Raw genomic sequence first — 54049 nt, 5'->3', positions numbered from 1 at the left:
GGACGCAAAAAGGCTCGCCGCACAAAGTGCGCAGCGAGCCTTTTTGCATGTCCGAGGACGCGTTGGAAAGTAAACCCTTGCCGAGCCCGAACCTTATAGAGCCGTCCTTCGACTAGAACATGCCCAAGAAACCGTGCACAAACAGCGCGGCGACAATAGCACCGACAAACGGCGCGATGCCAGGAACAAGCAGACCATACTTCCAGTTGTTGTCAGCCTTGTTCTTAATCGGCAGCACCTGATAAGCAAGGCGGGGAGCAAGGTCACGTGCCTGGTTCATAGCGAAGCCGGTGATGCCGCCCATGCCCATGCCAACGGCCCAGACAATCAGGCCGACGCAGATGGCGAGCATCAAAACGTCCTCACCAGCACGGCTAGCAGCAGCAAGGATGGCGCTAATGAACACAAAGGTGCAGATTGCCTCGCAGAAGAAGTTGCGGGCATAGTTCGTACCCTCGGTGGTGGGGTTGGTCGAGAAGATGTTGCGCTGGGCAATGGGATCGACGACACCCTCGGAAGCCTTGAACTCATCGGCATACATAAACCAAGCGATCACGGCACCCACAAAGCCGCCGAGCATATCGGCAAGCATGAAGGGGATGCAGTTGCCCCACGGCACCAGACCGACGATGCACTGGGCAAGCACCATAGCGGGGTTCATGCACACGGCGCCGCCAAAGACAAACAGGCAGACCGAGATGCCAAAAGACCAGGTGGTGATGGCAAACATATGGCCGGAGCCCTGATACTTGGTGCCTTTGAGCACGGTATCGCAGTGCACGCCCACGCCAAAGACGATCATGAGGGCCGTCGCGCCGAATTCGCAGAGGAGTTTGGTAAGCATAAAACCTTATCTTTCTTGTCGGTTATAAACGATTCGTTTAAGCCGCGCACTAGTGCTGCGCGACGACAACACCCAGGCCATCGGGGATGACGGCGACCTTGGCGTCGGCACCCTTCATCTCAAAGGCGAGCTTGAGCGCCTCCTCGAGGGTGTTGACCGGCGTCATGTGCATATCCTTGAGCATCTGGTGATCGCACAGGTCGGTGACCATGATCACGGGGTGATGCGCCAGGATGCGGGCAAAGATCTGGCTCGTCCACTGATCGGGCAGGGTCTCGTCCTTAGGACGATCGATACAGGCGCGCTCAAACTCTGCCGGATCGTTGTCGGCGATGTTGTGATAGAAGCCCTCGCCGCCGTGACCGTCGGCACAACCGGCGACGTCGATGATCACGCCGCCCTCGGGAAGCGTGGCCTCGGCAGCGCACATGCCCTTCACAGCCTGATAGATGTTCTGATCGAGGGGGTAGCCGCCGTTAGTGGTAATGGCGATCTCGCACTCGACGGGCTCAACGCCGGCAAGGCTCTTCACGAACTCGCAGCCAGCCTCGTGCGCCTTGTGGATGTCGCCGGCAAAGGAGCCAATGACCTCGTGCTTGCCGTTGAGCACCACGTTGAGCACAAAGGCAAGGTGAGCCATCTCGGCGGCGGCAAACATGTCCTCGCTCACGTGGTTGTGGCACAGGTTGCCGGCACGCGAGTGGGAATCGTTCACAAACTGACCGTTGTGGTTGTACATGATGGTCTTGTAGCTGGCGATGCCAGGCAGGACGGACTTGCGGCTACCAGAGAAACCTGCAAAGAAGTGCGGCTCAATAAAGCCCTCGGCAAGCAGCAGATCGCAATCGGCCGCAATCTTGTTGATGATGCACTCGCCACCAGAAGGCAGGGTGCCGATCTTTTTCATCATGCTGTCGTCGGTCGCGACATGCATAACGATTTCCTCGTTGGCAACGATGTCCTCGCCATACTTATTGACGAGCTCCTCGTGCGTCGACGGACGGTGCATACCCGTAGCAACCAAAATACGCACACGGGCCTCGGGCGCAGCGGCATGAATGTGATGCAGCAGAATAGGCATCGTCACACGCGAAGGAACGGGACGCGTATGGTCAGAGCTGATAATTACGATATCCTTTTTGCCAGCACAAAGCTCCTCGAGCGAAGGCGAGCCATAAGGGTTGGCAAGCGACTCCTCTACCAGCTCTTCCTGCGATTTTGTAGTCTTAAACTCGTTTTGATGACCTTCCATCACACCCGCGAAGTTCTTGTCCTCGAGCTCCAGATGCAACGTCTTGTGGTCAAACGGTAGTTCACATTCAAACATTGACGAGCGCCCTCTTCCTTTCAACTGACACACTAGTCAAACCGTTGGAAGGATACGCCGCTCACCGAAAAACACCACCGTCCACCGACTCATTAACACAACGTTCATATTTGACCCATAACAAAACGGCCGTGGTCCCAATGAGGACCGCGGGCGCTACAGTCGCAAGGCGAGAAGCGCCAAACGCGCCGCCGAGACAGACCCCATCCAAAACGCGCGAAGCGCGCTATCTTTTCCCCAGCAGTAATCCGCCGAAGACCGGACATCGTAGGGCCCCATCAGTTTACTTTTAGGCACACTCCGCAGGACGCAAGAAGCCCTCGCCGCACGAAGTGCGCAGCGAGGGCTTCTTGCATGTCCGAGGACGTGCCTAAAAGTAAACTGATGGCGGACCCGGACGACTACAGGGTTATCGATTACCCCGTGTTCTGCAATCCTGCCGAGACGCCGGTCACAGTCGAAAGAATCAGGCTCATGTACTCGGCCTTCTTCTCCTCGGCCATCTCGTCCTGGTTCATACGCACCTCGCGAAGGGCGCGGACCTGAGCGATGGACAGGGCGTCGACATAGGGGTTACGCACGCGAACGGCGCAGCCAAGCACGCGACGGCGCTGTAGCGGCCACTCGTCACCGACGATGGCAAGGACCCACTTACGCGTGAGCTGCATCTCGGTGAAGACCTTCTTGGACAGATCCTGGCGATCGCCCAGGTGCAGATACATCTTGGCGATGCGCTGGTCGGTCTTAGCGATCGACATCTCGATGTTGTCGATGAACGTGCGGAAGAACGGCCACTCCTGGTAGGCAGCCTTGAGCTGGTCAAGGTCACCAAGCTGCTCGCAGGCGGTGCCCAGGCCGTACCAAGCGGCCAGGTTAATGCGTGCCTGGCTCCAGCTGAAGATCCACGGAATGGTACGCAGGTCGTCGAGCGACTTGGCGCCCAGGCCGCGCTTAGCGGGACGCGAGCCGATCGGCAGCAGACCGACTTCGGTCAGCGGCGTCACGGTCGAGAACCACGGTGTAAAGTCCTCGGTGTTCAGCAGGTCCAGATAGCGCTCGTGGCTTGCAGCGTTAAGCTTCTCGGCCATATCCCAGAACTTCTGCGTGGTCTCTGTGTTGGTCTTCTCGACACTCGGGGCCGACTGCAAAAGCGTTGCGGCGGCAACGGACTCAACATGGCGCTGAGCCAGCGTGCGGTTGCCGTAACGGGCAAAGATGACCTCGCCCTGCTCGGTGAGCTTAAAGAAGCAGTTGACCGAACCCTTGGGCTGCGCCAGCACGGCCTTGTTGGCCGGGCCGCCGCCACGGCCAACGGCACCGCCGCGACCGTGCATGAGCACCAGGTCGATATCGTTCTTCTCGGCCCACTTGGCAATGCGCTCCTGCGCGGAATGCAGCGCGAGCATGGCCGTGGTAGGACCGGCGTCCTTGGAGGAGTCGGAATAGCCCAGCATAACCTCCATGCGGCGGTTGGTCTGGGCAAGACGCTTCTGCACCACGGGCAGCGTAAGCATCTGGTCGAGCACGTCGACGCAGCCCTCGAGGTCCTCGAGCTGCTCGAATAGCGGGATCACGTCGAGCTCGGGGACATCTTCCTCGTGTGCGAAGGACAGGTGGGCCAGCTCGAAGACGTCAGCCACATGCTGGGCGCTCTTGGTAAACGAGATGATGTAGCGGTGCGCCATCTTCTTGCCGTAGCGCTTTTGGATGGAGCCGATGGCACGGAAGGTATCGATGACTTCGCGCGTCATGGGCTGCAGGTCGCCATGGATACCGTTCTCGTGGATATCCTTGAGGGCGCGGGCATGCACCACGGAGTGCTGACGGAACTCCATCTCGACCATATGGAAGCCTAAGGACTCGACTTGCCAGATGATGGTCTGGACCGGGCCGTAGGCGGCACGGACGGCACCGCAGGCGGCCAGCGAACGCTGGACGACGCGCAGGTCATCCAGGAACTCGTCGGCGCTGTGGTACATGGTGTCGGTGATACGGCGCACGGTGGCGTTCAGACGGTCGGCCATGACGAGCATGACGGCGCGATGCGGCTCGTGCTCGGAGATCAGCTCGGCGCGGGCCGTGTACCGAGGGCTCATCTCGACCTGATGGTTCCACAGGTTAATGAGCTCGGCCGACGGCTTGCTGTAGGTAGCCTCGAGCGTGAGGTTGCGGCCGATGTGGCGGCACTTGTCCTCGAGCTTGAGCACCATGTGCGTAAAGTACTTGGCGGCGACCTCACGGCTCACCTTGGCGGTGACGTTGGGGTTACCGTCGCGGTCGGAACCGATCCAGCTGCCGGGATGGAAGAACGCCGGGCACAGCGGCGGCACAGTACCGGCCTTGTCGCCCAGCACCCAATCGTCAAAACGACGATAGATAACGGGGATAACGTCGAACAGCGTGTTATCGAAGATGTCGATGATGGTATCGGCTTCCTCGACCGGCGTGGGCTTCTTGAGCGCGATGGGGCTCGTACGCACCAGGGCGTCGATCTCCTGCAGCATATGGCGCTCGTTCTCCACCAGGTCGGAGCCGCCCAGACGCGGACGCTCCTCCAGCAGGTTGGAGATACGGCGGATCTTGCCCTCGACGGCCTTACGACGGGCCTCGGTGGGATGTGCGGTAAAGACAGGGTGGAACTCGAGCTTGTCGAGCAGCTCGTTGGCACCCTCGACACCCAGCTCATTCACCAGCTGGTGATAGGCAACGGTAAGCTCGTTGGCAGGATCGACCTCGGTATCGGTCGACGCACCGGCCTCGCGCTCGCGCAGCTGCGCCACACGGTAGTTCTCCTCCGACAGGTTTGCCAGATGGAAAAAGCTCGTAAAGGCGCGGACAATGACCTGCTGCTTATCGAGCGGCAGGCTGTCGATCAAATCGACGACCTCACGAAATGCCACGGCAGTGGGCTCGTCGGCGGTGGGCACGCCCTGCTCGTCGACGGCTTCGTCGGCAGCGCAGGTACCGGGGTTGCCGGCATTGACCACAATCTCGGCTGTCAAAATCTTGTCGAACAGGTCCGCGATCTCGGGATCATACTCGCTAAGCACACGGCGCTCCAGGCGCAAGAACAGCGCCAGATTGTCGCGCAGCTCCTCGGGGATCTCGATCTCGGCGAGACGCTCCCTGGACTCGGCATTCGAGCCGATTCGGTTAACGAGGCGGTTGACCACGGCAGCGACGCGCGCCGCGGCTTCGGGTACAGACTGGTTGCTTAGGTTCTCAGCCACGTTTCCTCCCATTCCTCCTTCTATGCACGTAACATGCGGTATTCATTATAGGCGCTTGAGAAATACTTTCGACACTGATTGCGCTTTACCACACAAAAGTATTTTCTGCATTGCAAAGGTTTTTGCCCTAAATGGTCGTATTTCTCGGTGGGCGGCATACGTAAACGGAGGCATTCCGCATAAAAGCGAAACACCCCCGTAACAATCGCTCTCCATGAGCAGGGCACGTTAGCAGGCCCGAAGCTCAAAAAGATGCGCTACAGGCGTTCGCGAACCGCCTCGACGACGTTGTCCAGATCGGCGAGCACCTCGTCATGGCTCTGCATGTCGCGCACTTTGACCTTGCCGGCGGCAAGCTCGTCGCCACCCAGGACCAAGATGAGCTTGGCGCCTACCTTATCGGCTTGCTTAAACTGGGCCTTGAGCGAACGACCCTGATAGTCGGCCTCGGTCACAATCCCTGCGGCGCGAAGCTCCTGCGTAATGGCAAAGACGTTCTGACGCAGCTCCTTGCCGGCGTTGGCGACATAGACGCACGGGGCCTCATCGGCACCCAAATCGCTGCCAAAGGCCTGCAGGGCCAGCAGGGCGCGCTCAAAACCGACAGCAAAGCCGACGCCCGCCGTGGGCTTGCCACCCTCGAGCTCGACCAGGCCATCGTAGCGGCCGCCGCCGCCGATGGAGCCGACGCCGGCGCCAGGGGCCTCGACCTCAAAGACAGTACGGGTGTAGTAGTCCAGGCCGCGCACCAAGGTGGGATCCTCGACATACTCGATACCGGCGGCATCCAGATAGCGCTTGACCTGCTCGTAGTGCTCGCGGCACTCATCGCACAGGTTGTCACCCATCAGCGGAGCCTCGGCCATGATCTCGCGGCAGTGGTCGTTCTTGCAGTCGAAGGCACGCAGCGGGTTGAGCTCGGCGCGCTCGCGGCACTCATCGCACATCTCGTCGGCGTGATCGAGGATGAACTGCTTAACCTGCTCGCGATAAGCCGGACGGCACTGGGCGTCACCCATCGAGTTGATGAGCAGACGAAGCTTGGAAAGATCGAAGCCCAGGCGCTTGTAGAACTCCATGAGCATGATGATGCACTCGGCATCTGCCGCCGGATCGGGAGCGCCGAGCCACTCGATGCCCACCTGGTGGAACTGGCGCAGGCGGCCCTTCTGGGGACGCTCGCCGCGGAACATGGCCTCGGCGTAGTACGCCTTAAACGGCGTGGAGCCCTGGGGCACCAGATTGTTCTCGACGACGGCGCGCACCACGCCGGCCGTGCCCTCGGGGCGAAGTGCTAGGCGCTGCTTGGGCTTGAGTTTGGTGTCGGTGCCCTCGGTAAAGACGCGCTCCAGGTTGGCACCGCTGAACACACGGAACATTTCCTTGCGCACGACGTCGGTCGACTGGCCGATACCGTGGACAAACACGTCCACCTGCTCGATCGCGGGCGTCTCGATGGGTTTAAAACCAAACGGCTCGAACACGCCGGCCGCAATCTGCTGCATCTTTTGCCAGGCGCGCATCTCGGCGCCGATAAGGTCGCGGGTTCCCTCCGCCTTCTGTGCCTGCATGGGCAAACACCTTTCTTTTGTATCGCGTCATAGGTAGTGGTCATTATACGGCACAAACTCAAACCGCGGCGGTGCATCTGACCGAACGAGGGTATGGGGACTCGTTCGGCCAGATGCACCGCCGCGACAGCTGATCCGCTTTCCTCCGACCCCTTCGGGTCACATGATCTGCTGGGGACGAAGGAAAGCGGACCGTCCTTTGACCTGCGGCGACCTTGGAAACCGAATGATGGTACGAGCATCCATTCGGCTCCCAAGACCGCCGCGGGCAGATCAGGGTGAGCCGGCAAACGCGGCAGCGCCCTTACTCTCCCGCCGCGCTCGCGCGCAGCTTGGCGGCAATGGGCTCGGATGCCAGCAGGAACACGAGCATGACCACGGAGCACGCCAGGCATACAATCCAGGTGCTCGCAAAGGAGCCCGTGGCATCGAACAGCACGCCCGAGACGATGGCGCCCACGGTGCCGCCGACCATCTCGAGCGAGGTAATGGTGCCAGCTGCCTTACCCAGGTCGGCCATGCCAAACTGCTTAGACGCAGCGATCGTGGGCGTTGGAGATGTTGTACTGCGCAAGAGAAATTCCCAAGTCGCTGACGATGAGCGGCTGGAACAGGCTCATGCAGTTGACGAAAATGGTGTAGCACGTGGCCATGATGACAAAGCCGGAGGCCACCACGAGCCAGCCGGGGAAAAATTTACTTTGCTGGGACATGGATTACTCCTTGTGGTCCGCAATGTATCCGAGAGCGACGGCGGCATAAGCCGCGGCGCCGAGAGGAAGCTCGGCATCGTTAAAGCGCGCCTTGGGATGATGCTGGGCAAAATGCTCGTCCGTATCGGTCACGGCCGCGCCCACGGTAAAGTACGCACTCGGAATCTCGCTCGAGATAAGCGCGAAGTCCTCGCTCGCCATGGCGTGGAATAGCGGCAGGAAGGCAGCCTTGGGCAGCACCGCGCCCACGTAACCAAGCGAGGCCTGGGTCATATCGCTGTCGAGCACGAGCGGCGGAACGTCCGAAAGCGTCTCGATGGCTGCCGGCGTACGATATGTTGCGGCAACGCCGTTGACGACCTCCGCGATACGCTCCTTGAGATGAGTCATGAGCTCGACATCGAAGCCGCGCAGCGTTCCCTCGAGCACACAGGTGTCGGGGATGACGTTGGCCGCCAAGCCGCCAGCGAACTTACCAACGGTAAGTGCGACTTCCTTGGCCGCTGGCACCTCGCGGGAGATAAGCTCCTGGAGCGCCAGGTGCACATGGACGCCGGCCGTGATGGGGTCGATGCAGATCTCGGGGCTCGAGCCATGGCCGCCCTTGCCCTGCAGCGTGATGCGGAAACCGTACACGCCCGAAAGCGCCGGGCTCCCATAGAGCACCAGGCCGAGCGGCGATTGGCTGTTGACGTGCATGGCAAAGGCAGCCTGGGGGCGCGGGTTCTGCAGCAAGCCATCGGCGATGGCAGCGCGGGCTCCCTCAAAGGTCTCCTCACCCGGCTGGAACAGCAGTTTGACGGTGGCATTGGCGTCGACAAGCTCGGCCTCGCGGGCCTTGAGCAAACGGGCCGCGCCGAGCAGCGCCGTCGCATGCATATCGTGGCCACAAGCGTGCATGCACCCGTTGGTGGAAGCGAAAGGCTCGCCCGATTCCTCGACAACGGGCAGGGCATCCATGTCGCCGCGAAGCATGATAACCGTACCGGTTTGCTCGTCCGCGCACGTACCATTGCCCTGAGCAGCCGCGGCCGCACCGGCACCGATCAGGCCAACAACACAGGAGCCGTCGACAAGCGTGGTATGGGGAATGTCCATCTCGTCCAGACGTGCCTGGATATAGGCAGACGTCTGCGGAAGATTGTTACCGAGCTCGGGCGTCTGATGGAGATCGTGGCGCCATGCGGCAAGCTCACCGGCAAATGCCTGGGCTTCTTTGACCAGACCATCGCCGATAGCGGTCTGCGCCGCTGCGGTAGCCTGAGGCGCTGGTTGCGGTTGAAGATCGGACAGAGCTGATGCCATAGATGCCCTCCAGTAACGTTTTTGCAGCACGCACTTTGACAGCGTAAAGTGCAAGGTACAACTGTAAGGGCATGACATAAAAAATGCCGCCCCGGGAGGGCGGCGCAACAAGTTGTTTACAAATGCGGGTGTGATTTTCGGCGCAAGAAATCGAAATGCGTCTCGCTCAAGATAATCGACAAAAAGATGAGCGCAAAGCCGGAAAGCAGGCGCGAGGTGAGCGCCTCCCCCATCAACAACACCGAGAACAGCACACCCGAGGGCGACTCCATCGAAAGAAGCAGCGAGCCCGTCGAGGCCGGGACGTGCGCCAGACCGACGTTTTGGACGAGCAGTGCCACGCACGTGCAGCCCACCGAGAGGAAGACCATCACGCCGATAAAACTCGGCGTCCACACGGACAGAGGCGCCTGAGTCTCGAATAGTAGCGACGTGATTAAGCTCAAAACGCCATTGCCCACAAACATCCAAAACGTGATGACGTTGATATCCATCTTGCGGCCATACTTGGCGGTCACCGCCATCTGGATAGCAAAGAAGACCGCGCCGCCCAGCGTGATGGCATCTCCAGCATTGAACTCGACGCTATCGAGTGCCACCAGGCCAATGCCCGCCAGGCACAGCAATGCAGCGCCCAAGTTGTAACGGGTAAGCCTTTCTCCGCTCAGGACATAGCTCGCAAACGGCACGAGGATGCAATAGGTACCCGTCAAAAACGCGCTCTTGCCCGCCGTGGTCTGTGCCAGGCCAATCGTCTGCAAACCGTACGCGCCCCACATAAGTGCGCCCATACCAAGCCCGACGATAAGGTTGCGAACATTAAAGTGTGCGATGATGCGTTTGCGGAAGATGGCGAACATAACCAGCGAAGCCGGGAGAAAGCGAACGTAGACCAGCTCGAACACCGGAATGGTGTCGAGTGCGTCCTTCATAGTGGTAAAGGAGTAGCCCCAGATAATCGCCACCGAAAGCAGTAGAACTTTCCAGAACAACGGCGAGCGTGCGCCGGCACCCCGGGGAATACCACCCGCGCCCAAATCCTCACGGGCTACAGGGCTATCGGGCATGTTTTCGATTTCGTTGGCAGCGTATTGGGCCATGGAACATCCTCGCGCTCAATCTGGGCGTGGTGTCCGCACGCGCGTGACCGCATGCCGCCTCATGGTCAAATAAAAACAGGGCGCACCGGACCCCCGGCACGCCCCGCTACTGTAGCAACAACCAAGCAGCCCATGCAATTCACTCAACTAAAGCGTCGGAACAGAAATCCTCGATGTTCCGACGGCGTTTACGTTGCTGTATTAAATCAATTTGGTCGACTCCAGCTTTTCGATAATCCAGTCGTTGGCTTTGATGACCGGACGGCGGAAGACGACGCCCAGGGCCAGCGACGGAATCAGATAGCTCGCCAGAATACCCAACTCAACCCAGTACTCCATATGGTAGGCGCCAGCCATGGCGGCATGCATGGCGTTGATGCCGTGAGTAAACGGCAGGAACGGATAGATCGCCTGGAACACGGGGCCGGTCATCTCGATGGGGAACGTGCCGCCCGAACCGCCGACCTGCATGACCAACAGCACGACAGCGAGCGCCTTGCCGATATCGCCAAACGAAACCGTAAGCGTGTAGACGATATTGGAGAACACGAGACTCGCGACCCAGCCCGCCAGCACAAACTGCAGCGGGTTGTCGCACTGAATGCCAAAGAACAGAATGTCGCCCGCGCACACGAGCGTTGCCTGCAGCAGGGCCAAACCGCCAAAGAACAGGTAACGGCCCAGATAGATCTCGTGCAGGCGTACGGGGATGAGCTCGTTGATGAGCTCGTCGTCGACCGAGACCTTCATCATGGCCGCCAGTACGATCGAGCCGACCCAGAGCGACAGAATCGTATAGAACGGCGCCATGGCCGAACCGTAGTTGCGGATCGGATAGACCGGCTTGCGGTCGAGCGCAACGGGGCCGGAAAGCGACACGGCCAGGCCCTCGGGGTCGTTGCCGATCATCGTCTTGATCGTCGCCAGGTCACCCGACATCAGGGCGCCGTCGAGCTCGTCCTTGAACGCGCTGATCTTGTCCGACGCCTCGCCCAGCTGATCGGAAGCCTTGTTGACCAGCTTTGCGGCCTTGGAGAGACCCTTTGCCAGCGAACCGGATGCGTCGGTCAGGCCGGCAACAGCGCTATCTAGGTCGCCCGAGATGCCGTCGAGCGAATCCAGAACGCCCGAAATAGTTTTCTTGAGCTCCTTGGCCTTGACCGAGAATGTGGAATCGTAGTCGGACTTAGCGCCCGAGATGCCCGCCTTGGCATCGGCGATGGCCTGGTCGACCTCGGCACGCGTGCTGTTGACCTCTGCCATGCTGTCGGAAAGGGACTTTGCGGTTGCCCTCAGGTCGTTGGCATTGTTACGATACTCCGTCGCGATCCTGCCCAGCGATGTAGCCACAGACTTGAGGCTGTCCTGGAGCTTTTCGTCACTCACCTGATCGGCAAAGCTGCGGAGCTGGTCGGCCGTGTCGTCGATTTCCTTGGCGCGCGATTCGAGTGCCGACGCGGCTTCGTTGAGCTGGGTCACCGTAACGTGGACATGCTGGTTTGCGGCGTCGAAAGCCTTCGCAAGCTCGGCGGACACGTTGTCAAACGAGCCCGCACTTCCGTCAATCGCGGCGTTGATGGCGTCGTTGGCGGCCTTGAGTGCTTCCTTGGAATCACTAATGCCGCTCTCGGCGTGCTCCATCAACTGCTTGGTAGATTCATCGACCTTACCCGTCTGCTGGAGCATACCGCTCGCCGACGTCAACGAATCGGAGGTCGAGCTCAAAATGCCCGCCAGCGAAGTCGCGTTGGCTTGAACGTCCTGCAGGTCCTCGACCGAATCGCCCAGTGTCGAGGACAGGTTGGCGATAAAGCTGCTGACCTGATCGGTGCTCATGTAATCGAGCAGGCTGGACACGGTCTTAAGGCCGATGGTCGTGATGGTCTTGGTAAAGGTCTCATTCACCTGGCTCTGGACGGCGCTCGAACCCTTTTCGGTCACGATCTGGGCGATGGCGTTAGCCTTCTGGTTTTCGTAGAACTCGATGTCGGCGTGCTTCACGTTGGTCGAGAAAAGCGTCATCATGTCGGCGCTAAACGTCTTGGGGATAACGACGGCGGCATAGTATGTGCCCGACTTAACGCCCTCAATCGCCTTATCGCGGTCGTTGAGGACAACCCAGTCAAAGTTCTCGTTACCGCGCAGGGTCGCCGTCACGTTTTCGCCCACGTTGATCTCGACGGGAATCAGGTCGCTCTCGTAGCCCTCATCGGTGTTGACCACTGCAATCTTAAGGTTGCCGGTATTGCCGTACGGATCCCAGCTGCCGGCGATGTTAAACCACGCGTACAGGCACGGCACGATAATGAGGCCCATCACGACGACCATGCCGATCACGGAGCGAGACACGTTTTGGACATCACGCTTAAACAGGTGCAGGATGTTCTTCATTTATGCCTCACCTCCTTTAGAGTGCTTGCCAAGCAGGGTGGTATCTCCATCATTTGTAGCTGTGCTGTCGCTGCCCTGAGATTTACGATGCGCACCAATATGCGGCAGACGGCTCGTGGGCTGTTCGCTGTCCTTGGTGCCCCGCTCGCTGGCGTTGAGACCAAACATACGACGGGCGGCAGGGATGGCAGCCGTGTGCTCGCGCATCTCGCGGCGCAAGTCCTCGTCCGAAAGCGCCGAGATGCGCATCTGGGTGTTGAGGCTTGCACGGATGTACTCGATGTTGATGAGCCAGCCGCAGATGGCAATGACCGAGATAATCCAGATAACGAGCAGGATGATCTTGCCGTTATTGTCGATATCGAGCACCGTCGAAAGCACAAAGAGCAGAACCTGCACGCCTACCACGGCGGCAAAACCGCCCTTGATGTAGTACGGGTAGCGATGCTCAAACGCCACGGCATGATCGAGCAGCTCGCGACGGTACGAATCCGAATCGAGCATGACGCGCATGGCCGTGCGCAGCGAATAGCGCTGGCGCGGTAGGTCGTTGGACTCGCAGATCATGAGGCCCGTCGTGGAAAGCTGCTTATCAAAGAGCAGATTGAGGTTGAGCAGCAACGGGCGCAGCTGCAGACCGATAAAGAGCGCGATGGCAAGGAACACGCCCAGGATGCACAGGTTGAACAGGTAGTTGAACGAATACATGCCACCGACGGTCTCGCGCAGCAGGTTGATGCCATAAGTGAAGGGCAGCAGCGGATGCAGCCATTGGAAGAAGCCGGGCATCATCTCGATGGGATACATGCCCGACGAGCCGGGGATCTGCACAATGACGAGGATGACGCCAATGGCTTTACCGATATGCTTAAACGTGGTGGACAGCGCATAGATGATGTTGACGTAGGTGAACGAAATAGCGATGCCGCCCAGTACAAAGAGCAGCGGATTGACGCACTGAACGCCAATGACCAGGTCGCCCACCGTAACGATAATGGCCTGGAACGCGCCCAGGATCACCAGCAGCAGCCAGCGGCCAAAGTAGCCCTGACGCGCCGTAAAGCTACCGATGCCCTCGCGGTCGACCTCGAGTTTATAGATAGCGATGAGCACATAGCCGCCTACCCACAGCGCCAGATTGGTGTAGAAGGGCGCGATGCCCGAGCCAAAGCTCTTGACCGGATAGATTGACTTGGACGTCAGCTCAACCGGAGATGCCATGAAATCTGCCACGTCATTGACGTCGACGTCCATGAGGTCGGCTAACTCGCCCATAGACTCAGAGGTCTGCAGCGCCGCAATGTCATTGGCGGCGGTCGCGAGCTTGTCCTGAACCTTGGCAAGGGAGGCGTCGGTTTGGGACAGTGTGGTCTTTGCCTGCTTGAGCGTGGCGTCGAGCTGCGCCAGCGTGCCGCGCGCGCTCGCTATCGTGGGGGTCATACCCGACACAATGCCGGTCAAATCGCCCGAAACGGCGGCAAAGGAGTCAAGCGCGCTCGAAGCCTTCGGAAGTGCGTTCTGACCCAGATCGGTCTGAGCCTGACCGAGGCTAGCCGTACCGGTCTGAATTGCCGCGTTGAGTGCGTTGCTCGCGTTCGAGATTGCCGTAGCGTCGTTTGCCATGGCGCTCGACTGTGCAGAAAGGCCATCCTTGATGCTCTGCAGCTTCTGGTTTTGCTCGCGAAGCGAATCGATGGTCGATACAATGCGCGCGTCAATTTCCTCGGAACCTGTCGACGTGTCATTAACGAGAATCTCCAAGTGCCCGATAACGGCCTTATTGTGATCGATCGTCGCCTGGAGAGACTCGAGCGAGTTGTCGATGCGGGTGGTCGTAGATGTGACCGTACCCGTTAGCTTGCCAATCGCAGCGTTCGCGGAGGCTGACGTCTTGGTGAGTGCAAGGCTACCTTCCGAGAGTGCCTTGGAGAGCGAGGTGATAGAGTTGCCCGCCGTGGCGCGAGCCTCGCCCAGCAGGTCGTTGCCCTGGGAGATTGCCTGCGTCAGCGACGGTGCCTGACCTTGCAAGCCGGCAAGCGCCGCATCAGCCGAGGCGATAGCGCCACTCGTCTTATCGATGGCGGCATTCATATCGCCAATCGAATCGCGCACCTCACCCAAGGTGTCGGATGCCTCGGACACCGAACTTGTCAGCGAGTCCTGAGTCTGGGTTGCCTTGTCCTTTAAATCGATGCCGGCATCCTTGGCGATGCCCGCTACGGTCTCGCCCACCGTGGAGACAAACTCCGAGTTGATCTGCTCCTCGATGGTGTTGGCACCGGTATCGGTAACCTTGGGCGCAATGGCGCTCTTTTTCTCGTTGACGTAATAGGTCAGCTTAGGCTGATGGTAATTGCCATCGAGCATCGAGACGAGATTGTCGGAGAAGTTCTTGGGGATTACAATCGCCGCGTAGTATTCCCCGCTCTCGACGCCCTCTTTGGCATCGGCAGCCGAGTCGACGAAGGTCCAGCCCAGCCGATCGTTTTCCTTGAGCTGGTCGACCACCTTATCGCCCGCATTGAGCTCGCCCACTAGGTCGTTCTGGGTGCCCTGATCGTTGTTGGCGATAGCGATTTTAATGCCCTGGGTGTTTCCATATGGATCCCAGTTAGCCACGATGTTGTACCAAGCGTACAGCGAGGGGATAACGCACACGCCCAGGGTAACCACCAAGGCGACGGGGTTCACAAGCAGTCGCTTAATGTCGCGCTTGAATATCGCAAAGGAGACCTTTGCATCGGATAGTTTGCTGCCGAGACTCACGCTTGGACCATCCATCCTGTCGTTGAATCAAATCGTACTATCAACAACCATTGTACGTAGGCGCTTTAGCGTCTCGAAGCACAATGGTATTGAGTTTTGCGGGTAGCAATATACTACGAAGATTAGTTAACGTACAGTTGTACAGTATCTCAAATTTCAGCAGGTCGCAAAACCACAACCCGCACAAATTAACAATCCGAATAGTCATCGGGGGCGTTCTTAAACGACCAGTCAAACAAGAACGTCCCCGATGACTACTTAGGGCCACGAAAGCGTCGCAGGTTGAGCATAAGTCAGCGAAAACGCCCCTGAGCGAGCAAGGTGACGTGAAAGAGGAGGGAAGCGTACTTTGGTACGCGACCGACGATTGAACGTCAGATTGCCGCTTAGGGGCGTTTGCAGCGTCGACCGGTCCGTCGTTCGTTAGAACGACGGAACCAATAGGTTCGTTAGAACGGCGGACCCAAAGGCGTAACTACTTAACTACATCAAGTTGCAAACAGCCGCCGCGAAGGCAACGGGGTCCTCGGGGAGGATGCCCTCGACCAGCAGGGCCTGATCGTAGAGCAGGCCGGAGTACTGCTTGATCTTGTCGGCGTCACCTGCCTTCTGGGCAGCGACAAGCTTGTCAAAGACCGGGTGCTTGGCGTTGAGCTCGAGAACGCGCTGGCTCTTGGGCATGCCGTCGGGCGCGCCCTCGGGCCCCTTCTGGAGCACCTTCTCCATCTCGAGCGAAAGCGGACCCTCGGTGGTGATGCAAGCGGGGGCATCGGTCAGGCGCGCGGAGACGGCAACTTTCTCGACCTTGTCACCGAGTGCCTCCTTCATAGCGCTAAAGAGGTCCTCGTTTTCCTTGGTGGCGTCCTCGGCCTCCTTCTTCTCGTCATCGGTCGCCATGTCAAGATCGCCGGTCGCGACGTTCTTAAGCTCCAGGTGACGATCCCCGATCTCGGGCTCGGCACCATCGGCAACTGCCTTCTCGGCAGCCTCGCGAGCAGCGTCATCCTCGTAGACCTTGGGCATATCGGCAGCCACGTACTCACGCATGGCCTGGAAGGTGAACTCATCCACGTCCTGCGTCAGCAGCAGTACATCGTAGCCGCGGTCGAGCACGCCCTTCACGACGGGCATCTTGGCCAGACGCTCGCGCGAATCGCCGGCGGCATAGTAGATTGCCTTCTGGCCCTCGGGCATGCCCTTGGCATACTCGGCAAGGGTGATCATCTTCTGCTCCTTGGCAGACCAGAACAGCAGCAGGTCGGCGAGCTCGTCGGCCTTCATGCCGTAGCTCGAGTAGATGCCATACTTAAGGCCGCGGCCAAAGTTCTCAAAGAACTTCTCGTATGCCTCACGGTCGTTGTCGCGCATGTCCTCAAGGTCGGCGGTAATCTTCTTTTCCACACGCTTGGCGATAGCCTTGAGCTGACGGTTCTGCTGCAGCGTCTCGCGCGAGATGTTGAGCGACACGTCGGCGGAATCCACGACGCCACGGACAAAGTTGTAGTAGTCGGGCAGCAGGTCGTCGCACTTCTCCATAATCAGCACGTTGGAGCTGTAGAGCGCCAGGCCCTTCTCGTAGTCCTTGCTGTACAGATCGAACGGGGCGCGGCCCGGCACAAACAGCAGGGCGTCGTACTCGAGCGTGCCCTCAGCATGGAAGCTGATGGTGCGTGCAGGATCGTCAAAGTCGTGGAACGTTGACTTGTAGAACTCGTCGTAGTCCTTCTGCTCGACATCGGAGCTGCGCTTTTTCCAGATCGGCGTCATTGAGTTGACGGTCTCGAGCTCCTGGTAGTCCTCGTACTCGGGCGTGTAGTCATCGCCAGCATCCTCGGGCTTGGGCTTCTGGCGGCTCTTGGACACCATCATCTGAATCGGGTAGCGCACATAGTTGCTGTACTGCTGAATCAGGCTCTTGAGGCCCCACTCGGTCAGGAAGCGATCGTAGGTCTCGGCCTCGCCGTCGGCGTCGAGCTTCTCGTTCTCGCGCAGCGTCAGGATGACATCGGTACCGTGCTCAGCACGCTCGCCATCCTCGATGGTGTAGCCCTCAAGACCGTCGGACTCCCAAACGTGGGCGATATCCTCGCCATAAGCGCGGCTGACGACCTTCACGTGGCTGGCGACCATAAAGGCGGAGTAGAAACCCACGCCAAACTGACCGATGATGTCGACATCGGAACCCTGCTGCTCGGCGTTCTCAGTCTTAAACTCCTCGGAGCCGGAATGGGCGATGGTGCCCAGATTGCGCTCGAGCTCCTCGGCGGTCATGCCGATACCGTTATCCGAAATGGTGATGGTACGGGCATCTTTATCAAAGGAAACACGAATAGCCAGGTCGCCCTGGTCGAGCTTGACGCTCGGGTCCTGCAGGCTCTTAAAGTTGAGCTTGTCGACGGCATCGCTCGCGTTGGAGATAAGCTCGCGCAGGAAGATTTCCTTATTGGTGTAGATGGAGTTGATCATGAGGTCGAGCAGTTTTTTGCTCTCGGTCTTAAATTGACGCATGTGCAGTCCTTTCGCGCTACCCCCGTCCGCAAAAACGGCCCGGTTGCCCGAGCCGCATTGCAGACCTGCTATGTTCAGACTTAGATTTTATAACCCATTAGCGCGCATATATACATACGGAATCGAAAAACTGTATGTCCGAGCGCTCTGATGCGCCAATTGCCAAGGAGTGTCCCAAACTGCCGGCAGGAAAGGAACGTCCCTATCTGCCATCTACGCGCTTGGCCATCCAAGCATGGGGCTGGCCCTCGTCTTCGTAGTCCACCGGGGCAATCTGCGTGTAGCCCGCCTTGGCATAGAGCGGCAGCACGTATTCCTGCGCATGCAGCTTAATGAGCTTGGCGCCGGCAGCACGCGCGCACGTATCACTTGCCTCGACGATCGCACTCGCCAATCCGCGACGACGCATAGCCGGCAGCACTGCGACGCGCCCCATAATGTAGGTCTCCCCCGCCGCAACGCCTTCGTCCATGTCGCATGCCGGCAACACCGGGGCCTCTGCGTCAGCCACGCGCTCAAGCTCTTCGGGAAACACGCGCGAGCAACCGGCAAGCTCGCCGTCTACATAGAGCGTCACATGAATGCAGTTCGGATCCTCGTCGATAGCGTCGAACTCATTCTCGTAGCCCTGCTCGTCCATAAAAACGACGCGGCGCACCAACGCCGCGTCATCAAAGCATCCCGTCTTAAGTTGAATATCCATGGCTGCCCCTTCATTCAATGCGAACGTTAGGGACAGATTTTAGCGAAAATGAGCTCCGCGCACGCTAAACTTCGCGCGAGCCTTCGCCAGGCAATCGTAATGACCCACGTTATGGGCATCGCTCGCGATGAAGCTGTACAGGTTCTGATCGAACAGGCGCTGTGCCGGCTTTTTCTCGCGACCAAAGCGACCGCCGGCAATAAAGTCCGCCGAAGCCTGCAGCTTGCAGCCCATATCGACCAGGCGCTCCGCCACGCTTACATCCTTTTGAACCGCACGATAGCGCTCAGGATGAGCGATGATCACCTGGTAGCCACGGCACTGCAAATCGTAAATCGTGTTCTCGTACTCTCTAAACGCATACGCATCGGCATGCGTCGAAAGCTCGAGCAGAAACTCGTTGGTTCCATCGAAATGCAAGTGCTCCGCGGCATCGATACCAAGCTCAACGAGCTTTCGATGGTTGACCTCGAAGCCCATCTGGAGCGGAAAACCGTCAGCGTTATCACGCAGCAGCTCAAAGGCATCCCACATCTTGTCGTAATCAAAATAGGGATCACGGCAGTGAGGAGTGCAAACGATTCTGGTTACACCGACCCGCTTGGCAGCCTCGAGCATCGCCAAGCTCTCATCGAGATCGGCGGCGCCGTCGTCTACACCCGGCAAGATATGGCAATGAATGTCACGCATAGGTCAGCCTTAATCAACTAAACGTTTGCTCGGTTGGTGAAGATGCCCTTTTTGGAAGTCCCCTGATCGTCGGAGCCCTTCTTCACCTTCTTACCGTCCTTGGTGTAGTAGGAGTAGTAGTACTCGCTGGTCTCAGTCTCGCAGTAGTTCATAACGGTACCGATGAGCTTGACCTTCTCGGACTTCTTAAGCTGACCGATAGCGTTGAGCGCCTCTTCGCGCTTGGTAAAGTCCTCGCGCACTACGAACAGCGTGCCGTCGGTCAGACTGGCGATCTCGGCAGCATCGATGAAGGTGCCGACCGGGGGAGCGTCGAAGATGACGTACTGGAACTTGGCGGACAATGCCTTTACCAGCTTGGCAAAGCGGTGAGAGACGATGATGTCGGCAGGATTGGGAATATGCGGCTCGGCATCGAGGAAGTAGAAGTTCTTCTGACCCGTCTCGACAATTGCCTGGTCAATGGAGATCTGCTCGGAAAGGACCGCATAGAGTCCGCCGCGCGAACGAACGCCGAGCATATCGGAAAGAGACCTGCGGCGCATATCGGCCTCGACCAGGAGCACGGACTTGCCGCTCGTGGCGATAGCCTGGGCAAGGTTAATGGAAACCGTAGACTTGCCCTCGTTGGGAATCGAGGAGGTAACGGTGATGGTGCGAATGGGGTCGTCCACGCTCGCAAAGCGGATGTTGGCCAGAAGGGTCTTGGCGGCATTCTGTACAACGAGCTTGTCGGTGTTCTTTGCCTTAGCCATGCCTATTTACCACCTTTCATAGCCGGAATTCGGCCAACAACGGGAATACCTAGGAGCTCTTCTGCCTCTTCGGCACCGCGAATGCGGGTATTGAGCATGTCTGCCAAAACGACATAGGCAACTGCGATAAAGATACCGGCGAGGAACGCGACGGCAATATACAGCGTGCGCTTGGGGCCACTGGGAGCTTCGGGGGTCTTAGCCTCGTCGATAACGTTGATGCTCTGGGCAGCGCCGACGTTCTGAGCGACCGTACTCACCGAGCTGGCCATGGCCTTTGCGACCTCAGCCGTCTCCTTGGCATCGGTGCCGGTAACCGAAAGCGTAATGACACGCGTGGTGGTCTCGGAGGAAACAGACACCTTGTAGTCATCCAGATCGGTGAGGCCCAGTTCTTTGGCGGCGCCGCTCTTGACGCTATCGCTATCAAGCAGCGTGGCGATATCGTTGGAAAGCATCTGGCTCGCCGAGAGATCGTTGTAGCTCATCTGACCGCTATCGTCGGTCTTGGCGAGAATGTACATGCTCGTCGTCGCGGTATAGGTGTTGTCCATCGCAGCGAAGGACACGATGCCCATGGCGATCGCGCAGACCACCGGAAGGGTGATGACCAGCTTGAGGTGCTTCTTCAGCAGCTGGAACAGTTCGAGAAGGGTCATGCAGCTTGCCTTTCATTTCCCCAGTTCGGATTGACAAAACTATCCGTATGTTATCGCATCTTTTTACCGAGACCAAACTCTATACATAAGAAACAGGCTCTCCTGTAAAAATGACGGAAGCGATCGTAAAATTGCACAACAACGCCGCACCCGAAAGTCCGATGCGGCGTCTACATCATTATCTATGTTGTATCGCTATGCGAATGGCTCCTCCTGCTGTATGGGAAACGCCACCGTAATGGTGGTTCCCACGCCCAACTCGCTCGATAGATCGAGCGTGGCATGATGATACAGGGCCGCATGCTTGACAATGGCAAGCCCCAGGCCGGTTCCGCCGCGTGCCTTGGACCTACTCTTGTCCACGCGATAGAACCGCTCAAATACCTTGCCCTGTTCTTCAGGCGCGATACCGATTCCCGTATCGGCGACCGCGAGGAACGGATGGCCTTCGTCGTTGGTGCCGCACTGCAGCGTAACCGTACCGCCGGGTCGATTGTAGCGGATGGCGTTGCTTGCCAGATTATAGATGAGCTCGTCGACCAAGCGCGACACGCCTTCGATGACCACAGGCTTGGTCTCATGACTTATCGTCACATTCGCCTGACGGGCAACCTGTTCAAGACGCTGTTCAACCGCGTAGATCACACGCGAGAGCTCAATAGGCTCCGTGGACCCAATGGGCACCGCCTCGCCCTCAGTTGCACGTTCGGCCTCGTCCAAGTTAGACAGCGTAAGGATGTCGTTGACAAGCGCTGCCAAGCGGCCCGCCTCACGATAGATGCGACCGCCAAAGTTGCGCAGGTCGTCCTCGCCCTCGACCATGCCATTTGCGATGAGCTCGGCATAGCCCGAAATCGCCGTAAGCGGCGTCTTGAGCTCATGGGTGATATTCGCCGTGAACTCGCGGCGCATACGGTCGTTGTCCGCTAGCACCGCCATTTGGCGCTTGAGTTCCTGGCGCTGCGACTCGATGCGCTCAAGCATGGGAACCATCTCGGCATAGGCGTGCTCATAGCTACGGCGTGGGTGATCCAAATCCACCTCTTGTAACGGCGCGATGATGGCACGGGACTCACGGCGCGCCATAAAAAACGAGAGTACTGCACCCGCTGCTGCGATAAGCAGCATCGGCGCCAGCATCGACAGCAAAATCGCCGCAACGCCAGGCTGGGCCTGCGCCAAGCGAACGACCTGGCCGTTATCAAGGGTGACGGCGCGATACAGCATAATCTCGTCGAGTGTAGAGCTTGCGCGCTCCGCGGAACCCGAACCACTCTCAAAGGCCTCGATGACCTCGGGGCGATCGCCATGGTTGGGCAGTGTGGAAGGCGACGCCTCGTTGTCGTAGGCAACCGATCCATCCTTGTTAATAAGCGTGATGCGTAAGTCCTCGCGATCGAGGCTACGCAAGAACGGGATGGGCTCCTGCTGCTCGTCGAGGGCGGCAGCAATGAGCTCGGTTTCCTGCGCCAGATTGGCACTCGTGGCATCCGCCAAGGTGTTTTGCACAAAGAACGCACCCAGCACCGTAAACGCCACGATAACCGCCATGGCGCAAACAAAGATCGTCACAAAAACGCGGTGCGACAGCGTTTGTTTTCCCTGGGGGGCGAAGACCACGGGTTACTCCTCCGATGCGGTGGACGCGGTGTCGTCACCTTCGGCACCATCACCGGCAGAAGGCTCAGCCAAGCGGTAGCCCACGCCGCGCACGGTCTCGATGGCGCTGGCATGCTCGCCCAGTTTTTGGCGAAGCGTCTGCACGTGCACGTCAACGGTGCGCGAACCGCCGTCGAAGTCCCAGCCCCACACGCTCTGCAGCAACGACTCGCGGGTAAAGACCACGCCGGGCTTGCGCATGAGATACTCAAGCAGGTCGAACTCGCGCAGGGTGAGCTTAAGCGGCTCGCCGGCAACGGTCACCTCGCGATGGCTGGGCGAGAGCACGATGTCGCCCACACTGAGCACATCGCTCGCCTGCTTGACCATGCCGCCGCGACGCAGCAGTGCGCGGCAACGGCTCGCAAGCTCCATGAGCGAAAACGGCTTAGTCAGGTAATCGTCGGCACCGCCATCGAGCGCCATCACCTTGTCGAGCTCGGTGTCCTTGGCAGTAAGCATCATGATGGGCACCGTCGCCGTCAGGCGGTCGGCACGCAGGCGACGCATAATTGCCAGGCCATCGGTATCGGGCAACATGATGTCGAGCAGGACAGCATCGGGCACCCGTCGCGCCACAGCAGCCTTAAACTCACCATCGCACGAAAAGCCCTCGGCCTCGATCCCCTGCTTGCGCAGCGCATAGACCGTCAAATCCCTGATGTTGTCATCGTCCTCGACGTAATAGATCATGTTGAACCCCTTTGCGGCCGGCATGACCGCATCTTAACCCTAAAGGTACCTTTACGAGATGGTATCAGCCAAAACGTCCCGTCAAATAATCCGCTGTGCGCGAATCGGTCGGTTTTTTGAAGAGCTGAGCGGTGGGCGCGTGCTCCACCAGCTCGCCCAGCAAGAAAAACGCGACCGAGTCGGAGATGCGCGCCGCCTGCTGCATATTGTGCGTAACGACCACCAACGTGCAGGTCTCCTTGAGCTCGCAGGCAAGCTGCTCCACCACCAGCGTCGACACGGGGTCGAGGGCGCTCGTGGGCTCATCCATCAGCAGGATGTCGGGTTGCACGGCAAGCGCGCGGGCGATGCACAGGCGCTGCTGCTGCCCGCCCGAAAGGCCCAGGCCCGACTCCTTGAGCTTGTCCTTGACCTCATCCCACAGAGCGGCTCGACGAAGGGAATCCTCGACCAGCTCATCCAGCACGGCGCGATCGCGCACGCCCATGCCACGGGGGCCGTACGCGACGTTGTCATAAATGCTCATGGGAAACGGGTTGGGGCGCTGGAACACCATGCCCACGCGCTGGCGCAAACGGCAGATGTCGTAATCGCCCAGGATATCTTGACCATCGAGCGCAATCTTGCCCTCGATGCGGCAATCCTTGATGCCGTCGTTCATGCGGTTAAAGCAGCGCAGCAACGTAGACTTTCCGCAGCCCGAAGGCCCGATGAACGAGGTGATCTGCTTATCGCGGATCTTGATATTCACGTCCTTGAGCGCATGGTGGTCGCCATAGAACAGGTCGAGGCCCTCGACGTCGATGCGCGTCGGCGAGGCGGCAAGATCCTCTGCCGTGGGGCGAGTCGCATCCCCAACCTCGCGCTCATGCGCGGCCTCGGCCTGCGCTTCCATGAGTTCTTCAAGCTCCGTGGGCTCCACAGCCGCAGCAGCCGTCATACCGCACACCTCCATATCGATATCAATTCAGCAGTATCGATAGTAGGAATCGCGGCTCATACGCACGTGAGCACATTGTCAAGTGTTTGTAAGGGCACGCTAGCTATGCGGCGGGCAGCTCGATGGTGAATATCGTGTGTTCGGGCGTCGATTCACATGCAACGGTACCGCCGTGTGCCGCGATGATCTCCTTGGCAATAGCAAGGCCCAAACCGGCACCACCGCGATTGGTCGCACGCGCCGCATCCAGGCGATAGAACTTCTCAAAGATCACCTTGAGCTTAGCCGCAGGGATAGGATCGCCCTGATTGATAAAGCGCACGCGCACGCCGCCATCGTCTTGGCGCCTGGCCTCAATCATGATAGTCGAGCCCTCATAGCTATAGGCGACGGCATTTTTCATGATGTTGTTGAACACGCGGGCCATCTTATCGCCATCCACGAGCACCGTCAGGTCCTCGCGAATATCAACCTGGGCTTCCTTATGCTGCTCGTTGAGGATGGGATAGAACTCGTCAGCCACCTGAGCCAGCAGCAACCCCAGATCAACATAGCCGCGCGTGAGCACGATATCGTGGAAGTCAAAGCGCGTGATATCGAAGAACTCTTCGATGAGCGCATCGAGCCGGTGCGCCTTGTCGAGCGCCACGCCCGTAAAGTGTGCACGTTGCTCAACCGGCAGCTCGGGAGCCTCTTGCAGCAGCGAAAGATAGCCCACCACACTGGCAAGCGGGGTGCGTAGGTCATGTGCCAAGTACGTGACCAGATCGTCCTTGCGATGAGACTCGTCACGCAAGGCCTGCTGCACCTTGCGCTCGCGATCGCGCACACGGTTGAGTGCGCCCTCGACCTCCAGGAAGTCGCCGTCGATGTTGTCCCAGGTGTCGGGGTGATCGATCAGGCAATCTTGAATACGAGCGGCCAGCACACAATCGGCATGCTGCTCGCCCTGCTCGTAGCCCTGGCAGTACAGGGCGCGGCCGCAAAAGAACAGCACGCACACGGCAAGCGCCAGCACAAAGCCAAGCATGTTGAATACAAAGCCGGCATCGAACAGCACCGGCCCTTCGATGCCGCCGAGTGCCATGGCGCCAATCGCCAACGTCATGGCCCACGCGGCACCGCCAATCACCACGCAGCGGCGTACGATTTCAAATCGATCGATCAGCAAAAAGCCGACAAGCAGCACCGCCAAGATTCCAGCGATGTTATCGATGCCAATCAGCAGCAGGCTCAGCAAAAAGAGCAGCACCGTTGCAAGCGCGCGGTTGTCGACGACCGACCTCACGTATTCAAAGAGTCGATCGGGCACCTCGAATGCCTGCCTATCGTCTTTTGTCATATCCACTTCCCCACCATCAAAGGCGTTATTCGATTATGTAGCCGACGCCCCAGACGTTTTTGATAAAGCGCGGCTTTTGAGCGTCGTCACCGATCTTTTCGCGCAGGTGGCGAATGTGCACCATCACCGTATTGTTGGAGCCGGGCATAAAATCCTCGTTCCACACCGCGCGGAACAGATCCTCCACGGCCACCACACTGCCGCGATGCTCGACCAGATACAGCAAGATGGAATACTCGATGGGCGTGAGGCGAACCGGCGCACCGTCCACCGTTACGGAACGGGCATCGCGGTTGATCTCTAGGCCGTCGAACTGGATGGTCGGCGACTCGGCCGCCTGCGCACGGCTACCGTAGCTGGTGTAGCGACGAAGCTGAGCGTGCACGCGCGCGATGAGCTCCAGCGGGCGGAACGGCTTAACCACGTAATCGTCCGCGCCAAGCGAAAGGCCCTCGATCTTGTCTTGCTGGGCATCGCGCGCCGTCAGCATGATCACGGGATAGGTATGGCTGGAACGGATCGTGCGCAGCAACTCAAGCCCATCGATATCGGGCAGCATGACATCCAGCAGCGCCAGATCGAACTCCTGCTCCAAGATTGCCTTGGCAGCATCGGCCCCGCTATAGGCGACCTGTACGTCAAAGCCTTCTTTTGTAAGGTAGATACCAACCAAGTCGGCGATGGCCTTTTCGTCATCAACTACCAAAATGCGCTCGTTCATGCGTGCTCCTCTCGCGCTCCATTATGCCCGAGGGGGCGCATGCCACACACAACAAGCGTGGGTGATTAAGTCGGCCTTAAGCACCCTTGTGCCCGTTCGGGCGCGGATGTGGGCCACGCACGCACGCGATGATCGCCGACGCCGGCAAACGATATACTCTAGTTCCAGAAGAGACCATCCCGTCGAAAGCGAAATCCGTGAAGTCCCTCACCTCTTTTGCAAAGCGCTCAGCCCAGCTTGCCGCCGGCTTTGTCTGCGCTATCGCCCTTGCCGCTGGCGTGCCCACCGTCGCCGGCGCCCAAGTACTCACGACCGACAATGTTTGCGGCAAAACCGCCGATGCGCGCGGCATCACGGCCGAAAACCTGCCCGATATCGATGCGACCAATGCCCTCGTCATGGGCAAAGACGGCACCGTCTACTATGCCCGCGGCGCCGATGAGCAGGTCAAGATTGCCTCGATCACCAAGGTCATGACCGCAATCCTAACCGTCGAGAATTGCAAGATGGACGAGAAGGCCACGGTGAGCAACGCCGCAGCCACCGTGGGCAATTCAACAGCCGGCCTACTCGAAGGCGACGAGCTCACCGTGAAGCAGGCACCGCGCGGCCTGATGATTCCCTCGGGCAACGACGCCGCCATCGTGCTCGCCGAATATGTGGGCAAGAAGATCGACCCTAAGACCAAAGACGCCGAGGCAACCTTTGTGAAGGCCATGAACGAGCGCGCTAAGAAGCTCGGCTGCACCGGTACGCTTTTTGAAAACCCGCATGGTCTGGACTTTGATGAGTGGGCTGGCGATATGCACTCAACCGCACACGACGTAGCGCTGATGATGCAGGAGGCCATGAAAAACGACACGATCCGCGAGGTCGTAGCGAGCGAGGATTCCTGGATCGAGGTCACGGGCGCCGACGGCACCGACCATTCGCATTCCATGGACACGCATAACTATTTGCTGGGCCAAGATGGCAACATCGGTGGCAAGACCGGCACCACCGACGACGCGGGCTATTGCTTTACGAGCGCCTACAACCGAGACGGCGACGAGATCTACACCGTCGTTTTGAACTCCACCACCACCGACCAGCGCTTTACCGATACCGCAACCCTTGCCAATTGGTACTACGGTCACAAGGTGACGGTCGCAATCGCCAACACACAGGAAAAGACCGCCAACGGCAACCCGCTTATGGCGCGCATTGGTCAAACCGACTGGACGGATAAGACGATCGACGCCACACTCGCCGATCCCACGGCGCAAGCGACCGTGTTTTCCCTTGCCGGCGAGGTGACCGAAAAGGTTAGCTACGACGATCTTTCGGGCACGGTGCATGTGGGCGACAAGGTGGGCAGCGTCACGCTCAAGCAGGACGGCACCAAGATCGCCGTCATGGACCTGGTTGCCGACGAGGAAGGCGCAGGGCCGAATCCCATTGAATGGCTGCTCGTGAAGCTCGATCGCTTGGGCCGTCGCATCGACAACCGCCCACTCACGGCAGAAAGCGAGACCGTCGCCAAGGCGCCCGAGGTGTAGGGCGCAAGAATAATAAGTCCACTGAAAGGAGGCGTCCGAAAGGATGCCTCCTTTTTTTGAGGGTTCGAATCCCCAGCCGCCATTCTTGATAATAAAAAGGGCCCCAAATGGGACCCTTCTTCAAATTCGTACTGGCGGAGAGCTGGGGATTCGAACCCCAGATGCCCTTTTGGGGCATACTCGCTTAGCAGGCGAGCACCTTCGGCCTCTCGGTCAGCTCTCCGTAACAGCCGTTCTATAGTAACCAAACAGCCAAGGATGAGCAAGAGGAAATTTTCTAATTGCCTAGCAGCCTTTCCTTCTTGAAAGCTTCGCCTACCCCAGCGAGCGGTTGAGGGAGCCGAGCTCGTCGTTGCCCATGGTGCGCCACATTTGGAAGATACAACCGCGCGCCAGGAAAAAGAAACCGTTGTCGACCAGTTGCACAGCGGCATCTGCCAGCTGATTCGTCACGGCGGACACTGGCGGCAGCTCTAGTCCAGCCTTATGGATGGTCTCGACCGCTTCCTCGAACGTCGGAGGCTCGCTGACGCCCATCTCGTTCATAAGGCCCTGCATTTCTTCCAGCGCGCTGCTGCCCGACTCCTCGCCGCGCGGCACCAGACGGTAACAAGCCAGCGCCAGGTCGAGCTGATCGCAATTCCAATAGGCAAACGCCAAGCGATAGAACAGGTAGCCGATTGCAGAACGATCGCTGGCAATACGTAGGCCGTGGCGCGCCACCTCGATAATCTCGTCAAAGCGCTCCAGACGCGCAAGCACGTTGATGAGCGCAAAGTGCGACTGCATGGACGAGCGCGCCAGATCGTAAAGATGGCGCACCTCGGGCAGTGCTCGTTCAAAGTCCTCTTGCTCGGCGTAAAAGCTGCAGATCTCGTGCTGGGCAAAGTACAGCGCATCGGGCGCACGAAGGATTCGCACAGAGCGGTCTTCTTCCAACACCGGTAGCACCATGCGCACCAGCTGGTTATCGCAAAACTGCGTTTGAACCGGACCTGTCGCCAAAAGCTCGGCGACGGCGCACTTAGCCTCCAACTCCTCAACAAGACGGGAAAAGCCTTCAAAAGCACCTGTACGGTCGACTTTTGCCTGCTCGCGCAATTCAACAACACGGGCCACGTATGGGTCGTCGTCCTCTTCCATGACCTCCAGCTCGTCAGCCGTATCGGCAAGCAGCAGATCGCGCAGCGCCGGCGGCAGCATGCGATGGTCATCACGCGGACGAGCATGAACCTCCGCAGGTTCAATCGTCTCCGGAGCGGTTGACTCATATGCCTCAAGCACACGCTTGCACGGCATATCGTCCATGTCTATACTCTCAAGATCCTTGGCGACAGGCACGCAATCGGCCAGATAGGCCGCGCGCCCAAAGAAATACGTTGCAACAACGCGCTCGCCCTGCTCACTGTCGGGAGCAGCAATCTGCACATAGCAGCGCGTGATGCAGGTGCCCGCGGCAAAACACGCTGCCGCAAGCGTGAGCGCCACGCGCGCATCGTGCTCCGCGGCCCAGATCGTGCGCGTGTCCTCGTCCAGCTCGTGCCAGGCGTCATCTTGAGCGTCGTATTCACGTTGCGGCATGGCATCAACGACAGACTGCCCAAACCGAACGAGCATAATCCCCTCGGCAACGTTTGCCCGATAGGTATAGTCGAGCCGCGTGACCACGTTAAGCGCCTCGACAATACGCGCGAAGCGGGTACGCACATCCCACTCACCGCCCGGTTGGCAAGCCACCGTACCCGGTTCGCCCCACGGGTTATCGCTCGAGGCCGTATCGAGCAGTCGGGGAACATCGTTGGTCGTCTTAGCGATATGCCACGCATCGAAGAGCGCGCAGCCCTCAAGGCTCGGCGACGAGGCCGCGGGGACCAATCCAGCCCCGATGCGCTCAAGGATGCCGGAGAGGCGGTTGAGACGGCACTCGATGGCGAGCAGCGTGTCAATTTCGTCCTGCTCCAGCAGACTACGATCAAAATTGAGATAGAAAAGCTTTGAGCGATCGATGCGAGCCAGGCTCATCTCGGACTTAGCGGCGATGGTGCGCAAGCGGGGCAAGTCAATTTCACTCATAAGGGCGGCGGCATAGCGCTCGATACCGCTCGGATTCTCGGCATGGTCAACGCGGTAAAGCAGCGTCTCGATAGCATCAGGGAGCGGTGCCGTGTTAAAGCCCAAAAACACCTCGACCGGCTCGGGCAACTTTACGAGCTTGATCTTGTCGATAACATTTTGCATACCCTCGTCGAGTCCGCCGGCGTCCGCCGTGCTCGCAATGGCATTTTCGGAGTCAGCGAATATCACGTAGCGCAGGAACATCGATGCCATGAACTCGCCGTAAGGAAGGGAGCGGGTCGAATTCCATGTCTCGTGGTCGGACTGCTCGCGCATGGGGCCTTCGGGAGAGCCGACGGTTCGCGCGCACGCGCGCATCGTGCCGTTTGCTCCCCTCACCATAATCTCACCAATACCGGAGTCCGACTCGTCAAGGACCAGTTCCATGTCGGGATCGTTGGGCAGCGGAGCCTCGCTAACGGGGCGGTCCACCTTGTACACCTCACCCGAAACGCTTACGTAGCCCAAAAGCGACACATGGCTTTTGCCAACGAATTCGACGACATAACAAGATTCATGCTGATCCTCGCCAAAGAGTTTCCAGACCACGCCATACGAGCGTCCCGCTGGCTGCTCGGGCATCGCCGGAAAGCGCTTCTTGGGATCGAGAAACCTGAGCTTGTATGTCGGACGCTCTGCCACGAAATATCACCCTGATCGGTCGCTTGAGAAGGAGTGGTCGCGAATAAGTCGCGACATCTACTCGGAATCTTACACGAGTCGACAGGAAATCGTCCCTTTGGACGAAAGCACTCAAGCTGGCGTAAAAGAAAAGCCCCCGTTGCCGGGAGCTTTAATCTCAAATGGTGCGGCGTATAGGATTCCGCGCATCCGCTGCGCGGATCCGCACCGGCTTCGCCCGCCTGCCGGCGTGCTCGCCCGCGGGCTAAAAACGCTCCGCGTTTTCTTTACGCCCGCGCCTCGACCGAGGTTCGAATCAATGCGGTGTTTACGTAAAAGAAAAGCCCCCGTTGCCGGGAGCTTTAATCTCAAATGGTGCGGCGTATAGGATTCGAACCTATGACGTTCTGATTCGTAGTCAGACCCTCTATCCAGCTGAGGTAACGCCGCGACTTGTTGATTATTATGCACAGAGACTGAATAATGGTCAAGCATTTTTTCAAAAAAAGTTATCGAATTTGATTTTTAATCATTTGGAGGGCTTGGCGCGATCTTCGACGCATCGCGATATAAGAAAAGCCCCCGTCGCCGGGAGCTTTAAAGTTCAGTTGGTGCGGCGTATAGGATTCGAACCTATGACGTTCTGATTCGTAGTCAGACCCTCTATCCAGCTGAGGTAACGCCGCAACGCACGGATTATTATGCACGTGACCCCTCGATGGGTCAAGCGACAATTTGGAAAAATTTTACGAAGTGATGATTAAGACGCTCGCGCCTCGACCGAGGTTCGAATCCATGCGGTGTTGCCATAAAAGAAAAGCCCCCGTTGCCGGAGGCTTTGAATTTCAATTGGTGCGGCGTATAGGATTCCGCGCATCCGTTCCGCGGATCCGCGCCGGCTTCGCCCGCCTGCCGGCGTGCTCGCCCGCTCGCTACGGACGCTCCGCGTCCGCTTCACGCTCGCGCCTCGACCGAGGTTCGAATCCCTGTCTGGTCTCCAAAAAAGAAAAGCCCCCGTTGCCGGAGGCTTCAAGTTCAATTGGTGCGGCGTATAGGATTCGAACCTATGACGTTCTGATTCGTAGTCAGACCCTCTATCCAGCTGAGGTAACGCCGCAGCGCAAGATATATAAAACCACTTTAGCTTATTGGAGTCAAGCACAATCTCAAACTTTTTTGTGAAACGCAGTTTTGTCATGCTGCTCCGCATATACCGTCGTTCCCCGTACGATCGATTGGCTTTTCGATCACGTCAAACTTAGCATCAAGTTCCCTCAGGAGCGATCTCACCCGCTGGGCACAATCATAATCGGCAAACGAGATACTCAACATGCGAGCAACCTGGTTAGATGTCCGGACCCCATAGAAATGCTCCAGGGCCACAAGCCCCTCGTGCGCCACAAACGTCTCAACCACATGCGGCGACTCCTCGTAGCACCATTGGGTCAACGGACCCTCGCTCGTCTGTCGAACCACCAGGCCACCCATGCCAGACGGCTCACACGTCACAAGCAGGTACTCCCCGCCCTCGTCGCTCTCAAACAAAACCACCCGATCATCAAACAGCTCCATCGCGTCCCCTTTCTCTCGCTCTTATTTAGCAAAAGCATAGCAGGTAGATGGCTGTATACAGAACAGTTGTTCGTGTGTTTTCTATTGAGCTGTCCGCACAGCATGGTATGGCCGCACACAAAAAGGGCACCCCAAAAAGGAGTGCCCTAGCAAATCGCTTATGCAGCCAATCTACGCGACCGGCTCGATCTTCTCGAGGCCGCCCATGTAGGGACGCAGAACCTCGGGGATCGTGATGGTGCCGTCAGCGTTCTGGTAGTTCTCCAGAATGGCTGCCATGGTACGGCCAGCCGGCAGACCGGAACCGTTGAGGGTGTGCAGATAGCGCGAACCCTTGAAGTTCTCGGGGTCGCGATACTTGATGTTGGCGCGACGGGCCTGGAAGTCACCGCAGTTGGAGCAGGAGCTGATCTCCTTGTAGGCGTTGTAGCTCGGCAGCCAGACCTCGACGTCGTAGGTCTGACGGGCAGAGAAGCCCAGGTCGCCGGTGCACAGGCTAATCACGCGATACGGAAGACCCAGCTGCTGCAGCAGGAACTCGGCCTCGGCGGTCATGCTCTCGAGCTCTTCGTCGGACTCCTCCGGCTTGGCAAACTTTACCATCTCGACCTTGTCGAACTCGTGCTGGCGAATGATGCCGCGGGTATCGCGACCAGCGGAGCCGGCCTCCTCGCGGAAGCAGGGGGTGAAGGCGGTGTAGCGGCGCGGCAGGGTATCGGCGTCGAGGACCTCACCGGCGTGCAGGTTGGTGAGCACGACCTCGGCGGTGGGGATCAGGAAGTTGTCGCCCGAGACGTGATAGGCGTCGTCCTCGAACTTGGGCAGCTGGCCCGTGCCGAACATGGTCTGACGCTTGACGACGATGGGCGGCCACCACTCCTTAAAACCACGGCTGGTGTGCGTATCGAGGAAGAAGTTGATGAGGGCGCGCTCAAGACGGGCGCCGGCGCCACCGAGAACGGTGAAGCGGCTGCCGGAGAGCTTGTTGCCGCGCTCGAAGTCAAGGATGTCGAGGTCGGTGCCCAGATCCCAGTGCGGCTTAAAGTCGAAGTCGAACTCGCGCGGGGTGCCCCAACGACGGCGCTCGATGTTCTCGTCCTCGTCCTTGCCGTACGGCGTGGCCTCGCAAGGAATGTTGGGCAGGTGAGCCATGAAGTCGTACTGCTCCTGCTCGAGGGCGGTGCGGCGCTCGGCCAGACCGTCAATCTTCTCGTTGACGGCGCGCACGGCCTCCTTGGCGGCCTCGGCCTCGTCCTTCTTGCCCTCCTTCATCAGGGCGCCGATCTTCTTGGACTCGGCATTGCGCGTGGCTTGAAGTTCCTCAACCTCGGTGATGACGGCACGACGCTCGTCGTCGAGCTCAAAGAACTTCTCGCGATCCCAAGACGTCTGGCGGTTAGCCATGGCGACATCGATGGCATCAGGGTTCTCGCGAACAAACTTGATATCAAGCATTAGATCCTCCGGCGATATACATTCCATTTAGGTTGCAACCTTGTACATGTATGGGCAAGTATATACTTATGAACGTTTACGACCCAACTCAACTACGCAAGAAGGCACCCAATGGACGCAGTTTTTTCCTTTTTGTTTGGCACCCGCACCGGTTTTGCCATCCTTTTCGCCGGCGGCATCCTGCTGTTTGCGATTCTTGCCTTTGTAATGGAGAAGCGCACCCATAAGATGTATGTCGACCGCGGCCCCAAATCCGAGGACGAAGAAGACAGCTTCTGGGACTAACCCGCCAAAAAGGGACAGGTTTATTTTGGTCGGTTTTATCCGGGCGAACGCAAGCGCCCCGCAACTGGAATTGAGCCAGTTGCGGGGCGCTTTTCGCTAAAAGGACAAAACCGCAGGAAAAACCTGCCAAAATAAACTGTCCCTTTTTTGGTCGGTTTTACTGGAGGGTTGCGTCGATTGCCTTGACCAGGGCGCTGCGCATGCCGGCGTCCTCGAGCGCAACGACGCCCTTGATGGTGGCACCACCGGGCGAGCATACGGCATCCTTCATCGCCGCAGGATGCTGGCCAGTTGCAAGCTGCAGCTTTGCCGTACCCAGCACCATCTGGCTCACAATGCGATAAGCATCCGCACGCGGGATACCGTGCTTGACCGCCGCATCGCCCAGGGCCTCGATTGCCATAGCGACAAATGCCGGAGCGCAACCACCCACCGTGCCGCCCACGAACAGCAGGCTCGTGTCGAGCTCAACCACCGTGCCAAGCTTGCCAAGTAGATCGAGCACCACAGCGCGCCGCTCGTCATTGAGCGTCGAAGCCTTCTCGCAGGCGATGACGCCCTCACCCACTGAAACCGGCGTGTTGGGCACCGTCGAGATATGCGCGACGTCCGGCAGGACCTGCTCCCACTTGGCACTGTCCCAGGTCCAGGCAACCGACAGAACGACCTTTTTGGCAAGAGCATCCTTGAGCGGGGCGAATACCTTCTCGATCATGTACGGCTTGACCGCAGCGACCACGATATCGGATGCGGCGACAACCTCGGCGGCATCGTGGCAAGCGGCCATCCCGCGCGCCTCACAGCGCTCAACCAGTGCGTCGTAGCGACCCGCGCAGGCGCACATGTCGCTCGCAGCTACACCGGCAGCGATCCAGCCATCGGCCATAGCGCTCGCCATATTGCCAAAACCGACAAATCCAATCTTCATATCGCATAGTCCTTTCAGACACATTCCTCAAAACGAAAGGTATTGTCCCACGCCATTGTTTCGTATTGCCGACCTATTTGTGATACGGCTCGCCACGACTGATCTTGCAGGCACGGTAAATCTGCTCCAGCAGCACCACACGCGCCAGGTTATGCGGCAAGGTAATGCGTCCAAAGCTGAGCATCTCGTCGGCTCGTGCGCGCACGTCATCGCTCACGCCGTCCGAACCGCCGATTACAAAGGCAATGTCGCTGCTGCCTCGCAGCATAAGATCGTCGAGCCTCGCCGAAAACTCCTCGCTCGAGCGCTCCTTGCCCTCGATAGCCAGCAGGATCACATGCGCTCGAGATGGCAAGGCGGCAAGAATCGCCGCCCCCTCCTTGTCGCGCGCGGCATCCACGCCGCCCGCCTTAGCCGGGTCGATATCGGCCACCTCGCGGATATCCACCTTGGCATAGGCACCTAGGCGCTTGGTGTACTCAGCGCACGCGTCCTTCCAAAAGCGCTCCTTGAGCTTACCGACGCAAACGACGGTGTATTTCACGCGCGTCTACTCCTTCGAATCGTTTTGAACTTTGCCGGCGGCCAGCATCTGCTCGAACATCGAAGCCGACTGCGAAAAGTCGCTCGGCAGCACGACCGTCGAGGTTTTACCCGTGCGAGCGAACTCCGTCATCATCTCGGACCACTGCGTAAACATGAACAGTTGGTTGGCCTCGTCATTGCCGACACCCGTCTCCTGGATGATCTCGAGCGAATCTTTGATACCCAGCGCGATGGCCTTGCGCTGGTTGGCGATGCCCTCGCCCGCCTTTTCCATAGCCTCGGCCTCGGCGGTCGCCTCGGTGACGCGCTTGATGCGGTCGGCCTCGGCGAGCTCCTGCGCGGCAGCGCGCTTGCGCTGGGCAGCGTTGATGTCGTTCATGGAGTTCTCAACCTCGGTCGGCAGTGCGATTTTGGTGATGAGCGTCGACACGAGGGTGAAGCCGTAGGCGGCCATCTGCTCGGAAACGGTAGCGTTGACATCCTTGGCGATGTCATCCTTCTTGGCAAAGACCTCATCGAGTGTGTAGACGGGGATGGAGGAGCGCAGGGCGTCGGTGATGAAGTCGCGCATCTGGTCGACGGGCTCCTGCAGCATATAGTAGCTCTTGTAGATGCCCGAATCTGCCGGGCCGGCGCCCATGTCATAGCTCACGTGGTACTGAGCGGAGACCTCAAGGCCAATGGTCACGTTGTCCTGGGTCTTAACGTCGATGCCAAAACCATTTTTCATGGTGCGCAGACTCACCGTGGCGGCCTTGCGGTCAATCACGGGCACCTTCACGTGGAAGCCCGCGTTGACGATACGATTGAACTTACCCAAGCGCTCGATGATCACAGCGTGCTGCTGCTCAACGACGTAGCAGGCGTTGGGGAGCAGCAACAACAGGATGATGATGGGAATCAAAAGGCTGGTAAGGGCGGCGATGATACCGGAAAATAGCATGGTCTCTCCTCTGATAGGCACACGTTGGTACTAGGATACCCGTCCAAGGAGATCGTGCATAACAAAAAAGCTCCCATTGCTGGGAGCTCTTTCAATCAATGGTGCGGGCGAAAGGACGTCCGCGTATCCGCTTCGCGGATCCGCACCGGCTTCGCCCGCCTGCCGGCGGACTCGCCAGCTCGCTAAAAACGCTCCGCGTTTTCTTGACGCTCGCTCCTTCACAGGTTCAAGTCCCTGCGATGGGCACATAACAAAAAAGCCCCCATTGCTGGGAGCTCTTTCAATCAATGGTGCGGGCGAAAGGACTTGAACCTTCATGGGGTTGCCCCCATACGGACCTGAACCGTACGCGTCTGCCAATTCCGCCACGCCCGCGTGCAGGAATTAGAATAACGGAGCGCCACCGCGAACGCAAGAACTATTTTTGAAAAAGTTTGCAGGCATTTTCCCAAGCGGCATGCGCGATTGTTTCGGCGTCCTCACCAGTGCGATCGACACGGTCGTTAACCAGCGCGTTTGCCGTAATGGAGATCATTGCTGGCTCGCATTCAAGACCGCGAATGGGCTCCGGCGCCATATACGGGCAATCCGTCTCGAACAAAATGCGGTCGAGCGGGGTCGCCGCAAATGCCTCGCGCACGTCATCGTTGCGCTTAAAGGTGGCCGCACCACCATAGTCGATATAGCAGCCCAGCTCCACAAAGCGCTCCATCGTGGCGCGGTCCTCGCCAAAGCAGTGCAGCACGCAACCGGCCTGAGGCACACCCACCTCGCGCAGCACGTTGTACGCATCCATATGCGAGGTGCGCTCCCCATCCGAGTCCTCGTGCCGCAGGTGCAGCTCCACCGGCACATTGCGGCGCACGGCAACTTCGAGCTGACGCGCCATGCAATCAATCTGCACACTGTGGGGCGCCGGCGCGATGTCGTCGTCGTAATCCGTGTGGTAGTCCAGACCGATCTCGCCGATACCGGCGCACAAAGGGTCATCGAGCGCAGCAACAACCTGCGCGTGAATGTCATCGGTATAATCCGGCGCGCCATAGGGGTGAACGCCAGCGAGATACTTGATCTGCGGAATATCCCGCATCGGCAGAATTTCGCGCACGAGCCAGTCGCTATAGTCCGTCACGCTGCGCTTGTCGGCGATGGGGTCGAGCATCGTCACCAACAGGTCGACGCCCGCGGCTTTGGCGCGCACGAGCGTCTCGGGCACTTCTTTCCCCCAAAACGAAAGCAGATGCGCATGCGTGTCAGCAAGCGGTGCCAAGGGCACGGGACAAGCAACCGTCTTCTTTTTCTTGGTAAACGTCACGCGTTCGGCATTAGGCATCATGGATGAGCTCCTGAGCCAGGCGGATAAAGTCGGCAACATCAAGCGTTTCTGCGCGCGTGGTGGGTGCGATACCGCAAGCCTCAAAGGCGGCGTCGAGCACGTCCTTGGCAAAGCCGTTGGCGCTCATGGAATTGCGGATGGTCTTGCGGCGCTGAGCAAATGCAGCATCAATCACGCGGGCCACAAACTCGCGATCGAGTCCTTCGGGCGCCACGCCGTCAACACGGTCGATACGCACGACGGCCGAGTCCACGTGCGGTGCCGGCATAAAGCAACGTGGCGGCACCTCAAAGCGACCCGTAACCTGCGCATACAGGCCGAGCTTTGCCGTGTAGCCGCCACAGGTCTTGTTACCCGGCACCGCGGCAATGCGATCGGCAACCTCCTTTTGAACCATGACCACGGCACGCTTGAGCGCGGGCATCGTCTGGAAGAACTGCAGGATGATCGTCGCCGCCACGTTATAGGGCAGGTTCGCGACAAATACCGTCGGCTCACCGCCTGCAGCCTGCTCAATCTGCCCCGTCGTCACCTTGAGCGCGTCGCCCATGATAAAGCGGAAGTTGGCATAGTCGGCGGCATGGGCATCGAGCACCGGTTCGAGTTCGGGATCGGCCTCGATCGACGTGACGCACGCCGCCTCCTGCAGCAGCGCGAGCGTGAGCGTACCAACGCCCGGGCCAACCTCGAGCACGCGCTCATCGCCCGTGAGCTCGGAAAGCTCGCAAATGCGCTCAATTACATGGTTGTCGATCAGGAAGTTCTGGCCCAGGCGATGCTTGGTCGCAAGGCCAAACTCCTCCAGCAGCTCCCTTGTTGCCGTGGGGTTTGCCAAAGGCGAAGTTGTCATAGTTGCCTCCTTAGCATGATGGCGGCGTCTTGAAACAAAAGGGCATGGACCGTTGCGGCCATGCCCTTACATCTAAACAGCAAATTGCCGATATGGCGCGCGGCGTCTTAGCCCAGACGCGGGAACAGCGGCTCACCCTTCTCGACGGGCTGACCACCGGCAAGCAGGCCCCAAGCGCAAATGCCCTTGAGGTCGTCGCTCGCGGCCTCGTCCTCGCAGGACAGGCGGCGCAGGGCTTCGGCAGAGGTCTGAGGCATGAGCGGCATCAGCAGGTGAGCGGCAATGCGGATGGCCTCGAGCAGGTTGTAGATCACAAATGCCAGCTCGTCAGCCTTAGCCTCATCCTTGGCAAGCGCCCAAGGCTCGGAGTCCTCGATGTAGTGGTTGGCGGCGTGGATGAGCTCCATAACCTCGTCCTTGGCTCCGCCGTAATCGAGCACGTCCATCTTGGCCATGTAGCGGTCGACCAGGCCATCGGCGATCTTTGCCAGCGGGTTGTCGAACGCATCGAACGATGCGGGCTTGGCGGGCGCGCAACCGTCAAAGTACTTGCCGCTCATGTTGAGCGAACGCGAGATAAGGTTGCCCCAGCTGTTGGCCAGGTCGGCGTTGTAGACCTGCTCCATGCGATCGAAGCTGATAGCGCCGTCGGTACCGGGAACGACGTCGGTCATAAAGTAGTAGCGATAGCCCTCGACGCCCAGCATGTCGATAACGTCCTGCGGAGCGATGGCGTTACCGCGGCTCTTGGACATCTTCTCGGCCTTGCCGGTCTCGGCATTGCGCACGGTCAGGAAGCCGTGGGCAAAGACGTGCTCGGGCAGGGCCTCGCCGATGGCCATGAGCATGGCGGGCCAAATGACGCAGTGGAAGCGGATGATGTCCTTACCCACGATGTGGAACTGCGCGGGCCAGCGATAGGCCAGCTCGGCACGCGCCTCGTCGGTGTCGACACCGTAGCCGACGGCCGTCATATAGTTGAGCAGCGCGTCAAACCATACATAGGTCACATGGCCCTCGTCAAACGGAACCTGGATGCCCCAGTCAAAGCTCGTGCGACTCACGGAAAGGTCGTTGAGGCCGCCCTCGACAAAGCTGCGAACCTCGTTCATGCGGAACGCAGGCTCGACAAAGTCGGGGTGCTCGTCATAGAGCTTGAGAAGCTTGTCCTGGAAGGCGGAAAGCTTAAAGAAGTAGGACTCCTCCTGGACGCGCTCAAGCGGACGGTGGCAGTCGGGGCATAGATGCTGGCCGACGCTGCCGTACTCCTCGTCGCCCTTCTGGACCTGCGTATCAGTGAAGTAGGTCTCGTCAGGCACGCAATACCAACCGTCGTAGCTGCCCTTATACAGGTAACCGGACTCCTTCATGCGCTCCCACAGGTACTGCACGGCATGATGCTGGCGCGGCTCGGTGGTGCGGATGAAGTCGTCGTTGGAAATCTCGAGCTTGCTCCAAAGCTCCTTGAAGTGCGGGGCCTGGCTATCGGTCCACTCCTGCGGCGTCATGCCATGCTTGGCTGCGGCCTCGGCGACCTTCTCGCCGTGCTCGTCCATGCCGGTCAGGAACTTGACGTTATAGCCGGCGGAACGGCGATAGCGAGCCTGAACGTCGGCGATGATGGTGGAATAAGCCGTGCCCAGGTGCGGATCGGCGTTGACGTAGTAGATGGGCGTCGTGATAAAGAACGAAGGCTTGCTTTGATCCATGGGGTTTGTCCTCCAGAAAAACGTTGCATACAGAGGATGATTCTAGCGCAAGGGCTGGATATCCTCCATCTATTGCATATCGAGCACCATGGCATAGACATCGCGCTTGCGGCGCGAATACTTCTGAGACAGGCGCTTGGCCACCGCAGACGCGGGCTCCCCCTCCTCGAGCGCGGCGCGGATATCCTCGCGCAGGGCCTCGTCGGGATCCGCTGCCGTGGCGCCGACCGGCACGATACCGGCCTCCTCATCCTCGCTCGGTGGCGCGATGACCAGCGCAATCTCGCCCTTTACCTCGCCGCGAGCACGCAGCTCCTCGGCAAGCTGGTCAGCGGGCCCGCGCAAGACCTCCTCGTGCAGCTTGGTGAGTTCGCGGCAGACGGCAACCTCACGCTGGGGAAAGACCTCCGCCACGGCCTCGAGCGTCGCCACGATGCGATGTGGAGACTCGTAGAAGACGAGCGCACCGGGCACCACGGCAAGGCGTTGCAACCGACGCACACGGTCACCATGTTTACGACCCAAAAAGCCCTCGAAGAAGAAGTGCTCGCAGGGAATGCCGGACGACACGAGCGCCGTAACGCACGCAGAGGGACCGGGGATGACCTCAACGGGCACATCGGCCTCGCGCGCCGCCTCGACCAGCGCCTGACCGGGGTCTGACACGCTCGGCATACCGGCATCCGAGGCAAAGGCAAGGGTCTCCCCCGCCAGCAGACGGTCGACCAGGCCGGCGGCACGGCTTGCAATGACATTTTCGTCGCAGCGGACAAGCGGTTTGGAAATACCCAGATGCATCAGCAGCTTTGAGGTCACGCGCGTGTCCTCGCAGCAGATCGCATCGGCGGCGGCAAATGCCTCGCCGACGCGCGGGGACAGGTCGCCCAGGTTACCAATGGGCGTCCCGACCATATAAAGTTTGCCCGTACGGGCGCTGTTTTGCGTCATATCAACCTATTCAATCATGCCGCGCTCGAGCGTGCCGAGCGCCGCGCGGGCATCCCATGCCGCAATGCGCTTCTCGGTCTTCCACGTTTGGAAGAACCAACCGGCAGCCGGTGCAAACGAAGCCAGCTGGTTGGCGATAAACACGCGCTCGTAGGCATTGCGCCCCTCGGGCGTAACCGACGAGTTGGCAAAAATCGCCGCACCCGACCATTCGCCCACCAGCACGGGGAACCCAGTCGAGATCGCTTCTTTAAGCTCGCGCTTGTTACGCGAAATCGCCGTCGTCAGCCCGCGGGGGCTCGTGATGTCGAGCGCATACTCGTCGCGGTAATGGTACAGGTGAAGGTCCATGTAGACGTTCTTATACTTGGCGCCGCGCATAAAATGCTTCCATTCGTTGGGATGCCCCGACGACGAGAAGACGACGATCTTATCCTCGGGCATATACGAACGGACGAGCTCGTAGGCATCGCGATAGAAATTGCGCAGGTAGTGGGCCGGAATGCCATCCGTCATGGTAAAGAGACTCTTGCGGACGCTCATCTGCGGCGTGTCCAGCAGCTCAATGCCCAGCAGGCTCTCGGCCTCGCCGTAGCGATCGGCCAAGCGCTCGAGCACGTCGAGTGCGACATGACGGCCGTTGGTGGACGAATGCCATTCGGCAACAGCCTCCGGCGTGGTGGGCGAATCGTTGGAATCGCCCTGGCCACCGGGCACAGTTGCCAAATCGAGCAGCACGCGGATGTCGTACTTGGCGGCCCACTCAATTGCACGGTCGATGTAGTCGACAACCGAGATGTAGGACGCATCGGACTCCTGCGAGCCAAAGGCATACCAGGGCACCGGCAGACGCACGGCATTGAGACCGATCTGCGCCATGCGGCAAAAATCGTCCTCACTCACAAACGTCTCGTAATGACGGCGCATGCGCTCGTTATAGGCGGCGGTGCCCATGGCCTCCTGCAGCTCGGCCGCATTGGATGCACCGGTCGCCGCGTATAGCGACGGGGTCACCCAAGGCTCGGGAATAAACCAGCCAGAGAGATTAACGCCGAGTATCCTCTCCATCACTGCCCCCTTCGGATCGTGCAGGCTGAGCCTGCATCGTATTGCATAGGAAAAGTATCGTTTTGAGTATACCCGCGCGTGCGGACAGACGACCGAACGGTCTATAAAGTGGCGCAAAAGCTGGAGGAATGTCTGGGGCGAGCGGGCACGAGCTGGTGCGCCGAGATGTGCACGCACGTCGGAAGTAAGCGCCGGAAAGCGCATCCCATTCTTTCGCTCAATAATGGGATGCGCTTTCCGCGGGTCCGCATAAAAGAAAAGGACCCCTTTGCAGAGGTCCTAGTCAATTCAAGGTGGCGGGGAAGGGAATCGAACCCCTGACACGAGGATTTTCAGTCCTCTGCTCTACCAACTGAGCTACCCAGCCATTTGAGGTGTGCCTTGTTTCAAGGCTTGATTAGTATAACCAAGGACGCGTTCCGGTCAACCGAGAATTTCAAAAAAGTTTTTGAGCACAGCCTCGGTTCTTTAAATCGGCACGTCAGAGGCATCAGCCGGCAGCAAGAAGTTTTTCGCTCAGAGCCGCACGGGCAAACTCACTTGGCGTCATCCCCTCGGCAGCCGCCCGTCGACGAATGGCCTCCTTCATTCCCAGAGGAATCTTGACCGACAGCGTTGCCGTCCCCTCACCTGAGAGTGGGGGCCGTCCATGCACGATCCCACCAACGGTGTGTTCGCCATCCGGAAACTCTCCGCGCTCGTACGACTCGCACCACGCGTCAATCATTTCATCCGTTACAACCTGACCATTAGCGGCCGTATACGTCTTGCCCATCATCGACCCCTTTGCCGAGCCCGTTCAATCTCCTGCCAAAATTTCTTCTGGACTGGAGACAAGGCATGAATGATAAGCCCCCACGGACAAGCTCGACCGCGACAAGCTCCACGCTTCGTCCGTCTGGGAGTCATCCAATCGCAAGCCATCTCGGCGGCTCGTCCTTCGGCTCGCGACGAATGCACTCAGTAACCGCAAGCCAAGCGCTAAGCACCTGCTTTTCCGTCAGGTGCTTTTTAGCGTTGGGATGGATCTCAACATCCATGCATCTTCTCCTCCATCTTACCCAATTTCGTATGACGAAAGTCCGCTGTCGCCAATTCTTAAGCCGGCACGCGTTGGAGAGCAGGGGTCGAAACAATGATTGAAGGACGCTCTAGTACGGCCCAGGCGCCGGGGCAGGAGCACATACGCCAGGGACGTACGTTTTCGTAGCATACGAGGACATAGCCACGTGCATCGATAAAGGCGATATCGATGGGATAGGCCATAAAACACGTATGGACCGAAGAGCAGCGTGGAAATGCCATGACGAGCGGCAGACCGTTGGCGGCAACCGGACACCGTCCCAGCATGCCGCGCAGGCGCACGGCAAACGACTCCGCCACCGCAAACTCGGCCGGCGTCCAGCCCAGCCTATTGAGTGCCCGCGCGTAGGCGATGTAGGACGAGACCGCGGTCACATGACCACCCCCGGACGCCATGGATCGACCGTCACCGCGCGCTCGTGCGACAACGTTGTCGGCGCCCCCAGCGGAACGCCAGCGATGCTGAGAGAAGTCGGCCACGGCTCATAGTGCATGGTGCAGGTGTAGGTCCTAAACGTACCGGATAGGGAGAGCAGGCCACCATCCGATGCCTCCGCGCCTTGCTCGCTCGACACTTCGATCTGCAAGTCATAGCCTTCCATGGCATTCAGAATTTGAGTCCGGACCGTCGCCGAGGCATCGACAGAGCTTTCGTCGCCCTCCCCGCTCGGCGCCACGGCGTGCGCCAACACGATGTCGGGCACCACGCGGTCGAAGCGCGCGACAGCGCTGGCATAGATCATGACGTTGTATACGATGAGTGCCAGCACCAGCAAAACGGGCGTAACCACTGCTATCTCCACCGTCGCTTGGGCGCGCTCCTCGCGCAGACGCATGCGGATACTCATTACGACCCACCGCCCAGAGCGCCAACCAGCGTGGCGACATCGACGGTGAGCGGGATGGAGCCGCCGCCGGGCAGAGGAATCTCCGCAAGCGTGAACACCGTACCGCTGATGGTGCGTTCGACTTGATATTCCAACGCCTCGCAAAGCGCCTTGGGATCGGTCACGCCCAACGGAATACTTCGCAGTTTGTCTTGCGCTTGAGAGAGACCAGCAATGTCAGACCCCGGGCTCTTAATGACGTTGGCGGAATCAGTCAGCACCGGCTTTCGCAGGCGCAAGTCGCACGGTTCCAAACCCAGCGCCGCCACGGACGCCGAAACGGTATCGCCGAGCCACGATGCGATGGAGCCCAACGCGCCGCTGCCCCCTCCTAGGCCTTTAATCATCTCGTCCATAAGTTCGTCGGCCGAACCTTGGATGTCTCCGTATCCCACAAGCAGCCGTCCCCAGACATCCATGACGCCATCGAGTACGCCGGCAACGCCACCCGAGCGTTCCTTCAATGTCGAGAAAAATCGCGAAAGCACGTTGTTTTGCGCCGTCGCCTCATCGGGCGCCAGCACCGCGGCAGAGATGGCACCGCGATCGCCAAGCCTGACTGCCGTGTTAAACGAAGAGTTGAGCTCATCGGGGCTCGAGATGGCACCCGAAACCGCAAAGGCAACCACGCCGTTGCGACCGGGCGGAGCGATACGCGGACGCTCGCCCGAAAGCGCTTTAATGGCCTGGTCAAACGCATTGCTCGCACGGTCGGCCTCATCCTCGGTCTGACGCATGAGCTCAAGCTCTTTGTTCCGACATTTGACGTATTCCTCCAAGGCCTTTTTGAACTCGTCGAAGTGATATTCGAAGCCGTTTTCGATAGAGGTTGAAGGCGCCGCAACAGCACCAAGCGACAAAACGCCAAAATGGCATTTGCTGCATTTATCCTGTCCATCGTAATCGGCAACCGAAGCAAATCCGCTCGGCGTCCCTTTCTTATAGTTAGGGCAGGTCGTCCCGTAATGCAGATACGCCTTGTCATCGTTCACGCTAGTCGGCCACACCGCATCGGTATAGAGTTCCGTCGCCCGAACCTCATCAGAGTTGCGCGGCAGCAGCGGAATATAGGAGGAAACCCTGTCTCCGTTCTCGGTTATATGCGCCCGATCGACCTCCGCGCTCGCATAGGTATAAAACGCCTTACGCGCCGCAGACTCTGCCTTCATCTCGACACTCGAGCCGTGGGGCTTCTCATTTGTCAGACGCCAATGGTAGTAGTCCTTCGCGCGATCAAGGGCAACTTGGGACTCCCACGTAACGCTCGATGAGTAATGCGGATTTTGAACACCGGAGAGATCCGTTAGGCTTTTCGCACGCTCCCACATGCAAGAACAGCTGCCGACCGAGCCCTTGTCAGACCCACCACAATCCGCCAGCCAAGCACGCTCTTTAGCCTTCGCCGTGTCCTCAGAAGCCTTCCGCAGCTCCTCGGCCGCACACTCTAAATCATCTGATGTGTCTTTAATGGCATCGGTCGAGATCTCGGACCCCTCGAGCGCAGCGAAGTCAGACTCGGATGTCCTGGGCACGGCAAGCGCCGTACCGGTATAGGTCACACTATCGGTATCCTGCGCCGACACCGCCTGCGTGGCACGCGCGGCGATCAGATACGGCAGAGCCGTCTCGATTTTCTGTAAGCCTTCCGATGCGCTTTTGGCAAACTTGTTGCGCGTTTTAATGATCTCAATCCCGGTGTCGACCATATTGCCGGCAACCGGCTCGGCACCCGGGATGAGGATGGCGACCAGGCCCGTCCCGATCGTGGCAAACCCCGCCAGCCCCAGACTCAAGATGCTCGCATCAACCACCGTGGCAGCCGTGTGATAGGACGACACTACGTTGGCACCCGCCAGCGCGCCACTATCAGCCGCCACCTGAGTATCCCCGGCACGCGACATGCTCCATATCGCCGCGGTCGACGAAAACAACAATGTGAGCACCACTAGGATGACCACGGCAGAAGAAAGCGTGGTATAGGCGCCGTCTTCGATAAACAGATCGACACCGGCTCGACCCATAAAGCCGCCTCGTTTGCGGAGAGCGCCTGGTCGACGGCGGGCCGCAAACCCTTGCGTCACCCGCAACAGGCAGCGCCTAATCCCATGCAGCAATCCACGAATCATAATCTCCCTCCAGCCATTCGGGACGCGATTGATACGAGACATCGACCTTGAGCTCAACGTAGCCGCCCTCGGCGGTACCACCCATAGCCTGCGCAAACGCACCGATCACAGGCAACGGCTTGACCTCGCCGGAAACGGACACGGACGAGACGCCACCCGCACCGGCCCGACCAAGCTCGATATCCCACGACAACGGCCCGCCGGCATGAAAGATCGAAACGTTGGGCACTGCGGCAAGTCGGCGGCGGGTGAACTCCTTAAGATCGTCGTCCTCCGCCGTCGTCGTGGTCATGAGCCGCGCGGTCTCGGCGGCGGCAGACTCCATGACCGCGCGCGTATAGAGCAGGCACACCGGTTGCAGCGCGAGAAGGATGAGTGTCAGAAACGTCGGCAGCAAAAAAGCGGCCTCGACCGTAGACTGCGCCCGGTCCTCGCGCGCGGCATCAATACAACGCGATGTCCTTAGCGGCCGCAGCGGCGTCGATAACCGACGTCGAGGCAACGCCATGGGATGCCGCCCGCTCAACCAGCGCCGCCAAGCGCCCATCGGTGCCGGCAGGCCAAAGTCCCGCGATCGCCAGCACGATCGATAACAGCGCCACCGTGACGATGGCGTATTCGACCGTCGCCTGGGCAGATTCCTCACGCAGGACATCATGCATTTCACGATCCCTCCTTTGAGTCCGTTGCCTGCGGGCTCAGGCGCACGGCGCGCAGACGACACGAAGCATCGCCAGCATCCGCGGCAATTGTCACCATATCGACCCAGCCGCGTTCGTCGCGCACGATGGCGCCCCACACGTTTCCCTTGATGTCGAGATAGCCGCTCAGAGCAAGTTGCGCCGTGGGTACCTCGCGATAGGCACGCAGCATATCCGCCGCCGCTTCGGTCATCGGTCGGTCCTCGGACCATGCAAGCCGGACCGCAATCGCGTTGCCCTCAGGCGAATCCGTCGCAGTGCCAGACCGCTTGTCGAGCGTCCGCAGAAAGGTTTGCGCCGTGACAGCGACATCCGAATCGTCCGCATCTCGCATCTCATCTTTTTGAGACGCCACCGCCGAATCTGAGCCCAAATCGGAGGCGGTCCCAGGACGCTGCTGCCGCGCGGCGTTAAGCCCCCAAAGCACCGCCGCTATCGCCACGGTCAGGCAAGCAAACACCAGCAGCACCCCGATGGGACGCTCGCCCTCTACAGGCTGTTGATGCCCTCGCTGATAGCGTTCCATAGATCTTGGACCTTGCCCTTAAATGCGACGATGGCGATAATCGCGATCACCACGAGCACGCCGACCAAGATGGCATACTCGGTGGTACCCTGTGCACTCTCCTCCTGCAATAGTTCCTTGGCGCGCTGACGAACATGTGCCGCCCGGCAAAACGCCCAGCCCTGGACATTGCCAGCAGCGTCAGTCATCGTGTTCATGTATTCCTCCCTACATCATCCCGCCTGCTCCGAGCAGCGGGCCCAATATGGACAGAAGCAACGCCGGCAAGATGAGCGTGCCGGTGGGAATCAGCAGCTTGACGGGCGCACGCTCGATCTCGCGCTCGACCGCGGCGCGATGAGCCGCACGGATCTCGCGACTTTGAGCGGCCAGCGTCTCGGCAAGTGGGGCACCCAGGGCGAGCGCCTGCCCCACCGTGATGGCAAAGGTCTCGAGCGCTCGCACGTCCAGGTCGCGCGCGGCGGCCAACAACTCGTCCTCACGCGTGCCCACGCCCACCTGCCACGCCATGCAGGCGCGCTCAAGGCGAAGAGCCAGCACTGACCGGCGGTTGGCGCAGAAAATCTCAAGCGCCGCATCAAACGAAAGACCGGCCGAAAGACCCAAGCGCACAACATCGATCATCTCGGACACTTCGCCGAGCGACACTCGCGCCGGGCCGCCCGCTCCAACCGCGCCCTTCACTCGCGCGGTCAGAGCATCGACCACCGAGCGACCCGCGGCAGCGACCAGCACCGCCTCGCGCTTGCAGGCCCCTGCGACCTTGCGTGCATCCGCCCGATCCAACCCCGTCGCGACAAATACGCTCAGGGCGCACAGGCAAGCCGCAACTGCAACCGGGGCGCTCATAGCTCCACCCGCATAATGCGCCGGATAACCACCAGGGCAACGGCGTTGAGGGCAAGACCCAGCACCACAGCGCCCGCGCCGGCAGGCGTCGCAAGACCGCGACGAAAATCTGCCGAAAGCAGCGCCAACACCGCGCACATGCCCGCCGGCATCGCCGCGACCATATGCGCAGACATGCGAGCCTGCGACGTCTTAACATCCAGGCGGCGCTTGAGCTCAATGCGCTCCCCCACCATGCTCGACGCCTCGGACAGTAAGTCGGCAAGCGGAGCGCCGGTGCGCTGAGACACCTTAAGCGCCAAGGTCACAAGCGAAAGACCGGGGGCGTCGATACGCACGAGCAAGTCATCGAGCGCGTCGGTCGCCGAGATGCCGCAATCGATCGCCGCCGCCACCCGCAAAAACTCGTTATGCACTGGCTCTTGCGCATGAGCGCCCACAAAGCGCATGCCCTGGGCCAGCGAATGTCCCGAGGCAAGCGACATGGAAAGTGCGGTAAACGCCTCGGGCATTGCCTCTTCTGCATCGTGTTGCTCGCGCCGGCTCTCAAAGCCATCCCGAGCGGCACCAACGGCAAACGGAGCAACAAGTCCCAAGGCAAATCCGAGGGGCGATAACGACACCATCGTTAGTAAAACGCAGCAGACACCGCTCGATAGCAGCAGAAACGCCAAACATCCCGAAGCATCTTCGATCACGAGGCCAAGGCGATGCGCCGGAGCCAGCGATGCCCACGAACGGGCGATCTTTTTCAGCAGATCGTTTTCCACCAGCTCACGCGGCAGCTTCTCTGCCACCGTCTCGAGCGCCTGACGTGCCAGCTCCGCCGGCGGTACCTGCGGCACACGAGGTTCCGCCCCGCACGCCGTCGCGACAGAAAGCCCTGCCAAGCCCCCTACGACGAGGGGCACAGCGATCTCCATTCGTCCACCTCCTCTTGTGTGAGCGTCCCCGACCGCAGGCCTTCTGCGATAAACGGCGGCTCGCGGTCAAGCGTCCAGGTGCGCTCGGCGGCATCGAACGTCACATAGCGCTCGAGCTCTACGCCGCCCGATGCGGCGCGTCGCACCCCCGAATACGAGGAGACGAAGCGCCTGCCATCGGCGTGGCGCTCGGACATCACGATACCGTCGAGCGCCATGGCAATCTGCTCCTCGATGAGCTCACTCGGCAGGTCGATGCCATAACGTGCAAGCAACGTCAGACGCACCACGGTCTCCTGTTCTGAACCCGCATGAAGTGTGGTGAGCGACCCGTCGTGGCCCGTGTTCATGGCCTGCAACATGTCGCAGCACTCGGCACCGCGCACCTCGCCCACCACGATGCGGTCGGGGCGCATGCGCAGGGCATTAGTTACCAGGTCGCGGATCGTCACCGCGCCTTCACCCTCAATTGAAGCCTCGCGCGCCTCTAGGCGCACCACGTGCGGATGATGCGCAAACTTGAGCTCGGCAGAGTCCTCGATCGTCACGATGCGCTCGCCGGTGGAAATCTCACATGACAACGCGTTGAGCAGGGTGGTCTTACCAGATCCCGTGCCTCCCGCAACCGCCAGGTCCTGTCGCAGCGACACCGCGCACGACAGCAGCTGCGCATACCAAAGCGGCAGCGACCCCAGCCCCACAAGCTCGTCCAGCGAGCAGATACGGTCCGAGAACTTTCGGATGGTGAGAATCGGTCCGTCAATCGCCACAGGCGGAATCACCGCGTTGACGCGATAGCCCGTTTTGAGGCGGGCGTTGACGATGGGGCTGCGCTCGTCGATACGGCGGCCAAGTGGCGAGATGATGCGGTCGATAAGCACACGGATCTGTTCATCATCCTCAAACGCATGCTCGATGGGGTACAAAACGCCGCCGCGTTCAAAGAAAGCCGAGCGGCAGCCGTTGATCATGATCTCGGTAACGGTGTCGTCCTCGATGAGCGGCTGCAACGGCCCCAAGCCCACCACGTCATCCAAAATCTCGTCGATGATGGTTTCGCGCTCGGGCGTCGCGAGATCGGTCGGCTCCTCAACATTGAGCGCCGCCTCCACCGCAGGACGCAATTCCGAGCGGGCAAGTGCCGGGTCGATATAGGCGCTGATACGCGCCACTTCGTCGTAACCCATGCGGTCCATCACGGCGCGCTTGGTGCGTCGTTTCACCGCGCGGCGACGCCCCGCATCTACAGGCGCTGCCGCCGCTGCAGCGCCGGCAGCCTTAATCCTCGTTTGCAGGCTCATCGCTGATCACCCTCGCGCGACCAGGGAAGGCGGATACGCGGGCGTTCGGTACGCGTTGCACGGTCGGCGACCATATCGCTCCAAGGGCCGACGGCGCACCCCAGTTCCACGAGCATCTCGCGCGTGGCCTCGCGCATGCTAGTCGCAAAAGCGCTGGTCTGCCCCACCGCCTCGTCAGCGCGCCCAAACGCCATGAGCGCGGCGAGATCCTGCCCGCCATCGGCGATACGAATCTTGGAGCTCAACGCACAGGCAATCTCAAAGCGCATGGCGACGTCCTCGTCTGCCCCGCGCGCACCGAACCGGTTGAACACGGCGCTCATGCGCGTGCGCGGCACACCTACTCGACTTGCCAGTTCGATGACGCGCGACGCCGATGTCGCGGACGACACCGCCGCATCGCCAACGACCAGGCAACGGTCGCTCGCCGCCACCGCAGCCGCCACGGCGTCGCCCCAAAAGACCGAGGTATCGATAAAGACCACGTCGGATTCGCGACGCAGAACATCAAGCAGTAGCTCCACCGGACGCGCCATGAGCTCGGCTTGCTCGGGCGCCGCGACGGGACCCCAGAGCGTAACGCCCGGCGCCACGCGCATCGATGTGGCTACGATATCCGGCTCGGTGAGCGTGCCCGCCGCCGACGGCTCGATAAGTGCCGCCATATCGCGCGGAGCATCGACGCCTAACAAGTCGTAAAGGTTTCCAAACATCAGGTCCAGGTCGAGCACGGCGGCACGCAAGCCCAACAGCGACGATGTGTGTGCCATGGCGGCAACGATCGTCGACTTGCCGCAACCGCCCGAACCCGAAATAGCGCAGATGACCGGAGCTCGATGCGGCGGAGCGGCAGCGTCTGCCGGCGGCATCGGAGGCGGCGGGGCGGGCGTCGGTGGCAGCGCCCCCGTCCCCCCCGCCGCAACCACACGCTGCGTCCAAGCCGGCATGGCAGCTTGTTCGGTCTGCGAGGCAGGCTCGTTCTGTACAATCTGCTCATGCTGCATCAGCGACAACTCGCCGCACCCGGCAAAGCCCTCAACTTCATCGAGTTCATCCGCCAGATTCACGCCGTGCACGTATCCCATATCTACAGCCGGGGAATCGCCAGCATGCTGCGCCGGCCCTCCAGCGTCATCGTATACAAGGGGGTTCCGGGGGCGCCGACCATGCTCGGCTTCCGCTTTTCCATAATCATCAACACGCGGGCCTCTTGTAGCGCGAGGCGCCCCGGGTTCCCTATCAACAAAAGCATCGGGCTCAATCGTCATGCTCCGATCGGAATCAACCGCTCCCTCGCCCGCGCGCCCGTTGCCGCATATACTGTGTGCAGCGATGACCTCGGTCGCCCCCGCGCGAAACAGCCCCTCGATATCCGACGGATCGAGCGCTTCTATCAACACGACCACGCGACTCACGCGGCCTTCGGCCGTCAGGCGCGCAACAGTCTTGCGTACATCTTCGGTATCAAACAGAGACGCCGCGATGATGGCAGCCCCGCGGCGCGACGGAAACGCCCGCGCCATGGAAACCAGCCCGTCCAGGTCACCCACGCGAAGCACCTGTGCACCCACATCACGGCCCTCGACTTCCCGCTGCAACAGCCCGTAATCGCCGCACGCGCAGCACGCAAGCCAGATCGCCTTCATCACTCGTCGCCTCCGCTCTTTTTGCCGCGCGCCGTGGCGGGAATCGTCAAGCTGACCGTTCCCTTGCCCGAGGCTCCCAGCAGTTCCTTGACGTCTTCGGGGTCAGCCGCCAGCGTCACCCATTCGATCTTGCCCTCGCGCGTGGCACCGGAATCCTCACTGGTATCGATCACGTGCGCGCCGCACAGCCGATCGGTCACGCCGTCCTTTTGCACGTACACGTCCACGTAGCTGCCCACGCCCGTGGCGCCTCCAACCGAATGCTCGGCATCGACCGCCACCGAAACGGCAACCTTGCCCTTAGGCACCTCGAGCTTGCGGCTCTCGGCCTTGGTGTAGACATTGCAGATCACGGCGTTTTTGGGAATACGCGAAGTCGTCACGTCGCCGCGCACCTGGCGCAGCTCGGTCGCTGCGTCACGCGGCAGCAGGCTCGTCAGCCATTCCTGGGTTATGACATTGGTCTCATCGAGGGTCTCGCCCACATCGATATCGCGCGCCGCGACGCATACCTCGACGCGATCGCCACCGTACTTGGCCAAGGTCTCAGCCTGGACCTGTTCGGCTTGCGAGCGGATCGACGAGCCGTAAACCATACAGAGCAGAGCAGCGAGCACGCCCGCGACCAGACTGATGGCGATGCGCTTGCTCTTGTTCACGGCCGCTCCTCTCATGGCAGTGCCGGGCGAATGCCCGTACCACCATTGTCTGGGCGGCCAGAGTGCAAAGCGGCGCAATCGCAATCTTGGTTTTCGATGTCAAACCAATCGCTGACCAAAAGCTGAACAGCCCGTCAAGCTCGTGACAAGGTTTTGGTCAGCACGTCAGCAAACTGCATGTTTCGAGGCTTTTCCGCAGCAAAAAAGCCGTCTCCCGAACAGTTGGGAGACGGCTGTCATAGATAAATTCAATTACAGATGGACATCGGGATCGAGCATTTGAGCGCTCACGCGCATGGATGACGCCAGATTTTGGAACGTTTCCAGACGCAGGCCGTCGATCTGCCCGGCGTCCTCGGCCTCGCGAACGGCGCAACCCGGTTCGTGGGTATGCGTGCAGTCGCCAAACCGGCACGCACGCGATGCCTCGACAATCTCGGGGAAGGCGCGTGCCAGACCCCGCTCGTGACCCACGAGCGGCAAACTGCGCAGACCCGGGGCATCGGCGATCACGCCGGCGTCGCCCGGCAGCGCCACCATCACGCGCGCGACCGTGGTGTGGCGACCCTGGTCATCGCGCTCACGTACGCCACCGGTCGCCAACGTATCGTGACCCAGCAGCGCGTTGAGCAGCGTCGACTTGCCAGCACCCGATTCACCCAAGATCATGGCGCAGCTCCCGGCGGGCACGCAGGCGCGCACCTCGTCCAGGCCACGACCCTCGGCAGAGGACGTCACGATCACGCGCACGTCCGGACCCACCAAGCGGTGCACACGGTCCAGATCGCGCTCGAGCTCATCGGCGTCGCAGCGGTCGGCCTTGGTGAGTACCACCACCGGCTCGGCATCGCAGTCGAGTGCCAACACCAGCGAGCGCGCCACGCGGTCGAGCAGTACCTCGCCGGCGCCGAGCGCCTGCACGATCAGCACGCTATCCACGTTGGAGCAAAGCACCTGACGCTCGCCGCGAGCGCGTCCGCGCCAGCGCTCAAAACTCGTGCGGCGTGGCAGCACGCACTCGATCACGCCCATGTCGTGCCCGGGCGCACGACGCACCGCCACGCGGTCGCCCACGGCGGGCAGCAGAACCTCGTCCTCGCCACGCGACTTGGCAAACCCCACGGCATGCTCGGCACGAAAGGTGTCATCGGCAGTCGCCACCAGCGGAAACCCACGATCCAGGCGCACCACGGCACCAAGCTGCATCTGCTCGGGCTCCTCGGCCCGAGCACAAAAATCATCGAAGGCAGCCCGCTGAGCATCATCGACCGGCAGATCGTCGAACGCCGGAACATCCTGCAGCGCATCGAGTCCCGGCACGCTTGCCAGCAGCTCCTCGGCAGACGCGGGAGCTTCGGTCGCAAGCTTCCGACGACGATCGCGCTTAGCCCGCGCCCCCGTCGTCTTTTTCTTCGCCTTAGCCTTAGCCTTGCCCACAAGCGCCTCCCAGCACCACAAATCACAACTGAGCAGGTATTTTACCCACAAAAAAGAGTCGGTCGAGCAAACGCTCGACC

At 59.9% G+C, this 54049-nt stretch carries 48 protein-coding genes and 6 tRNA genes; 2 read left to right on the top strand and 52 right to left on the bottom strand.

Features of this window, described 5'->3' with window-relative positions; genetic code table 11:
- Positions 1-112: 112 nt before the first annotated feature.
- The 20 genes from larD to DXC18_RS05930 form a co-directional block, all read right to left on the bottom strand.
- On the bottom strand, positions 113-844 hold the full coding sequence (gene larD / locus DXC18_RS06025; protein ID WP_117716635.1) for a D/L-lactic acid transporter LarD: 732 nt from the start codon (positions 842-844) through the stop codon (positions 113-115).
- Between the two features lie 49 nt (positions 845-893).
- The gene (larA, locus tag DXC18_RS06020; protein ID WP_117583385.1) at positions 894-2171 is read right to left on the bottom strand and encodes a nickel-dependent lactate racemase; all 1278 of its coding nucleotides are present in this window, start codon (positions 2169-2171) and stop codon (positions 894-896) included.
- 416 nt (positions 2172-2587) lie between these two features.
- The gene (locus DXC18_RS06015) at positions 2588-5401 is read right to left on the bottom strand and encodes a phosphoenolpyruvate carboxylase (RefSeq protein ID WP_370445787.1); all 2814 of its coding nucleotides are present in this window, start codon (positions 5399-5401) and stop codon (positions 2588-2590) included.
- A 257-nt stretch (positions 5402-5658) separates the two neighbouring features.
- A complete protein-coding gene (gene hisS, locus DXC18_RS06010) occupies positions 5659-6972 on the bottom strand; it encodes a histidine--tRNA ligase (protein ID WP_117640032.1) in 1314 nt (437 codons plus the stop codon).
- A gap of 304 nt (positions 6973-7276) precedes the next feature.
- Positions 7277-7492: a hypothetical protein gene (locus DXC18_RS06005; protein WP_117640030.1), complete on the bottom strand. Its 216-nt coding sequence runs from the start codon at positions 7490-7492 to the stop codon at positions 7277-7279.
- A gap of 10 nt (positions 7493-7502) precedes the next feature.
- Complete coding sequence (locus tag DXC18_RS06000) at positions 7503-7685, bottom strand: hypothetical protein (protein WP_117716633.1); 183 nt, start codon at positions 7683-7685, stop codon at positions 7503-7505.
- Positions 7686-7688: 3 nt separating this feature from the next.
- Positions 7689-8990: a M20 family metallopeptidase gene (locus DXC18_RS05995; RefSeq protein ID WP_199412221.1), complete on the bottom strand. Its 1302-nt coding sequence runs from the start codon at positions 8988-8990 to the stop codon at positions 7689-7691.
- 116 nt (positions 8991-9106) lie between these two features.
- Positions 9107-10090 (bottom strand): DMT family transporter, encoded by a 984-nt coding sequence (locus tag DXC18_RS05990; protein WP_117716632.1) that lies wholly within the window; start codon positions 10088-10090, stop codon positions 9107-9109.
- Between the two features lie 201 nt (positions 10091-10291).
- Positions 10292-12481: a YhgE/Pip domain-containing protein gene (locus DXC18_RS05985; RefSeq protein ID WP_117716631.1), complete on the bottom strand. Its 2190-nt coding sequence runs from the start codon at positions 12479-12481 to the stop codon at positions 10292-10294.
- A complete protein-coding gene (locus DXC18_RS05980) occupies positions 12482-15262 on the bottom strand; it encodes a YhgE/Pip domain-containing protein (RefSeq protein ID WP_117716630.1) in 2781 nt (926 codons plus the stop codon).
- Between the two features lie 468 nt (positions 15263-15730).
- On the bottom strand, positions 15731-17755 hold the full coding sequence (gene htpG, locus DXC18_RS05975) for a molecular chaperone HtpG (RefSeq protein WP_117716629.1): 2025 nt from the start codon (positions 17753-17755) through the stop codon (positions 15731-15733).
- A 202-nt stretch (positions 17756-17957) separates the two neighbouring features.
- On the bottom strand, positions 17958-18458 hold the full coding sequence (locus DXC18_RS05970) for a GNAT family N-acetyltransferase (protein WP_117716628.1): 501 nt from the start codon (positions 18456-18458) through the stop codon (positions 17958-17960).
- A gap of 39 nt (positions 18459-18497) precedes the next feature.
- A complete protein-coding gene (locus DXC18_RS05965) occupies positions 18498-19148 on the bottom strand; it encodes a tyrosine-protein phosphatase (protein ID WP_117716627.1) in 651 nt (216 codons plus the stop codon).
- A gap of 17 nt (positions 19149-19165) precedes the next feature.
- Positions 19166-19903, bottom strand: coding sequence for a CpsD/CapB family tyrosine-protein kinase (locus DXC18_RS05960; protein WP_055309657.1), 738 nt, complete (start codon positions 19901-19903; stop codon positions 19166-19168).
- 2 nt (positions 19904-19905) lie between these two features.
- Entirely contained in the window at positions 19906-20562 is a 657-nt protein-coding gene (locus tag DXC18_RS05955; protein ID WP_117716626.1) for a YveK family protein, read from the bottom strand.
- A gap of 195 nt (positions 20563-20757) precedes the next feature.
- Positions 20758-22134 (bottom strand): cell wall metabolism sensor histidine kinase WalK, encoded by a 1377-nt coding sequence (locus tag DXC18_RS05950; protein WP_233509024.1) that lies wholly within the window; start codon positions 22132-22134, stop codon positions 20758-20760.
- 51 nt (positions 22135-22185) lie between these two features.
- Positions 22186-22914: a response regulator transcription factor gene (locus DXC18_RS05945; protein ID WP_055250507.1), complete on the bottom strand. Its 729-nt coding sequence runs from the start codon at positions 22912-22914 to the stop codon at positions 22186-22188.
- A gap of 64 nt (positions 22915-22978) precedes the next feature.
- Complete coding sequence (pstB, locus tag DXC18_RS05940) at positions 22979-23854, bottom strand: phosphate ABC transporter ATP-binding protein PstB (RefSeq protein ID WP_199412220.1); 876 nt, start codon at positions 23852-23854, stop codon at positions 22979-22981.
- A 103-nt stretch (positions 23855-23957) separates the two neighbouring features.
- A complete protein-coding gene (locus DXC18_RS05935; RefSeq protein ID WP_117716624.1) occupies positions 23958-25196 on the bottom strand; it encodes a sensor histidine kinase KdpD in 1239 nt (412 codons plus the stop codon).
- Positions 25197-25221: 25 nt separating this feature from the next.
- Positions 25222-25917, bottom strand: coding sequence for a response regulator transcription factor (locus tag DXC18_RS05930; RefSeq protein ID WP_117716623.1), 696 nt, complete (start codon positions 25915-25917; stop codon positions 25222-25224).
- Positions 25918-26114: 197 nt separating this feature from the next.
- On the opposite strand from DXC18_RS05930, the gene DXC18_RS05925 reads away from it, so the two are divergent.
- Positions 26115-27455 carry a D-alanyl-D-alanine carboxypeptidase family protein gene (locus tag DXC18_RS05925; RefSeq protein ID WP_158551987.1) on the top strand — a complete coding sequence of 447 codons (1341 nt, stop codon included), beginning with the start codon at positions 26115-26117 and terminating at the stop codon, positions 27453-27455.
- A gap of 132 nt (positions 27456-27587) precedes the next feature.
- Here DXC18_RS05925 and DXC18_RS05920 read toward each other — a convergent pair.
- The 7 genes from DXC18_RS05920 to serS all read right to left on the bottom strand — a co-directional run bounded on the left by DXC18_RS05920 (position 27588) and on the right by serS (position 33218).
- Positions 27588-27678: transfer RNA gene (locus DXC18_RS05920), tRNA-Ser, on the bottom strand.
- A gap of 92 nt (positions 27679-27770) precedes the next feature.
- Positions 27771-30212 carry a lipopolysaccharide assembly protein LapB gene (locus DXC18_RS05915; protein WP_117637376.1) on the bottom strand — a complete coding sequence of 814 codons (2442 nt, stop codon included), beginning with the start codon at positions 30210-30212 and terminating at the stop codon, positions 27771-27773.
- A gap of 352 nt (positions 30213-30564) precedes the next feature.
- Positions 30565-30641: transfer RNA gene (locus DXC18_RS05910), tRNA-Arg, on the bottom strand.
- 159 nt (positions 30642-30800) lie between these two features.
- Positions 30801-30877 (bottom strand) — tRNA-Arg (locus DXC18_RS05905).
- 354 nt (positions 30878-31231) lie between these two features.
- A tRNA-Arg gene (locus DXC18_RS05900) sits at positions 31232-31308 on the bottom strand.
- Between the two features lie 77 nt (positions 31309-31385).
- The gene (locus DXC18_RS05895) at positions 31386-31763 is read right to left on the bottom strand and encodes a hypothetical protein (RefSeq protein ID WP_117583806.1); all 378 of its coding nucleotides are present in this window, start codon (positions 31761-31763) and stop codon (positions 31386-31388) included.
- Positions 31764-31934: 171 nt separating this feature from the next.
- Complete coding sequence (gene serS / locus DXC18_RS05890) at positions 31935-33218, bottom strand: serine--tRNA ligase (protein ID WP_117637377.1); 1284 nt, start codon at positions 33216-33218, stop codon at positions 31935-31937.
- A 111-nt stretch (positions 33219-33329) separates the two neighbouring features.
- Here serS and DXC18_RS10585 point away from each other — a divergent pair, with 111 nt between their 5' ends.
- Complete coding sequence (locus DXC18_RS10585; RefSeq protein WP_006235069.1) at positions 33330-33503, top strand: DUF6724 family protein; 174 nt, start codon at positions 33330-33332, stop codon at positions 33501-33503.
- A 157-nt stretch (positions 33504-33660) separates the two neighbouring features.
- Here the strand turns inward: DXC18_RS10585 and proC are convergent, their stop codons facing one another.
- From proC to rsgA, 25 genes are all read right to left on the bottom strand, one after another.
- Positions 33661-34431 (bottom strand): pyrroline-5-carboxylate reductase, encoded by a 771-nt coding sequence (gene proC / locus DXC18_RS05885; RefSeq protein WP_117583807.1) that lies wholly within the window; start codon positions 34429-34431, stop codon positions 33661-33663.
- 73 nt (positions 34432-34504) lie between these two features.
- Positions 34505-34975, bottom strand: a complete 471-nt coding sequence (gene rlmH, locus DXC18_RS05880) for a 23S rRNA (pseudouridine(1915)-N(3))-methyltransferase RlmH (RefSeq protein ID WP_117563694.1) — start codon at positions 34973-34975, stop codon at positions 34505-34507.
- A gap of 6 nt (positions 34976-34981) precedes the next feature.
- Positions 34982-35920: an SPFH domain-containing protein gene (locus DXC18_RS05875; RefSeq protein ID WP_055250521.1), complete on the bottom strand. Its 939-nt coding sequence runs from the start codon at positions 35918-35920 to the stop codon at positions 34982-34984.
- Between the two features lie 288 nt (positions 35921-36208).
- Positions 36209-36295 (bottom strand) — tRNA-Leu (locus DXC18_RS05870).
- A 43-nt stretch (positions 36296-36338) separates the two neighbouring features.
- Positions 36339-37256 carry a TatD family hydrolase gene (locus DXC18_RS05865; RefSeq protein ID WP_117716621.1) on the bottom strand — a complete coding sequence of 306 codons (918 nt, stop codon included), beginning with the start codon at positions 37254-37256 and terminating at the stop codon, positions 36339-36341.
- Complete coding sequence (gene rsmA, locus DXC18_RS05860) at positions 37246-38106, bottom strand: 16S rRNA (adenine(1518)-N(6)/adenine(1519)-N(6))-dimethyltransferase RsmA (RefSeq protein WP_117716620.1); 861 nt, start codon at positions 38104-38106, stop codon at positions 37246-37248. Before rsmA ends, DXC18_RS05865 begins: the two co-directional genes overlap by 11 nt.
- Positions 38107-38213: 107 nt before the next feature.
- On the bottom strand, positions 38214-39815 hold the full coding sequence (gene metG / locus DXC18_RS05855) for a methionine--tRNA ligase (RefSeq protein WP_117583811.1): 1602 nt from the start codon (positions 39813-39815) through the stop codon (positions 38214-38216).
- Positions 39816-39884: 69 nt separating this feature from the next.
- Positions 39885-40763 carry a 16S rRNA (cytidine(1402)-2'-O)-methyltransferase gene (rsmI, locus tag DXC18_RS05850; protein WP_117716619.1) on the bottom strand — a complete coding sequence of 293 codons (879 nt, stop codon included), beginning with the start codon at positions 40761-40763 and terminating at the stop codon, positions 39885-39887.
- 6 nt (positions 40764-40769) lie between these two features.
- Positions 40770-41831: a glycoside hydrolase family 5 protein gene (locus tag DXC18_RS05845; RefSeq protein ID WP_117716618.1), complete on the bottom strand. Its 1062-nt coding sequence runs from the start codon at positions 41829-41831 to the stop codon at positions 40770-40772.
- A 294-nt stretch (positions 41832-42125) separates the two neighbouring features.
- Positions 42126-42198: transfer RNA gene (locus tag DXC18_RS05840), tRNA-Phe, on the bottom strand.
- A 123-nt stretch (positions 42199-42321) separates the two neighbouring features.
- Complete coding sequence (locus DXC18_RS05835) at positions 42322-42606, bottom strand: ribbon-helix-helix domain-containing protein (RefSeq protein ID WP_035137167.1); 285 nt, start codon at positions 42604-42606, stop codon at positions 42322-42324.
- Between the two features lie 130 nt (positions 42607-42736).
- Entirely contained in the window at positions 42737-42871 is a 135-nt protein-coding gene (locus DXC18_RS10785) for a hypothetical protein (RefSeq protein WP_255413458.1), read from the bottom strand.
- A gap of 58 nt (positions 42872-42929) precedes the next feature.
- Positions 42930-43310, bottom strand: coding sequence for a DUF192 domain-containing protein (locus tag DXC18_RS05830; protein WP_089572686.1), 381 nt, complete (start codon positions 43308-43310; stop codon positions 42930-42932).
- Positions 43286-43762, bottom strand: a complete 477-nt coding sequence (locus DXC18_RS05825) for a TadE/TadG family type IV pilus assembly protein (RefSeq protein WP_117563701.1) — start codon at positions 43760-43762, stop codon at positions 43286-43288. The genes DXC18_RS05830 and DXC18_RS05825 overlap by 25 nt, the downstream gene beginning before the upstream one ends.
- A complete protein-coding gene (locus tag DXC18_RS05820; protein WP_117716617.1) occupies positions 43762-45822 on the bottom strand; it encodes a hypothetical protein in 2061 nt (686 codons plus the stop codon). Before DXC18_RS05820 ends, DXC18_RS05825 begins: the two co-directional genes overlap by 1 nt.
- 76 nt (positions 45823-45898) lie before the next feature.
- Positions 45899-46435: a TadE/TadG family type IV pilus assembly protein gene (locus DXC18_RS05815; RefSeq protein ID WP_117563703.1), complete on the bottom strand. Its 537-nt coding sequence runs from the start codon at positions 46433-46435 to the stop codon at positions 45899-45901.
- Positions 46371-46589 (bottom strand): hypothetical protein, encoded by a 219-nt coding sequence (locus DXC18_RS05810; RefSeq protein WP_117637386.1) that lies wholly within the window; start codon positions 46587-46589, stop codon positions 46371-46373. The genes DXC18_RS05815 and DXC18_RS05810 overlap by 65 nt, the downstream gene beginning before the upstream one ends.
- 1 nt (position 46590) lies before the next feature.
- Positions 46591-47154: a hypothetical protein gene (locus DXC18_RS05805; RefSeq protein WP_128620524.1), complete on the bottom strand. Its 564-nt coding sequence runs from the start codon at positions 47152-47154 to the stop codon at positions 46591-46593.
- Positions 47118-47351, bottom strand: coding sequence for a hypothetical protein (locus DXC18_RS05800; RefSeq protein WP_117716616.1), 234 nt, complete (start codon positions 47349-47351; stop codon positions 47118-47120). The genes DXC18_RS05805 and DXC18_RS05800 overlap by 37 nt, the downstream gene beginning before the upstream one ends.
- 10 nt (positions 47352-47361) lie before the next feature.
- A complete protein-coding gene (locus DXC18_RS05795; protein ID WP_117637387.1) occupies positions 47362-48003 on the bottom strand; it encodes a type II secretion system F family protein in 642 nt (213 codons plus the stop codon).
- On the bottom strand, positions 48000-48926 hold the full coding sequence (locus DXC18_RS05790) for a type II secretion system F family protein (RefSeq protein WP_117637388.1): 927 nt from the start codon (positions 48924-48926) through the stop codon (positions 48000-48002). The genes DXC18_RS05795 and DXC18_RS05790 overlap by 4 nt, the downstream gene beginning before the upstream one ends.
- Positions 48899-50227, bottom strand: a complete 1329-nt coding sequence (locus DXC18_RS05785) for a CpaF family protein (protein ID WP_006235095.1) — start codon at positions 50225-50227, stop codon at positions 48899-48901. Before DXC18_RS05785 ends, DXC18_RS05790 begins: the two co-directional genes overlap by 28 nt.
- Positions 50224-51873 carry a P-loop NTPase gene (locus DXC18_RS05780; RefSeq protein WP_117640796.1) on the bottom strand — a complete coding sequence of 550 codons (1650 nt, stop codon included), beginning with the start codon at positions 51871-51873 and terminating at the stop codon, positions 50224-50226. Before DXC18_RS05780 ends, DXC18_RS05785 begins: the two co-directional genes overlap by 4 nt.
- On the bottom strand, positions 51873-52532 hold the full coding sequence (gene cpaB / locus DXC18_RS05775; protein ID WP_233503148.1) for a Flp pilus assembly protein CpaB: 660 nt from the start codon (positions 52530-52532) through the stop codon (positions 51873-51875). The genes DXC18_RS05780 and cpaB overlap by 1 nt, the downstream gene beginning before the upstream one ends.
- 252 nt (positions 52533-52784) lie before the next feature.
- On the bottom strand, positions 52785-53738 hold the full coding sequence (gene rsgA / locus DXC18_RS05770; RefSeq protein WP_199412222.1) for a ribosome small subunit-dependent GTPase A: 954 nt from the start codon (positions 53736-53738) through the stop codon (positions 52785-52787).
- Positions 53739-54049 lie beyond the last annotated feature (311 nt).

Origin of the sequence: Collinsella sp. OM08-14AT (genome assembly GCF_003438115.1) — a bacterium.
GTDB lineage: Bacteria > Actinomycetota > Coriobacteriia > Coriobacteriales > Coriobacteriaceae > Collinsella.
The sequence above is the reverse complement of the archived record's forward strand: the minus strand, read 5'-3'. Positions and strand labels throughout refer to the sequence as shown.

Coding starts and splice junctions, on each gene's coding strand:
- larD (WP_117716635.1), bottom strand. CDS start 844: ATGCTTACCAAACTCCTCTGCGAATTCGGCGCGACGGCCCTCATGATC.
- larA (WP_117583385.1), bottom strand. CDS start 2,171: ATGTTTGAATGTGAACTACCGTTTGACCACAAGACGTTGCATCTGGAG.
- hisS (WP_117640032.1), bottom strand. CDS start 6,972: ATGCAGGCACAGAAGGCGGAGGGAACCCGCGACCTTATCGGCGCCGAG.
- DXC18_RS06005 (WP_117640030.1), bottom strand. CDS start 7,492: ATGGCCGACCTGGGTAAGGCAGCTGGCACCATTACCTCGCTCGAGATG.
- DXC18_RS06000 (WP_117716633.1), bottom strand. CDS start 7,685: ATGTCCCAGCAAAGTAAATTTTTCCCCGGCTGGCTCGTGGTGGCCTCC.
- DXC18_RS05995 (WP_199412221.1), bottom strand. CDS start 8,990: ATGGCATCAGCTCTGTCCGATCTTCAACCGCAACCAGCGCCTCAGGCT.
- DXC18_RS05990 (WP_117716632.1), bottom strand. CDS start 10,090: ATGGCCCAATACGCTGCCAACGAAATCGAAAACATGCCCGATAGCCCT.
- DXC18_RS05985 (WP_117716631.1), bottom strand. CDS start 12,481: ATGAAGAACATCCTGCACCTGTTTAAGCGTGATGTCCAAAACGTGTCT.
- DXC18_RS05980 (WP_117716630.1), bottom strand. CDS start 15,262: ATGGATGGTCCAAGCGTGAGTCTCGGCAGCAAACTATCCGATGCAAAG.
- htpG (WP_117716629.1), bottom strand. CDS start 17,755: ATGCGTCAATTTAAGACCGAGAGCAAAAAACTGCTCGACCTCATGATC.
- DXC18_RS05970 (WP_117716628.1), bottom strand. CDS start 18,458: ATGGATATTCAACTTAAGACGGGATGCTTTGATGACGCGGCGTTGGTG.
- DXC18_RS05965 (WP_117716627.1), bottom strand. CDS start 19,148: ATGCGTGACATTCATTGCCATATCTTGCCGGGTGTAGACGACGGCGCC.
- DXC18_RS05960 (WP_055309657.1), bottom strand. CDS start 19,903: ATGGCTAAGGCAAAGAACACCGACAAGCTCGTTGTACAGAATGCCGCC.
- DXC18_RS05955 (WP_117716626.1), bottom strand. CDS start 20,562: ATGACCCTTCTCGAACTGTTCCAGCTGCTGAAGAAGCACCTCAAGCTG.
- DXC18_RS05945 (WP_055250507.1), bottom strand. CDS start 22,914: ATGATCTATTACGTCGAGGACGATGACAACATCAGGGATTTGACGGTC.
- pstB (WP_199412220.1), bottom strand. CDS start 23,854: ATGACGGCTGCTGCGGCTGTGGAGCCCACGGAGCTTGAAGAACTCATG.
- DXC18_RS05935 (WP_117716624.1), bottom strand. CDS start 25,196: ATGACAAAAGACGATAGGCAGGCATTCGAGGTGCCCGATCGACTCTTT.
- DXC18_RS05930 (WP_117716623.1), bottom strand. CDS start 25,917: ATGAACGAGCGCATTTTGGTAGTTGATGACGAAAAGGCCATCGCCGAC.
- DXC18_RS05895 (WP_117583806.1), bottom strand. CDS start 31,763: ATGGAGCTGTTTGATGATCGGGTGGTTTTGTTTGAGAGCGACGAGGGC.
- serS (WP_117637377.1), bottom strand. CDS start 33,218: ATGCTTGATATCAAGTTTGTTCGCGAGAACCCTGATGCCATCGATGTC.
- DXC18_RS10585 (WP_006235069.1), top strand. CDS start 33,330: ATGGACGCAGTTTTTTCCTTTTTGTTTGGCACCCGCACCGGTTTTGCC.
- proC (WP_117583807.1), bottom strand. CDS start 34,431: ATGAAGATTGGATTTGTCGGTTTTGGCAATATGGCGAGCGCTATGGCC.
- DXC18_RS05875 (WP_055250521.1), bottom strand. CDS start 35,920: ATGCTATTTTCCGGTATCATCGCCGCCCTTACCAGCCTTTTGATTCCC.
- DXC18_RS05865 (WP_117716621.1), bottom strand. CDS start 37,256: ATGATGCCTAATGCCGAACGCGTGACGTTTACCAAGAAAAAGAAGACG.
- rsmA (WP_117716620.1), bottom strand. CDS start 38,106: ATGACAACTTCGCCTTTGGCAAACCCCACGGCAACAAGGGAGCTGCTG.
- metG (WP_117583811.1), bottom strand. CDS start 39,815: ATGGATCAAAGCAAGCCTTCGTTCTTTATCACGACGCCCATCTACTAC.
- rsmI (WP_117716619.1), bottom strand. CDS start 40,763: ATGACGCAAAACAGCGCCCGTACGGGCAAACTTTATATGGTCGGGACG.
- DXC18_RS05845 (WP_117716618.1), bottom strand. CDS start 41,831: ATGGAGAGGATACTCGGCGTTAATCTCTCTGGCTGGTTTATTCCCGAG.
- DXC18_RS05835 (WP_035137167.1), bottom strand. CDS start 42,606: ATGGGCAAGACGTATACGGCCGCTAATGGTCAGGTTGTAACGGATGAA.
- DXC18_RS10785 (WP_255413458.1), bottom strand. CDS start 42,871: ATGGATGTTGAGATCCATCCCAACGCTAAAAAGCACCTGACGGAAAAG.
- DXC18_RS05830 (WP_089572686.1), bottom strand. CDS start 43,310: ATGGCGTCCGGGGGTGGTCATGTGACCGCGGTCTCGTCCTACATCGCC.
- DXC18_RS05825 (WP_117563701.1), bottom strand. CDS start 43,762: ATGAGTATCCGCATGCGTCTGCGCGAGGAGCGCGCCCAAGCGACGGTG.
- DXC18_RS05820 (WP_117716617.1), bottom strand. CDS start 45,822: ATGGGTCGAGCCGGTGTCGATCTGTTTATCGAAGACGGCGCCTATACC.
- DXC18_RS05815 (WP_117563703.1), bottom strand. CDS start 46,435: ATGGCGTTGCCTCGACGTCGGTTATCGACGCCGCTGCGGCCGCTAAGG.
- DXC18_RS05810 (WP_117637386.1), bottom strand. CDS start 46,589: ATGCATGATGTCCTGCGTGAGGAATCTGCCCAGGCGACGGTCGAATAC.
- DXC18_RS05805 (WP_128620524.1), bottom strand. CDS start 47,154: ATGGAACGCTATCAGCGAGGGCATCAACAGCCTGTAGAGGGCGAGCGT.
- DXC18_RS05800 (WP_117716616.1), bottom strand. CDS start 47,351: ATGAACACGATGACTGACGCTGCTGGCAATGTCCAGGGCTGGGCGTTT.
- DXC18_RS05795 (WP_117637387.1), bottom strand. CDS start 48,003: ATGAGCGCCCCGGTTGCAGTTGCGGCTTGCCTGTGCGCCCTGAGCGTA.
- DXC18_RS05790 (WP_117637388.1), bottom strand. CDS start 48,926: ATGGAGATCGCTGTGCCCCTCGTCGTAGGGGGCTTGGCAGGGCTTTCT.
- DXC18_RS05785 (WP_006235095.1), bottom strand. CDS start 50,227: ATGAGCCTGCAAACGAGGATTAAGGCTGCCGGCGCTGCAGCGGCGGCA.
- DXC18_RS05780 (WP_117640796.1), bottom strand. CDS start 51,873: ATGAAGGCGATCTGGCTTGCGTGCTGCGCGTGCGGCGATTACGGGCTG.
- rsgA (WP_199412222.1), bottom strand. CDS start 53,738: ATGCAGCTTGGTGCCGTGGTGCGCCTGGATCGTGGGTTTCCGCTGGTG.